Consider the following 57,671-nt stretch of genomic DNA (forward strand, 5'->3'; position numbering starts at 1 on the left):
TTGGAATACTGGACGGCAATGAATCTTGCCGGAGATTATGCTTCGGCCTGTCATGATGATATTCACAGAAGGCTGGTAAAAGCAGTCGGTGGAAGAGTAAAAGCCAGAATTGAAAATCATCACAACTTTGCATGGAAAGAAATCCATAACGGCAAAGAAGTGATTGTTCACCGCAAAGGAGCAACACCTGCCAATGAAAATGAGCTTGGAATGATTCCAGGATCCATGACGGCGAAAGGATTTATCGTTCGCGGAAAAGGAAATCCGGAATCCCTGAACTCAGCATCTCATGGAGCGGGAAGAGCCCATTCAAGGGGAGAATGCAGAAGCCTTTTTACTCAGCATGATATTAAAAAAGAATTAAAGCTTAAAAATGTCACACTGATGGGTGGAAACGCAGAAGAAGCACCAATGGCCTACAAAGACATCAATGAAGTAATGAATGCACAGAGTGAACTGGTAGACATCCTTGGAACATTCCAACCGAGAATTGTGAGAATGGACAGATAATTTGGTTGATTGTTTATAGTTGTCAGTTGAAAATACTGAACTGTCAGCTATAAACCTTCAGCTTTTAACTTAAAAACAAAGAAATGGGAGCACCACATAACATAAAAAGATACGGTGAAGTCTGGCCGGAGTTCAGAATCCGGTGGGGACTCGAAATTTTGAATATATTAAAAGATAAAATCATTATCTCAGGTGGCTGGGCATGGCATTTTATGTCAGAAAAAGGACATATGGAATACAAGCATGCTCACGACCACAAGGATATTGATGTTTTTGTAAAGAAAGAAAATGTCGCAGAAGTCGTTATCATTCTTCAGCAGGAAGGATTTCAGAAAGTCTGGACCCGATATGATCATCTGCCGAGTGAAGAAAATTTTCGTAGGTATGAGAAAACGGTAGAATTGGAAAATGATAAGTTTCACAGAATTACCATTGATTTCTTCGAAAGAGATGATCTTGAAACCATCGAAGCCAATGGTTTTACCGTTGTGAAACCTGATATTTTACTTTCATTTTACAGAAATATTCACTCCAGCGACAAATGCTGGGCAGTAATGGCTGCAAAAGATTTATTACAAAAGGGAATAGATCCTGTTGGACACCCTTTATTAAGCAAAATGCCAACATAAAATGGAAAAATTAATACAGATCACTTCAGGAAGAGGACCTTTAGAATGTCAATGGGTTGCAGCCAAGGTCCTGAAGACCTTTCTTGAAGAGGCAAAACAAAATACAATAGATTACGAAATCATTCATCGTGAAAACGGTGATGAAAACCTGACATTAAAATCAGTAACCCTGCTTTTAAAAGGAAAAGAGGTAAACCTGTTTTTAAAAAACTGGCTGGGAAGCGTTTGCTGGATAGGAAAAAGTACTTTCAGAAAACTGCATAAAAGAAGCAACTGGTTTATCGGAATTTTTGAACTGGAAGATGTAAAAATGATTGATTTCAATGAAAAAGATATCCGGTTTCAGACCGCGAGAAGCCAAGGGAGTGGAGGACAAAATGTAAACAAAGTAAATACTGCCGTTCGTGCCACTTATATTCCTACTAACGAAACTGTTTTTGTGCAGGATTCCCGTTCACAGCTGGAAAATAAAAAACTATCCGTTATCAGATTAAAAGAAAAGGTAATGGCAGTTTATATACAATAGCTGGAAAGAAAACTGAAAGACACCTGGTCTCTTCAGATGCAGATAGAACGTGGAAATCCGGTTCGCACATTTTCAGGAACAGATTTTAAAAAGAATTACGAAGACAGGACATTCAAAAAACAAAGGAATGCCTTGAAAAATGAACTCAAAAACTACAAAAATGACCTTAACTAAAAGTAAATATTATTTTGAAGCATTAGATTATTTTCCATTCAATCTTTCCGAATGTATGGATGCTCTGAACTATGCTCTGTCTTATGAACCTGAAGATGCAGACAGCCTTTGTCTGATGGGAAGAGTATATTCCGAAGAACTGAAGGATTATGAAACGGCAAAGAAGTACTTTGATGAAGCCATGCAGAGTAACATTGGTAATGTCAATACTCCCAAATATTATATTGAATGTCTTTTGAATAATGAAGATTATAATGAAGCAGAAAAATTGATAGCATTTGCTTTAAATCTGAAAGGAATTGACAAGTCAGAAATTCTGAATTGCCTGTCTCTTCTGCAGGAAAGAAACTTTGAGTATAAACAGGCTTTAGGAACGCTGAAAGAAGCTAAAAAATTTGCTTACAACAGGGCTGCGCTTGAAATACTTGAAGACCGGGAAAAACTGGTTAAAGGAAAGGTTACCAGAACAAGAACTATAAAAAAGACGGAATAATCTGTTTTTGACTTTTGTCATTCTGACGAAGGAAGAGTCTTGTTAGTAATCATAATAAGTGATTCTTTACTCCATTCCATTTCGTTCAGAATGACAATTTTGAGGCAGTCTTATTTTTTGTTTACAGAGATCAGATAGTCATACACCATTTGATGCTGGTCATCAGTCAGTTTAGCCTTTGGAGCCATTCTGCTTAACGTGTTGATCCATCCCTTATCGTCATGCTTGGCAGGTTCTGGCAGCTTATGACATTTTGTACAGGAATTTTCAAAAATGGTTTTTCCTTGGGTCAACTGCTCAGATGAGGTATACTTCGGCCCTGTTACAGCCACACTTTTTGGTCCGCAGGATACCAGAAATGCTGATGCTGCAATACCTGTTAAGATGAATTTTTTCATATCCTATTTTTGTTTGATGATTACTTCTTCGCAGAAACAATATAATCATAAACCCATTGGTGCTGTTCATCCGTTAGTTTTGCCTTTGGAGCCATAGAATTCATGATTCCTACCCATTGTACAGGATTGTGTGAAGCAGGATCAGGTAACTTATGACATCTTCCACAAGAGTTTTCAAAAATTGTTTTTCCTTGGGCAATCTGCTCCGCAGTAGACGTTGAAGTTCCTGCAGTAGCAGTGGATGTAGCAGCTTTTGGCGTACAGGAAACCAGCAAAATAGCAGTAAACGAAGCCGCAGCGATGAGTTTTTTCATGTTTCTTCTTTTTGAGATATAACAAATGTAATAAATTCCTTAAGCCTTTGATACAGGGCGTTATAGTTTTAATTTAGAAGAAATAAAAATTGAATTCATGAAGAATCGATAATCCGGAATGAAGACAATTTTTAAATCTTTTGTCTCATCATTATGAGCCGGCTATTGATCATTCCCATTTTAATTATTAATTTTGAATCAATGAAATTTTCTACAGAAGAGCTAATAGAAGGAATACAGTCAGGAAACAAACGCCTGATTGCAAAAGCTATTACATTGGTTGAAAGTAAAAAAGCAGAACACAGGGTACAGGCAGAAGACCTTCTGAAGAAGATTATGCCTTTTACCGGAAACTCTGTGAGAGTAGGAGTAACAGGCGTTCCCGGAGCCGGAAAATCTACTTTTATAGAAAACTTCGGCCGGTTGGTTATTGCACAGGGTAAAAAAGTGGCTGTTTTGGCGATTGATCCCAGTTCTGCGATCAACAAAGGAAGTATTTTAGGGGATAAAACCAGGATGGAAGAACTTGCAAAAGAAGAAAATGCGTTCATACGTCCTTCCCCAAGCTCAGGTTTTCTGGGCGGAGTAGCCAATACTACTTTTGAAACGATGATGATCTGTGAATCAGCAGGATACGATTATATTTTGATCGAAACCGTTGGAGTAGGGCAGTCAGAAGTCCTTGTTGCTGATATTACTGATGTTTTTTTATTCCTTAAAATCATTGGAGGTGGAGACGAACTTCAGGGAATAAAACGCGGTATCATGGAAATGGTAGACCTTATTTTCATCAATAAAGTAGATCAGGACAATCTCCAGAAAGCAAAAAATACAAGGCTGGAATTAAAAAGAGCTTTAGACTTTATCCCTCCTAAAGAAAAAGGCTGGAAAATTCCGGTTTTATTAGGCTCTGCTCTTCATAACCAAGGATTACAGGAAGTTTATGATACAATCTTTGAATTTATTGATCTGAAGAAGAAAAGCGGACGTTTTGAAGAAATCCGTGTTCAACAGGCAGAGAAACGCTTTGAATATTGGGTTCAGGAATATATTTTATCCCTGATGAAAAAGAGTGATGCGGTAGAAGAAGCTTATCATATGCACAAAAAAAATGCTTCAGCGATGGTTTCCAATCCGAGTACTGAAGCAAAATTATTTGTTGAAAAATTTTTATCGAACAAAAACAGGGATTAAGGTTTCTCTTTTTCCTGTTTTACCTCAGTTTTTGAAACATATCCGTCATAGGAAATCGGCTGTCTGTCGTTACTTCTCATAGAAACGAAAGCTTTACCGTTTTTAAAAATTTCAATATTCACTTCCTCCACATTCCTTACATCATTAGGCTTGAACTTTAAAGTCCATTTTCCTTTTTTATTCTGAGTTTTATTGACTGTGAAATCTTTAGAAGTAAATCTATAGCCATTTTCACTAGTGTTTCCATAGGTTGGGTTGAATAATCTTCCGAAATATGGCAACACTACTTCCAGTGTATTTTTACTGACATCAATGGTATAATCTCCGTTCAGGTTCAGTATTCTTGTGGCAGTAGCATTAGGCATTGAGTTCATGACATTGATAACGTCATAATTCGTAGGATTGGCTCTTTCTGCATGGAAAGTAAACTCCTGAGAACTTACTAAAGTATCCACTGTTTTTGAGTCTAATGAGCCTTGTGATGCACAGCTCTGAAATAAGAACAGGAATCCAAAAATCATCAGTAAAGAAATATACTTTTTCATAATGAGATAATTATTAAATTTAAACAGCAAAATGTATGCAAATATATTCTTTCTGAAATATTTTGGAATAAAAATTGTTAAGGTTGAATTATTAACACTCAAACTATGAAAGTTACACATCTATTAGGAATGGGAGCTATTGCTCTGTCGGCTGTTGCCTGTACTACAAACCCGATTACTGGAAGATCGTCTTTACAGCTGGCCAACAACTCGGAAATTTTAACAATGTCTTCACAGGAATACAAGACGACATTGTCTAAAGGTAAGGTGATTACCGGTACGGCAGATGCAAAGAGAGTGGTAAATGTAGGAAACAGAATTAAAAGCGCTGCAGAAAGATATTATCAGAGCATAGGAAGATCAGCAGATCTTGCGAGCTACAGCTGGGAATTTAATCTTCTGCAAAGCAGCGAACTGAATGCCTGGTGTATGCCAGGTGGTAAAGTAGCTGTCTATACCGGAATATTACCGGTTACAAAAGATGATAACGGACTTGCAGTAGTATTGGGACATGAGGTTTCCCACGCACTGGCAGGCCACGGAAACGAAAGAATTTCTCAGGCAATGGTAGCCCAGTACGGAGGGGCTATTCTGGGAGGAACAATCTCAAATTCACAATGGGCCAGTGTTTTCCAGAAGGTATATCCTATCGGTTCACAGGTGGCATTATTGAAATACGGAAGAGGTCAGGAGTCAGAGGCTGATGAAATGGGGCTTTATCTGATGTCTATGGCAGGATATGATCCAAGAGCGGCAATCCCTTTCTGGAACAGAATGGAAGCGGCATCTACAGGAGCAAGACAACCAGAATTCTTATCTACCCACCCAAATCCGGAAACAAGAATTTCAGATATCAATAAGGATCTTCCAAAAGCTTTGGAATATTATAAGGCTGCGGGAGGAAAAATATAATTAGAATTTTAATCTTGAATAAGGCCTTATTAAATTTTTAGTAAATTTGGTAAGGCTTTTTTATTTAAACCACCTAAACACAATATTATGAAGAGTTTATCAATTACCGGACTTATACTTTTGGCTGTTTCTGCATTACTTTTCTATTTAACGACTGATTTTGCCGTAGAACAAATAAAAATTTCCCACATTATGGGAATAATGGCAGGAGTAGGAATAGGACTTATCATTGGAGGAATGGTAGGTTATCTAAGTAAAGGAAGTGCTATAAAAGCAGACCAGAAGAAAAAAGAATTCAAACAACTGCAGAAAGACAAAGAAGAGCTTGAAAAACAGGCTGCAGACATTGCAAAACGCCAGGCTGAGCTTGAAGACCAAAATAAAAACCCTCAAATTTAATTTGAGGGTTTTAAGTTGTTATTTGGATATCTGATTAGAATTTATATCCTAAACCTACCATAAACAGGTTAGGTCTGTTATCATATCTGATTTCCGAACCGGAAACTCTGTTGATAAAGTTTCTTTCATCTTTACTGAAAGCGCCTTCATATCTTGCATTTACAATGAGCTTCTTGATTTCTAGCTGTGCCCCAAACTGGTAGCCAACGGTAAAATCATTTTTAGCATTTTCTTTGAAATCGTTGTAAGTGTTGTCTTTATTTAAGTTAAAACTTCCAACAGGACCTACAAAAACACCTAGCATATTCCCCAAAAGGTTATATCCTAAAAGAACCGGAACGTCTATACGGTTGCTTTTAACATCAAAAGTAGTGTTCTCTGTAGTAAACTCATTTTTAAAATGAGTATAATAGATTTCCGGCATCACAAACAATGAAGTAGGAAGACCCACTTTTAATGAAAGTCCTACATTGAAACCTACATTGTTTTTACCTGTTCCGTCAATGGCATCATTCACTGTTCCTTTAATATTAGACCAGGAAGGAGATCCGGTAGGAAAGATTAAGTTAGCCTTACCTGCCAGTGAAATCTGTGCAGAAGCCCACATTGAAAATCCTATTAACGCTATACTAAGTACCTTTTTCATTATCGTCTATTTTTGTAGTTGTAGTTTCAATCGTTTTATTATTCTCAAGTAAATATTCTCTCAGCTCTTTAAACAGTTCTGAAGAATAAACGAAATCAATCAGATTTTTATTGCCTGCGGTAATCAGGATGTCTTTATTCCCTTCCCATTCTTTGATTCCAAGTCTTAGGTATACAATTTTCTCGCCAATCGTCATTACAGAGTTCATATCGTGAGTATTGATGATGGTGGTCGTATTATATTCTTTGGTGATCTCGTAAAGGAGATCATCAATTATCTTAGAAGTATAGGGATCCAGCCCGGAATTGGGTTCATCACAGAATAGATACTTCGGATTGTTGACAATAGCTCTGGCGATCGCTACCCTTTTCTGCATTCCTCCTGAGATCTCAGAAGGATACTTTCTTTCCGCTTTGTCAAGATGTACTCGTCCTATTACTTCGAAAACCCTTTTCTTTTTTTCTCTGTAGGTAAGATTGGTAAACATATCAAGAGGAAACATGATATTCTCTTCCACAGTTAAGGAATCAAATAATGCACTTCCCTGGAATACGGTTCCGATTTCTGAACGAAGATGCTGTTTTTCTTCCCTGTTCATGGTATTTACATTTCTGCCGTCGAATAAGATTTCTCCTGAAGAGGGCATATAAACATTCAATAAACTCTTTAAAAAAACGGTTTTTCCGGAGCCACTCTGCCCAATGATTAAGTTTACTTTTCCTTTATCAAATGAAGTTGAAATTCCCTTAAGTACTTCAACATCATCAAAACTTTTCTTAAGATCTTTTACCTCAATCATCAGCTTAATATTAATTGGGTTAAAATTAATTCGGAAATGATAATAAATACCATTGTCCATACTACAGCCTGTGTACTGGCTCTACCTACTTCCAGCGATCCTCCTTTTACATTGTATCCGAAATAAGACGGTACAGTAGCAATGATAAACGCAAAAACGATAGTCTTGCTAAATGCATAGTAAATAAATAAATTCGGCATATACATCTGAATCCCAACAATATAGTCGTTTTCCGTCCAGTTTCCTGTTAAAATCCCGGCTATATAGCCTCCTCCAATACCAAATACGATACTGATAGCAATAAGAAGGGGATTAAAAATCATACAGGCGATAATTTTAGGTAGTATCAGAAAATTGGGTGAGTTTACTCCCATAATATCCAATGCATCAATCTGCTCGGAAACCCTCATTGTTCCAATACTGGAAGCAATGTATGAGCCTACTTTTCCTGCCAGAATCAAACTGATAATGGTAGGTGCAAATTCCAGAACCAAAACTGCTTTTGTAGCATATCCTACAAATGAAGGTGGAATAGGAAAAGAAGAAGCATCAAAGTTGTTGAACATCTGAATAGCCACTACAGCTCCAACGAATATGGATGTGAAGATGACAAGTCCGAAAGAATTTACTCCCAAATCATTAATTTCTCTCATGAACAGCTTCCAGAAAACCTTCATTTTCTGAGGTTTCTGCAGGGATTTCCCCAAGAGGATCATGTATTCTCCTACTGCTGTGAAAAACTTTTTTAACATACTGCTAAATTAGACTTTTTTATTTAATTGGGCTAGAGTCGAGAATAAGACTAAAGCCTGGTTTTGTGTTAAAATTATTTCGATATTGAACTGGTCCTGTTCTTTATTTTGCATTTTTATCTCCCCCTATAACCAGAAAAACGGTTTTTAAAGTAATCACAAGATCGAGTACAAAACTCCAGTTTCTTACATAGAAAGTATCGGCCAGAACCCGTTTTTTCATCTCTACTTCCACATCTCCGAAGTCACCGCGTAATCCATTTACCTGTGCTAATCCTGTGATGCCGGGGCTTACCATACTTCTTAAGCTGTATCTTCCGATTTTTGGTTTATAATAATTATCAACGGAAAGCATATGAGGGCGCGGCCCTACTACAGACATTTCCCCCTTCAGTACATTGATAAATTGCGGAAGCTCATCAAGACTTGTTTTTCTTAAAAACTTACCCACTTTGGTAATCCTTGAATCGTTTACTGAGGTGGTTTTGGTTGTGGACTCATCATTTACAACCATTGTTCTGAATTTAAGACAATTGAATACCTCTTCATGAAAACCGTATCTCTTCTGAAGGAAAAATACCGGGCCTTTGGAAGTAGCCTTGATTAAAACGGCAATGATCGGGAATACCCACGAGCAGATAAAAACCAGTATAATAACAGAAAACAAAATATCAAACGTCCTTTTCATTAGAAAATTAGAATAATAATCTAAAGGATATCTTGCCTGATTAAGAACCGGCTGGGTTTGTATATATCCCAGATCATACAGGAAAAAATCACTTTGTGTGATACTTGGAATGAGTGAAATATGAATCTTATTATCTTCTGCCAATTTGAAAATCTCATTCTGAATCCATTCATCATAAGAGTTTTCCATTGATAAAAACAGAGTATGAATCCCGTTCTTTTTCCAGAAAGTAACCAGCTCATTACTATTGATATCAGAATTTTCATATTCAAATATTCTGTATCCGTAGTCTTTACGGTCTGTAAAAATATTTTTCAGGATCTCCGTGGAGTGGCTGTCTCCTAAGAACATCACATTCCTGTAATTGGCTCCAATGGATCGTAAGTATTTGATTGCAAAATAGATCAAAGACTTTACAAGGAAGATGAAAATAAAAAGATAAAGAGAGAGCCAGTATATATCCGAATTGAAAAATACATTGTTACTTACCTTTCCTATAAGCAGTACGCCAAGTATAAAAAAGAGGAAGTGGATTAAAAGGCGTTCAAGAAACAAGGTATAAGTAAGGTTTCTAGGAATGTTGTATATTTTTGTCCTACCGCTCAGAAGCACCCAGAACAAAAACAACAGAATCAGAGAAAAAATATTCTGATACCAGGTTTCTTTATTGTATTTTAAACTTTCGTTTCTGCTTATAAAAAAGAATATGAAGATAGATGCAATAACCATAAGGTCAAGCAACATAATGATCGATTTCAGGTATCTAGAGTATCGAATTCTCTGCATCTATCGGTATTATAGCGGATAAGCCCAGCTAATTTAAGCTTTTTTACGGGATATTCAGATATTTGTGAGTCTGAACTGAAGCCTGCCATTCCGGATGTTCCAGGATGAAATCTGTGATCTTAGGATACATATCATCTCTTTTGCTCCATTCACTCTGAAGATAAAGCTTGCAGTTTTCAGAAACTTTTGCTGCCTGTTCCTGTGCAAATGTAAAGTCATGCTGATTGAAAATGATAACTTTAAGCTCATGGGCCTTTTGATAGATTTCTTCTTTAGGAAGTCCTGTTTTCTTTGGCGAAAGGGTGATCCAGTCCAGCTGTCCGCTCAGAGGATAAGCTCCCGAAGTTTCGATATGCACTGTACATCCCAGCTCTTTCAATCTGGAAGTCAATATATCCAAGTTCCACATTAGAGGTTCACCACCCGTCAGAACAATTGTTTTACAATGTTTTGCAGCTGTTTCTGCAATTTCTACTGTATTCATCAGAGGATGGAGTTCCGGATCCCAACTTTCTTTTACATCACACCAGTGACATCCTACATCACAACCTCCCAGCCTGATAAAATAAGCGGCTTTTCCGGTGTGTGCTCCTTCTCCCTGTAAAGTGTAAAAATGCTCCATTACAGGGAGCATTTTACCTTCTTTTAATAAAATATCTTCTTCTTTATTCATTTTAAAATTAGTCGTTATAGACCGAAGTTTTGTAAGCAATGATGGTGTTTTTCATCAACATTGCTCTTGTCATTGGGCCTACTCCTCCAGGTACCGGAGTAATCCAGCTTGCTTTAGCTGCACAGCTGTCAAAATCTACGTCACCTGCAAGATAATATCCTTTTGGAGAGTCATTATCTACTCTTGTAATACCTACGTCAACAATTACAGCTCCTTCTTTGATCATATCTCCTTTTAAGAAATGAGGATCTCCCAAAGCAGTAATTACGATGTCTGCTTTTCTCGTATATTCTTCAATGTCTTTTGTATAGGAGTGTGTAAGGGTAACGGTAGAGTTTCCAGGGAAATCTTTTCTACCCATCAGGATACTCATTGGTCTTCCTACAATTTTACTTCTTCCGATAATTACACAGTCTTTCCCTTTAGTTTCAATATTATATCTTTCTAATAATGTTAAAATACCGAAAGGAGTTGCTGGTAAGAAAGTATCCATTTCAAGAGCCATTTTTCCAAAGTTTTCAGGGTGGAAACCATCCACGTCTTTTCTTGGATCAATTGCGTTGATAATTTTTTCCTGATCAATCTGATCTGGTAAAGGCAACTGAACGATAAATCCGTCAACTGCTTTAGATTTATTAAGCTCGTCAATTTTTTCCAATAGTTCAGATTCAGCAACTGTACTAGGAAATTTGATTAAGCTGGATTGAAATCCTACTTCCTCACAGTCTTTTACTTTAGAGTTTACATAGGCTTTGCTTGCTCCATTATTTCCTACAAGAATAGCTACCAAATGGGGTGCTCTTCTTTTGCTTGCGAGAATCTTTTCTACTTCAACCTTGATCTCTGCTTTAATTTCCTTGGATACTTTAAGTCCGTCAAGAATTTCTGCCATTTTTACTTTTTTACTTTATAGATTTACTTTTACTTTCTTTTTACTTACTATTTGTTTTCCTTATAGTAATTGATCAATCCGTTGGTTGAGCTGTCGTGAGTACTTATTGCTTCATTGTTCTCAAGCTCAGGAAGGATTTTGTTGGCTAATACTTTTCCTAACTCCACTCCAAACTGGTCAAAGCTGAAAATATTCCAGATTACTCCCTGAACGAAAATTTTGTGTTCATATAAAGCAATCAGCTGACCTAATGAAAAAGGAGTTAATTCTTTGAATAATATAGAGTTAGTAGGTGTATTTCCGTGGAAGACTTTGAAATTGATCAGTCTGTCTATTTCTTCATCAGATTTCCCTGAATTTCTAAGCTCTTCTTCAACCTCTTCTTCCAGTTTTCCGAAGGCAAGTGCTTCAGTCTGAGCGAAAAAGTTAGCTAATAATTTATCCTGATGATCCGAAACTTTGTTCGGACTCTTTGTATAAGCAATAAAGTCTGCAGGAATCAATTCTGTTCCCTGGTGGATCAATTGATAGAATGCGTGCTGACCATTTGTTCCAGGCTCTCCCCAGATGATAGGTCCTGTTTCATATTCTACAAATTCACCGTTTCTGTCCACACATTTTCCGTTACTTTCCATATCTCCCTGCTGAAGATAGGCTGCAAACCTGTCCAGATATTGGGAATAAGGCAAGATGGCATAAGTGGTTGCTGCATAGAAATTACGGTACCAGATTCCCAGAAGTCCCATTAATACGGGAACGTTTTCAGAGAAATCGGCAGTCTGGAAGTGCTGGTCAGTATCAAAAGCCCCTCTTAAAAGCTGCTCGAAGTTGTCATATCCTACAGAAAGAACGATGCTTAATCCAATAGCGCTCCAAAGAGAATATCTTCCGCCTACCCAGTCCCAGAACTCAAAAATATTTTCCTCTGCGATTCCGAACTTCTTAACTTCTTCAATATTAGTAGATAAAGCAACAAAATGCTTTGCTACGTCTTCCTGCTTTCCGGCCTTCAGAAACCAGTCCTTTGCTGAGTTTGCATTGGTCATTGTTTCCTGAGTCGTAAAGGTTTTGGAAGCAATGATAAATAAAGTGGTTTCAGGATTTAAGTTTTTCACCACTTCTGCGATATGATTTCCGTCCACATTGGAAACAAAATGAACGTTTAATCTTGTTTTGAAATGCTTTAAAGCCGAACAAACCATTACAGGACCCAAATCTGATCCTCCAATACCTATGTTTACGACATCCGTGATCTCTCTTCCACTGAAACCTTTATGTTCTCCTGAAATAATTTTCTCAGAAAAAGATTTCATATGATCAAGAACTCTTTTGATCTGTGGTTTGATATTTTCTCCATCCACAAGAATTTCACGGTCTGAAAAATCCCTTAATGCCGTATGCAGAACAGCTCTTCCTTCTGTTTCATTGATTTTATCACCGGAGAACATTCTGGAAATAGCATCTTTTAGCTGGCTTTCTTCGGCCAATTGTAACAAAAGATCCTTCGTTCTGGAATCAATTAAGTTTTTAGAATAATCAAAAAGATAGTTGTCCTTTTGCAGGGAAAACTCATTAAAACGGTTCGGATTATACTGGAAAAGAGTTCTAAGATCAAAGTCATTTCCACCGAAGTGTTCGTCAAGCTCTTTCCAGCTGTTAGTTTGTGTTGGATTTATTTTTGATAGCATATTACAGAATTTTTATCGTTCAGAAAATCATGTATCGGATGAAAATGGCCCATAATCCATAATGATTTATTTCTGATGTGCAAATTTACGGAAAAATAAAACCTCAGATAAATTTGAAGATGATAAATAATGATTTTTTAAAGAACAAAGCCTCAGATATTCTCTGAGACTTCATTTTTATGGTTTATAAAGAGTGGTTTACTTATTCTTCCATTTCATTCAGAATCTTTTCCAATTGTCTGGCACTGGGGCCATAAATATATTTTGTCCATAAGATAATGCTTACTACGACAGAAAAAACGCCTATCAATACTAATAAAATGAGTGATATTTGATATTTATGGGTAATATCAGCTAACGATTCACCCTTTTTCTCCAACATATTAAATGCAAGTAAACCTAAGGTTATCAGAAAATGGGGAAGTAATAAAAAACCAAAAGATTGATATCTCTCCATGTTTAACCTGAGCTCGTGATATATCTTCCACAGGCTGTTTCTTGTGTTTCCAGTATAAAGTTCGACTTGTTTGTAAAATTGATAAAATCCAAATAAATAATAACAGGAGACTACCACCAATAAAGTATAGGATATATAATAAATGGTATATTGTGAAGAAGGAAATTGAAATAGCAGCGGGAAAAAGCCAATAAGTATGATGGAAAGAACCTGCGCAGGAAATTCCTTTTTCATACTCTTTTGAATCTTTTCTATGGGGTGTTTGCTTTCTTTTAGTTGTTCTATAGTGTCAGGAATATCGACATTGCTGTCCTCTTTATTCCATTGTTCTTTTAATTGATCAAAATTCATAACCTGATTTTTTTATGATTTGTTGTATTTTTTCTTTTGTTCTGTTAAGTTTTACACGGGCATTGCCTTCGCTGAGTCCTAAATTGTTTCCAATTTCTTTGTGTGACATTCCTTCCATGAAATAAAATATGACTGCTTTTTCTAAAGAATTCAGTTCCTGAACAGCGCTGTAGAAAATTTCCAGCTGCCTGTCCTTTGAAGGGTTATAATCTTCCTGCTGAACTTCAAAATGAGCAGGAGCATCTGTATGATTACTGGATCTTTGTTTTTCCTTTTTTAAATAGGTAATAGCAGTATTGATGGCAACCCGATACATCCACGTAGAAAACTCGCTGTTCCCTTTGAAATTCTGATAGGATTTCCAAAGCTGGATAAGAATTTCCTGCTGCAGGTCTTCCCGGTCTTCTACAGAATCTGCGTAGATCCTTGAAGCTTTGTATAAAATGCCCTTGTGCTGGTTAATGAGCTTTAAAAAAGCAGTTTCAGTTGGAGTACTCACAATAGTTTCATGGTTTGGTTAGTATTATAAACTAGACACAGGTTTTACTGTATAGCCTTTTGACTGAAGAAGAGGAATAATACCGTTTTCCCCCATAAGATGAGAGCCGCCCACTGCAAAGAAAGAACTTTCCTTTTTCATCATTTCAGGCATTGTCTTTACCCAGTTTTGATTTCTGTTGGTCAGCATTGCTTTTTCCTGTTGAGCATTCATAAATCTTTCATCCTTAAAAAGACTGTAAAGCGACTGCACATTTTCACTTTTAAAAGCTTCGATCATCTGTCTGAATACTATTTCATATTCCTTACCCATTTTAAGCTGTGTGATGGTGCTTTTCAGATCATAAGCTTCATTGATGCTTTTCATTTGATCTTCTACTTTTTCCAGACCCTTAATATTCTTTTTATCTTTGATCGCCTTTTGAAGAAGTTCCATTTCGTAAAGTTTTACTTCGCTCTGAGGACATGGGATTGCTTTGGTGGAAAGCAGTGCATAAAGAGCCTGTGGACTTGAAGAATCTATGCTTTTCAGATCTGTCCCATAATTGGCGAGAATCGTATTGAGTTCCTTAGCTTCTTCAGGAGAAAGTTGCTCAGAGATTTTCTTATCTGTCTTAAACATTTTTTGTAATGCCATTATTTCAGCAGGATCTGTATAATTGATTTCCATAACAAAGGTGTCAGATTTTTCAAGAGCTTTTAATACCTTAGGTTTTATTTCAAAATCTTTACTGCATAAGATATGAAAAGTTCCGGTAATATAAGAGGGTTTAGAAAGGCCGTTTCCGGATACTTCCCAAAGCAGGCTGTTTTCATTATTTTTATTTGTGTTCTGTGCTTTTGTGGTTATCGTGCTTACAGATAATAAAGCTGCGAATCCAATTTTTACTAAATTTTTCATATTATTAATTTTTTGATTTTCTGTTCTTTTAAACAGTAGGTAAAGAAGGCATTACAATCGTTACAGTTTTTTTTCAAAAAAAATAAAAACCTCCCAAAAACAGGAGGTTGTAAAATCTAAAATTATGATGATAACCAATTGGTTAGTAGAGTTTGTTTATTGTTGAATCTTCGGTTGTTCAGGTTTTGAAATCTTTCTTTTTCTTAGAAAATAGATCAGCGCAGCTGCAATTAATAGAATAGGCCAGACGTTGATAAGAGCTACTATAATTCTCTGAATCAGATAAAAACCATAGACAAAACCATCTTTTGCATCATAGATGAAATTGTATTTATATTTATTATCAATGCTTGTAGTGTTCGTCACAGCAATTTCAGCAATACGTAACTGAGGTTCCTTGATGTAAATATCAATAGTGCTGTATTTCAGATCGTCTGTCATATTCATACTCGCCAGCTTTTGAAGATTTCCTTCAGACATATTCCCATCATCCAGAGTTACTTTATCTTTATTTGTTTTCAGCTTGCTGATATTGTCAGATGTTTTTTGATTTCTTTTTCCTTCCAGTTCCGAATATTTGATGTTGGCAGTCACATCCTCTGCATTAATGGATCTTGAATTAAGAAATAACTTGTTTGTATTGATTGCTGTCAATAGTTCACCAAGCTTTTCCGTAGGAATACGTACCTGCATTCTGTTTTCCGACTGATATTTTTTTACAAGCATTGCTTCTTCATTGGATGTATTATAGGTATTTTCAGAAACTACATTACTTTGAAGATTGCTATTGGTGACAAACCCTCCAAGCTCCTGAACCGATTTTTCAATAGCGATGGTTGCATTATATACATCTTTTACTTCCATACTGACATCTGCTGTCTTGATGAACTGTTTGTCCTTTACCTTCATATCAGCAACAGATGAGATGCTGTCTGCAACAATGGCAGAGGCAGAATCTGTTGTAGCGTAAGCATCAAGGTCTGCTGAAGAAACTTCGCCCTTTTTACATGAATAAATTCCTAATAAAAGAGCAGCGGATAGAGATAGTTTAATGTAAGTCGTTTTCATAGCGTTGATTTTTTGTTGTTTTCCTTGAGTCAAAGTTCAGTCAGGATCTTTTGTAACGCTTGAAAATCAAAAGTAAAAAGCTTGTAAACGGAATATTCTGTTTTAATTGATTGAAATTAAGTGTTTTGTAAAACAAGGTGCAGTTCCGGTGCTTGCTTTCGGAGCAATTTTTGCTTATCTTTTACAAACCAAAACTACAAACGATCACTATGTCAAATACCTTTTCCAAAATCAGAAACGCAATAGGACTATTCACATCCATAGATTTTGATCAGTTGAGTGCCATTTCTCAAAAAGTGGATCTACCCAAACTGATGCATAATTTCTCAAAACTGGATGATAAACAGCTTTCCGGACTTATGAAAATGCTTGATCCGGAAAAGAAAAAGAAAGAACTTCCACCCATTGATGGCGATTTTTATGATATCTACCATACCCTTACTCCTGAACAACGTGAAATTCAGCTTAAAGTAAGAGCATTCATGGAAAAAGAAGTAAAACCTCTGGTTAATCATTACTGGCTCAGAGATGAATTCCCATTTGAACTGATCCCGAAATTTCAGAAACTGGATATCTGCGGAGTTACCTATGAAGGTTATGGCTGTCCGGGAATGCCTTTCCTGATGGAAGGAGTTATTGCAATGGAAATGGCAAGAGTGGACGCTTCCATTGCTACATTTTTTGGAGTGCAATCCGGGCTGGCAATGGGTTCTATCTATATCTGCGGATCTGAAGAGCAGAAGCAGAAATGGCTTCCACAGATGCAGAAATTTGAAAAAATAGGAGCTTTCGGGCTTACCGAGCCGGAAGTAGGTTCCGGTGCTGCTGGCGGACTTACGGTAACCTGTAAAAAAACACCAGAAGGCTGGGTTCTGAATGGTCAGAAAAAATGGATTGGTAATGCCACTTTTGCCGATATAATAATTATTTGGGCAAGAGATCTGGATAGTGGAGAAGTGAAAGGGTTTATTGTAGAAAAAGATAATCCGGGATATTCTGTAGAAAAGATCAAAGGGAAAATGGCTTTAAGGATTGTCCAGAATGGATTGATTACTTTAAAAGACTGTCTTGTAACCGAAGAAAACCGTCTGCAGAATGCCAATTCTTTTAAAGATACAGGAAAAGTACTGAGAATGACCAGAGCAGGAGTGGCATGGATGGCCACAGGCTGCGCACGCGGAGCTTATGAAAGTGCCTTAGATTATACCCGAAAAAGAGAACAGTTTGGAAGACCTATTGCTTCGTTCCAGATGATTCAGGGGCATTTGGTAGAAATGCTGTCCAATCTTACGGCGATGCAGACTATGGTGTTCCGGTTGTCCGAAATGCAGGATGAAGGAATTTTAAAAGATGAGCATGCTTCTTTAGCTAAAGTTTTCTGTACTCTAAGAACAAGAGATATTGTTTCCAGAGCAAGAGAGGTGATGGGAGGCAATGGAATTCTGCTGGAGTACGATGTAGCCAGATTTGTTGCTGATGCAGAAGCTATTTATTCTTATGAAGGAACAAAAGAAATCAATTCATTGATTGTAGGGCGCTCCATTACAGGCTTTAGTGCTTTTGTATAGGAGGCAGGTAAGATGATAGGTTGTAGTTTTTAGTATGTTTTTAAAATTGATTAAAAACAATAAATTTTATTTGAACACTATAAGAACTGCAACCTATTATCTGTAACCTTATGAAACTAAATGTTTATATTTTTCCTTGTTGTCAAGAATCATCCAAAGATTGATCAGGAACATTACTCCGGCAATGCCCATTCCCATTGGAGATTTATCCATAGTGAAAACATGAGTGACAATTCCTACCATCACGGGTAAAATAACAATAGCTCCCAGTGCTCTTGTCTTTGGAAAAATAAATAATAATCCGCCAATGATTTCTACGATGCCCACTAATGGCATCAGCCAGCTGATTTCTCCAAAAGCAGCGAAAAGTTTCATTTGCTCAGGAGTGGGTTTCTCCATAGGCATATAATTAAAAAACTTGTTTAATCCGGCATTAATAAACATAAGACCGAAAAGTAAGCATAAAATGAATTTTATAATTTTCATGATTGATGATTTGATATCAAATGTAAAATAAAAATAGGATATTTTATGATTAATTTAACAAAAAATATTAAATCAATTGTTAATGTACGTTAATTGGTGTTTTTGTATAATTTTATTTTATATCTTTGAAGAACAAACAAAAACTAATAGATCATGCTAAAAAATCTTAAAAAATTAAACCGCACGGATTTAAGAGAAATCCAAGGGGGTGGAGGAGTTGGAAAATGTGATATAGGACCAATTGGTTGTCCATGTAAAATTCCACCAGGAGATCCTTGTTTAGGTGGCCCTGGAGGAACGCCGCCACCTCCGGATTATGGATACTGCCCGGACGTCCAGTCTTATATTCTATGTACAGACACTTGCCCAAATGGAACGAGCCCTTTGTGTCCTCTTTCATAAAAAATAAAAAAAAGACTGTCTTGAAAAAGGCAGTCTTTTTATTTAAAGTTCAAAGTTTAAGCTTTCAAAGTAATTATTTATTACTCATTGCATATTGCTCATTATTCACGATCAGTCCATTTCTTTCAGTGTAATATTCTTGGATATCTTGTAGCTTTTCTTCTTCTTGTGAGGTCTTGGTTCTTCTCCCAGTAACCTTCCCCAAGGTTTAAGATCGTCTACTCTTTCACAAATAATCTTAATAATAGCAATCGCCGGTATACACAGGAACATTCCTGCAATTCCCCAAAGATGCTCTCCTAAAAGAATACCGATAAAAGAAAATAAAGCATTAATTTTTACCTTGGAACCCACGACAAATGGCAGCACAATATTTCCGTCTACAGCATGAATGGCAATATATCCCAAAGCAACATAAATACATGTTGAAGGAGTGGAAGTTGCAAAAGCTATAAAACAGGAAATTAAAAGTGAAATAAAAATTCCAAGATAGGGAATAACATTTAATAACCCGGTAAGAACTCCTAAAAGAATAGCGTATTTCACTCCTAGAATTGTAAGAAGAATGGAAGTAAGAATGGATACGATAATCACCTGAAGAAAAAGCCCGAAGATATATTTCTTGGTCATGATACGGATCTCATTCACTGCTTCCTGTACGCTTGATTTATGTCTTTCGTTGAAGACGGTAACGATAAAATTATTTAAAAGCCTTCTGTAATTTAAAATAAAGATAAAAAACAGGGTGAAAAATATAATAAAACCGAATCCCGTAGAGAAAATCCCAAAAGTAAATCCTAAAATAGCGCCTGAAGAAGACAGCAGTTTATTCAATCCCTGGTTAATATAGTCTACCTGTTCATCAACTTTTACATTGAATGTTTTGGAAACCCAATGCTGAAGGCCGTTAAAAACAGTTGTAAACTGTTCACTGAGATGAGGAAGATCCTTGCTGAAGTCTGATAGCTGATTGGTAAAAAAGTAAATGATCCCGCCTAAAATAATCAACATAATGAACACGGAGGTCATTGTGGACATTGATCTTGGAAATCTTAGCTTTCTTTCCATAAAAGTCGCTGCCGGTAAAAACAGCATAGCCATCAGGAATGCAAGGAAAAACGGAGCTAAAATAGTCTGTCCTAATGCCAGAAGATAGCCAAGACCGATGATAGAAATTACCACAAGTGTAAGCTTGACAAGGAAAGGAAGTCTAAGAAAATTCATAATCTAAAAATCTGCAGTGTGGAATAAAAATAAGAAAACCCTTCTGAATTTAAAAATTTTTATTCAATCATTCAGAATTTTCTTCTATTACATCAAATTTTATTCCATGCAGCCAAGAAAAGAATGCATTTGTTTATAAAAACAGAAACACGCTCTGAATATCAGAACGTGTTTCATTATTGAGAAGTTAATATGTTATAAATTGTTTTATTCTTCAATGGCGATATCAATGACTTCTTCCATTCTGTTGACGTAATGTACCTTCAGATTTTTTAAATAATCTTTTTTGATCTCTTCTACATCTTTTCTGTTGGCTTCACAAAGGATAACATCTTTAATTCCGGCTCTTGTAGCGGCAAGAAGTTTTTCTTTGATTCCTCCTACAGGAAGTACTTTTCCTCTTAGAGTAATTTCTCCGGTCATCGCAAGGTGAGGTCTTATCTTTTTGTTTTTGAAAGATGAAACCATTGATGTAAGCATTGCAATACCTGCAGATGGTCCATCTTTAGGAGTTGCCCCTTCAGGAACGTGTACGTGAATGTTTTTCTTGTCCAGTTCCTCCTGAGGAATTCCCAGTTCGTCGTGTTTCGCTTTAATATATTCAAGGGCAATAGTAGCAGATTCTTTCATTACCGTCCCAAGGTTTCCGGTCATCGTTAATGCCCCTTTACCATTGCTTAAAATACTTTCAATATAAAGAATATCTCCTCCTACGCTTGTCCAGGCAAGACCTGTTACAACTCCGGGTACTCCGGTAATTTCGGATAAACTTTTTGGTCTTGGAACTCCAAGAATTTCATCTACTTTATCAACAGAAATTTTTGGATCATATTCTTTTGCCAAAGCAGTCTGAAGCGCTACCCATCTTCCAACGGCAGCAATTCTCTTCTCCAGAGTTCTTACACCGCTTTCCGAAGTGTGGGCTTCTATAATATGCTTAAGTTCTGGATTTCCAAGTTTGAATGATTTTGCATCCAGACCATTTTCCTCCTGCTGTTTCTTGATTAAGTGTCTTTTCGCAATTTCAATCTTTTCCTCCAAAGTATAACCGGCAATCTGAATGATCTCCGTTCTGTCTAAAAGAGGAGTCTGTATCGTTGAAAGAGAATTGGCTGTAGCAATAAACATCACTTTTGACAGGTCATAACCCATCTCAAGAAAATTATCATAGAAAGATTTATTTTGTTCAGGATCAAGAACTTCTAGCAATGCTGAGCTTGGATCCCCGTGAAGACCCTGCGCGATTTTATCAATCTCATCAAGTACGATTACCGGGTTTGAAGTACCGGATTTTTTGATCGACTGTAAAATTCTTCCTGCCATAGCACCGATATACGTTTTTCTATGTCCGCGGATTTCACTCTCGTCATGAAGGCCGCCTAAAGATAATCTTACGTATTTTCTTCCTAAAGCATCTGCAATAGACTTCCCTAAAGAGGTTTTACCAACTCCCGGAGGTCCTACCAGTAATAAAATAGGAGACTTCATGTTGTTTTTTAATTTTAAAACAGCCATGTGTTCAAGAATTCTTTTCTTGATGTCTTCCAGCCCAAAGTGAGCTTTGTCAAGCACTTTCTCCGCTTTTGCAATATCAAAAATATCTTTTGTATACGTTTCCCAAGGCAGGTCTGTAAAGAAATCCAGATAATTTCTCTGTACATTATAGTCCGGAGAATTAGGATTCTGGCGTTGCAGTCTGCCGATTTCCTTCTGGAAATGCTCCTCTACTTCCTTGCTCCATTTTTTTGATTTAGCCTTGGCAAGAAGATCTTCAACATCGCTTTCGGGTCCTCCGCCCAATTCTTCCTGAATGGTTCTGATCTGCTGATTCAGGAAATATTCTCTCTGCTGCTTGTCAAGATCCTTTGATGTTTTCTGATGAATCTGGTTTCTCAATTCCAGCTTTCTGAAATCTTCATGCATCATTTCGTAGCATTGATTAGCTCTTATCATCAGGTTTTTCTCTTCGAGAAGCTTTTGTTTTGCTATTGAAGAAAAATTGGCATTGGTGCAGATGAAATTAAGAAGATCATCATTGTTGTTGATGTTTTTGATCGCAAAGTTGGCTGCATTAGGAATGTTCGGGTCCAGTTCAATGATCTTTAAAGCAAGATCCTTGATATTCTCGAGCAATGCTTCGTATTCCTCCTGGTTTTTAGGACGTGTATCTTTTAATTTTGATATTTCTGCCCTGAAATAAGGCTGGTTTTCAACGATCTTTTTAATCTTGAATCTATGGAAACCTTTTGTGATTGCTGTAATATTTCCTTCCGGAAGCTTAATGATCTTAATGATCTTTGCCAATGTACCGGTAGCATAAATATCTTTTTCGGCAGGTTGTTCCATATCCGAATTTTTCTGGCTTACAATTCCAATGAAATCTCCGTTCTTCTGTGCTTCCTCAAGAAGCTGTATTGAGGTTTTTCTCCCGGCAGTAATAGGAATTACCACATTGGGAAACATAACCATATTTCTTACGGGAAGTATCGGGAATATTTTTTGTTCGGAATTTTTATCAGTCTCAGCGAAGTCGGAAAGATTGATTTCTTCAGCTACGATATCAAATCCGTCACTGATCATTTCTTCTAAACTAATATCTTCAAATTCTGTCATAGTCAATCGAATGACAAATTGTCATTTTCGTTTTTTATCGTTAAAGGAATTTTTTATAATATGCTCTGAAAACGTGTGGCATATTATAATGTTCTAAAAATGCACAATACTTATGCCATTTGTTTTTTACTTAAAAATACGGTCAAAATTTCCTTTTTTAGATAATCTTTGCATTAAAAATCAAAATAAAGCAGTTCTGCTTCTGTAATTTCTTAAAAATGTGTATTTTCGCAAACTGATAAAAAACTATAATTTATAAAATGGCAATTTTAGGACAGATTAGGAGTAAGCCTTGGCTTTTAATGGGAGTAATAGCCTTAGCGCTTTTGGCGTTCTTGGTGAACCCCGATAGTATCGACAAGGTTTTTGGTAAGAATCCTGACGTTTTAGGAAAAGTAAATGGTGAGAAAATCACCCGCGAAGAGTTCAATGATCAGCTTTTCGTGTTGCAGCAGCAGGCTGATCAACAAGGTCGTCCGAAAAGCGGTCTTGAAGAGCAGGCTTGGCAGTTACTTGTACAATCTAAACTTATCAAACAACAGTTTGAGAAACTAGGCTTTGAAATGACTGATGATTATTTCTGGAACCAAATCCAGTACGATCAGATGTTTGCCCAGAATCAACAGTTCTTTGATGAGAAAGGTAATTTTAAAACTCAAGAGCTTAAAAAAGAAATTGAAACATTAAAAAACACCAATCCTGAAGGATACAATCAATGGTTGAAAACTAAAAAGACGATTGAGTACAGACTGATGGCAAGACAGGTGTTTACCAATATTTCAGCAGGTATCACTACCGGTAAGAAAGAAGCAGAAGAATTGATGAAGCAGAGAGATCAGCTTGCAGATATAGACTTTGTGAAAGTGGATTATGCTGCTTATCTTCAGAAAACAAAGATCAATGTTACAACACAAGATCTGGCAGACTACATCAAGCAGCACCCTGTAATGTTCAAAGCTGAACCAAGCAGAAATATCGGGGTTGTATATTTCCCATCAAAACCTAGTGCAGCAGATGATGCAGCAACTTTGAAAGAAATTACAAAATTATATTCAGGAGGTACAGATGCAAGCGGAGGTACTGAAAACTTCCAGAATACGAAGAACGATTCTATGTTTGTAGCAGCAAACTCTGATGCGCCATTCAATCCTCAATATATGAATCCTGCACAATTACCTCCAACGATCAAAGATCAGATCACTGCAGCAGCAATAGGTCAGACTTTTGGTCCTTACAAAGAGCAGGATGTTTATGTAGTTTCTAAACTTGTAGGTAAAAGAGCTTCAGATTCTACGTTATCTAGACATATCCTTATTGCATTCAAAGGAAGTCCTGCAGGTGAAGGAGTAACAAGATCCAAAGAGCAGGCTAAAAAATTAGCAGACTCTATTGGAGCTATTGTAAAAGCAGCTCCTGCTAAATTTACAGAATTTCTTAAGCTTTCCAGCGATCCGAATTCTGCAGCTCAGGGAGGTAGCTTAGGATGGACAACTCCTGAAACCCCTTTCGTACCTGAATTTCTTGCTTACCTTGCAAGCAATCCTAAAGGAGCTACAGGGGTAGTAGAAACACAGTTCGGTTACCATATCATCAATATTGAAGATAAAAAATCAGGATCAATGGGGTATAAAGTTGCAAACCTTGTGAAAGCAATTAAACCTTCAGATGCTACTGAGGCTGAATCAGACAAAAAATCAAGAAAATTCATTCAGCAGGTTCAAGGAAAATCTTTCAACGATTTCGTGAATATTGCTAAAAAAGGAAATTACCAGTTCTCTAATCCAAAAGCAGCAAAAAGATTTGAGGGTCAGATTCAGGGCTTAGGAACTGAAAAAGACGCAGAAATCCTTACTTGGGCTTTCGATAAGAAAAGAACAAAAGGAGATACTGAACTATTTACTGTAGATGGAACAGGTGATAAAATTGTAGTTTATCTAAACGGAAAACAAGATGCAGGTCTTGCTGATCCGGAATCTGTAAGAGATCAGATCGAGGTTATAGTTAAAAATAAATTGGCTGCAAAACAAATTTCTGATAAGATTACAGCAGCAAAAGCTTCTAGCTTAGATCAGATTGCTAAATTATTCGCAGCTCCAAAACAGTCTGCTCAGGTAAATCTATTGAACCCTTCAGTAGCTGGTGCTATGGAACCTAAAGTTGCCGGTGCAGCATTCGGTGTTGCAAAAGGTAAACTTTCTAACCCGGTTGAAGGAGGAACAGGAGTTTATGTTTTGATCAAAAAATCAGAAACAATCAACAAACAACCTGGTGATCTTAAGCAGTTCACAGAGTCTCTTACTCAGAGAAGTTCTGGAATGTTCGGACAGGCTTGGATGAAGAGTCTTCAGGACAATGCAGATATTGAAGATTTTAGAATTGAAATCTGGGGTAAACTTGGAAATCAACAACAATAAGAAATTCATTTCAATGATATAAAAAGCGACAAATTTTTTTGTCGCTTTTTTTTGTATTTAACGCAGAACAATATTGGAAAAGATTTATTTAAAATGTGTTATATTTGCTTATTAGAAAAAAATTAGCAAGTGAAGTTCAGTAAAGAATTAAAAGCTGGTGTGATCACACTTCTGGCTATTGTAGGCTTTGTGGTGTTGTTTCAGTTTATGAAAGGGAAAAGCCTTTTTACTACCGACAATATATTTTACGCAAAATATGATAATGTAGAAGGTCTGGCGCAGTCTTCGGCAGTTTCTATCAACGGATTGAAAGTAGGGCAGGTGGACAAAATTATTCCTCTGACCTCAAAAGACGGTAAAATTAATTTTGTTGTAAAAATTACAGTAGATAACAAATTTGAATTTTCAAAAAATTCATCATTAGAAATCTTTGAACCAGGATTGATGTCCGGCAAAGAAATGAGAGTAAACCTTATGTATGGTGGCCCGACTGCAAAAGACGGAGATACCCTGAAGGGTGCTTTCAAATTGGGAACATTGGGAAGTCTTTCTTCTCAGGTAGGCCCGGTAAAAGATCAGCTGCAGGTCGTTCTACATAGAGTAGACTCTTTAATGGCTAATGCCAATCTGCTTGTTGATGCACAAAACAGAGCTGAAATAAAAGCTTTATTATCCAACCTTAACAAAACCGTAGGTGCATTGCAGACTACAGCAGGAAGTGTAAACAGCCTGGTAGGACATAATGATCCTAAACTGCAGAAAGTATTGGACGATGCGAGCCTTACAATGCAGAGTGGAAAAGTGACGCTGGATAAATATGGAAATCTGGCTCAGAGCATTGATACCAAACAATTGAATGCAACGATCGCCAATTTGGATGCTACTGTAGGGAAATTGAATCAGGTGATTGGTGGAATAGACAAAGGAGAGGGAAGTTTAGGTAAACTGATGAAGGATGATCAGCTTTACAACAATCTGAACTCAGCTTCTTCCAACCTGAATACATTAATCGAAGATATGAAAGCGAACCCGAAGAGATATATCAACTTCTCGGTTTTCGGTAAAAATAATAAAGACTAATACACCTTATGCAGTACATCGATAACATTATTTTTCTGATTTTATTAGTGGCCGGATTTGGGTTGTTTACCAAAAGCCTTCTGAAGATCTATAGAAATATCAGGCTGGGTCATGAAATCAATAGAAACGACAGAAAAGGAGAACGTTGGGAAACTATGGCTCGTGTAGCAATGGGACAGAGTAAAATGACAGCACGTCCTGTTGCAGGAGTGTTACACCTTTTTGTATATGTTGGTTTTGTGATTATTAATATCGAATTAATAGAAATCGTTGTTGATGGAATATTTGGGACACATCGTTTCTTATCAAGCATTTTCGGACATACATTTTATAATTTCTTCACCGCAACACTAGAAGTTTTAGCACTTTTGGTAGTGATTGGGGTTGTCATTTTCTTTATTCGTAGAAATTTTTACGGAGTGAAAAGATTGACAATGAAAGAACTTTTCGGATGGCCGAAAAATGATGCGAACTGGATTTTGATCATTGAATTCGCTCTGATGATGGCTTTCTTTATGATGAATGCTTCAGATTTTATTTTACAGGCGAGAGGTATTTTTCCTGAACACGGAAGCTTCCCGATTAGTGAAATGACATTTGTTCCATTTTTGGAAATCTTCAATTTTGATAGCGGATTTTTGATGTTCACAGAAAAAGGAGCCTGGTGGTTCCACTTTGTGGGAATTCTGTTCTTTATGAACTATCTTTATTACTCAAAACACCTGCATATTATCCTTGCATTTCCAAGTACATGGTATGCCAATCTTGATAAAAAAGGAAAATTCAATAATCTTGAGTCTGTAACAAAAGAGATCAAATTAATGATGGATCCTAACGCAGATCCTTATGCGACACCAGCTGAAGGAGCTGAAGCTGATGTACCTTCTAAATTCGGTGCTGAAGATATCTTTGATCTGAACCAGGTACAGTTGCTCAATGCCTATTCATGTACAGAATGCGGACGTTGTACTTCCGTTTGTCCGGCTAATATTACAGGTAAAAAGCTTTCTCCGAGACTGATCCTTATGAAGACAAGAGACAGACTGGAAGAGGTAGGAAGAAATATTGATGCCAACGGAAAATTTGTTGATGACGGTAAAAAACTACTGAACGATTATATCACAAAAGAAGAACTTTGGGCTTGTACAACATGTAATGCATGTACAGATGCTTGTCCGGTATTGCTTGATCCACTTTCCATTATTTTTGAAATGAGAAGATTCCTGGTTATGGAACAGTCTGCTGCTCCTCAGGAACTGAATCTGATGATGACCAATGTGGAAAACAACGCAGCTCCTTGGCAGTACAATCAGGCTGACCGTCTGAACTGGGCATCAGAAAACTAGATAATTAATCAATTTGAAAATTTGAAATTGATACCATTCTACATCATTTCAAATTTCCAAATTCTCACATTTTCAAATTGAAAAAAAATGGATTTCAATATAAAAACAATGGCAGAATATGCTGCCGAAGGAAAAGCCCCGGAAGTTTTATTTTGGGTTGGATGTGCGGGAAGCTTTGATGACCGTGCTAAAAAAATTACAAAAGCATTTTGCAAGATATTAAATAAGATAGGAGTAGAATTTGCAGTTTTGGGACAGGAAGAAAGCTGTACCGGAGATCCTGCAAAAAGAGCGGGAAATGAATTCGTTTTCCAGATGATGGCCCTTACGAATATTGAAGTGCTGAATGCCTACGAAGTAAAGAAAATCGTAACAGCTTGCCCACACTGTTTCAATACCCTGAAAAATGAATATCCAAGCTTAGGCGGCCACTTTGACGTAGTTCACCATACTCAGTTTCTTAAAACCTTAATGGAAGAAGGAAGACTGAAAATAGAAGGTGGAGCATTCAAAGGGAAAAAAATAACTTTCCATGATCCTTGTTACCTGGGACGTGCCAATGACGAATATGAAGCTCCAAGAATGCTTCTTGAAAAGCTGGATGCAGAGCTTGTAGAAATGAAGCGTTGCAAAACCAACGGACTTTGCTGTGGAGCAGGGGGAGCACAGATGTTTAAAGAACCTGAAAAAGGAAAGAAAGACATCAATATTGAAAGAACAGAAGAAGCTTTATCTTTTGAACCAAAGGTAATTGCTACAGGATGCCCTTTCTGTAATACCATGATGACGGATGGTGTAAAACACTTTAATAAAAATACCGAAGTTGCCGTAAAAGATATCGTTGAACTTCTTGCTGAAGCAGAAGATTTATAATTGTAATCCTATACAGGCTTATGAAGGTAGAATGGAGACTCTCCTTTTTGTTTATCATTTCAATACTTGCTGCTCTTACATTCTGGAATTACCAAAACAGAGTATATGACTGGGATATGCCGGGTTATTTAGGGAGTATGTATACTTCAGAATTCCCGAATTCACCAGATAAAGTTAGAATTATCACTTATGATGAAATCAAAAAAGAAGCTCCTGCAGACCATTATACAGATATCATCGGAATAAAGCAGTGGGACATTCCAAGGCAGTATTTCGTAAAAAATACACAATCTTTTACAGAACAATTACCCTATTTTCAAATCAAAGTAGGGTATATTCTTGTAATAACCCTCTTTTATAAGCTGGGACTTTCCTCCCCAATGGCAGTCCTGTTCACCAGCCTTATTTCTTACTTTTTTTCAGGGTTATTATTATTTTATATTCTAAAACTCCTGTTTCCAAAGAAATACTGGTTTGCAATAGGACTAACGGTTGTATCCATGCTTTTGCCACCCATGACGTATATGTCCAGAGTTTCCACACCGGATATGTTTATTTTTCAGTTTATCCTGATCTTTATCATCGGTTTGATCAAAAAATGGAGCAAATGGGGGATGTTTGTGCTTCTGTTTGCAATCACCTTTATACGTCCGGATTATATTACATTTACCCTGACTTATATTATTGCCGTTTTCTTCTTTTATTATTTTAGAGAAAAGAAGATTGATGTTTCCCTTATTGTACAGGGCACAGTACTTCTGCTGATGTATCTGGCAATCATTAAATTTTACCATTATCCCGGCTGGAAAGACGTTTTTTACGATACTTTTATCGACAGAAGACCTATTATTTCCACACATCCCATCGAAGTAAGCTTAAAAGACTATCTGAGTATTATTTATATCAAGATTATCTACTTTAAAAAAGTAACTCTGTCTGTAAGCATCATGATCGCAATAGTATTCTGGCGTTCCAGAGATGCATGGGTAAGAATGATTTCAGTACTTTTCCTCGTAAATGTGTACATCAAATTCTTTTTCTTTCCGCAGTCGGCGGCACTGAGGTTCTTCTTTCCGTTTATTTTTCCTCTTTTCATTATGATGCTCTATGTGTTGAGTAAAAAATACAATGATCTCAAACTCGAGAAAATTGCGTAATTTTGTCTTTAAGATAATAAGGATTTGAAATCACGATTACAGTATATTCTGTTCAATAATCAGAAATGAACGTGATTGCGCAATTTCTTGAAAAATAAATACTTACATTATGAAAATCGAAGAATCTAATATTGTAGAAACCAACGACTACAGAGTCATTATATATCCGGCTTCAAGACCTTTTGAAACTAAAGAAGCAAAGGCGATTACCGAAAAACTGTTTGATTTCCTTGCTACATGGGCCGCTCATGGAAAACCACTTTCTTCTTCATTTAAAATTGAAAAGAATCAGTTTATTGTGGTGTGTGTAGATGAAGAAAAAGAAATGGCTTCAGGATGCAGCATTGATGCTTTAGGGAAGGTAATGAGAGAAATTGATGAAGAGTATACACTAGGGCTTTTCGACAGAATGAAAGCTAGTTTTGTAGAAAATGGTGAAGTGAAGACTTTAAAGCTGATTGATTTTAAAACAAAATTGAGAAATGGAGAACTTTCAAATGATATTCAGGTTTTTGACTTCTCAAAAAACACCTACCTTGACTTTTTGAGCCACTTTCTTCTTCCTTTAGAGAAGAGCTGGGCAGGTTCTATAAAATAAACGCTATTAAGCTTATACAGCTGAATAATCATAAAGTGAGAACCTGTTTCTCACTTTTTTGTTTTAATGTATCTTTGTATAGATTCGAGTAAGACTAATGCCTAAAGTACTTTTTTTAACGACATCCCACAGCTATAATGATGACCGTATTTTTTATCATCAGGCAAAGGCTCTTAGAGATAATGGGTATGAAGTGAAAATATGCAGTTTGTACGCTGATTATAAAGGTACTATTGATGGAATTGAAATAGAATCCTATGCCGTTCTGGAAGAAAGTATAGAAAAGAAAATGGAAACATTCCGTAAGGTTTGTGACAATTTTCAACCCCAGACTATCATTTGTTCCGAACCTCTTGCTGTGGTGGCTTCAAAGAAATTTGTAAAAGAATATAATGCAAGCTGTATCTATGATGTTACAGAATGGTATCCTTCGATGTCAATGCTTCAGAAATACCGTTTTCCAACTAAAATTATTAAGGCAGTAAAATTTTCTCTTATTCAGTTATATGCAGGGTTTTTAAGCACTCATTTTATATTTGGTGAAACTACCAAAAAATTTCCGCTGGCCTATTTTTTTGGCTTCAAAAAACAAATGATTCTTCCTTATTATCCGGATTCTTTTTATATCAAAGAAAGTATAAAACAGCTTGATGCGGATGCAATTACGCTCTGTTACACAGGCCAGATTTCTAAAGATAAAGGCATTGAGAATTTTTTCAATGCAGTAGATAAGCTCAGGCAAAAATTACCAACACTTCACATTAAGATTCTGATTATCGGAGCGACGGTTGAAAAAAATGATGAACTTTATTTTTCAGCATTACTGAAGAAATATTCTTTTAATACTGTTGAGCTTAGAAAACCTGTGACTTTTGAACGGTTTACAGAAGCATTTGCAGCAGCAGATATATGTTTTGACCTTCGGGAAATCAATTTTGAAAACAACTACTCATTGCCGATAAAATTGTTTTACTTTATGGGAGCAGGAAAACCGGTGATCTATTCAAACTTGAAAGGAATCCGAAAAAATATGGGTTCGCTTTCATTTGGCAGTTTGGTAGATCCACACAATACTGATGCTATTTCAGAAGTTATCCTCAATTATATAAGAAACCCGGAGCTTTATGATTTGTATGCTCTCAATGCCCGGAAAGAATTTGAAGAAAAATATAATTGGAGCACGATAAAAGAGTCTTTTGTTGATTTTGTGAAAAGATCTATTGATAAATAATTGCTATGCAGCTGACTATTATTAAAACTTTTGTCTCACGTTTTCTTATTCTGATCCTGAGTTTCGGACTGGTAATCTATTCTACGAATATGTGGGGCAGCGAAGGAAAGGGAACCATTTCTATTGTGGTTGCCAATGCCGCTGCAGTGAGTTTTTTCAGCAGTATCTTTTCAGGAAGCAGTGCTTCCTATTTCGCTTCAAGGTTTAAAATAGAAAAAGTGTTATTATTTGCCTATCTATGGTCTCTCCTAACAGGGCTTTTAATTCCTTTTTTATTCAGCCTGGCTTCTATTCAGAGCGAATATCTTTTGTATCTTATCGGAATATCCGTTTTTTCTTCACTGTTATCTACCAATATTAGTTTGTTTATTGGAACACAGGATATTAGGAAGTTTAATGTTTATACTGTTTTACAGCAACTTGTCCATATTATCTTTATCGGAATATTGGTGTACCTGTTTGGTAAAAAAGATGTTTCAGTATACTTTCTTGCACAAATCGGGTGTCTGGCACTTCTTTTTCTAACCAGCTTTTTTCAGATCATCAAAAAATGCAATCTTTCTGAAATATCATTCAGTAAAGATGTTGCCAGGAATATGTTTGAATACGGCTGGAAAACCCAGCTGAGCGCTTTTGTTCAATTTCTGAACTATAGACTTTCCTTTTATTTCCTGGAATATTTTGAAGGCATTGCCAGTGTAGGAATCTTTTCTATCGGAGTTACTTTTTCTGAAGCTATATGGACGATTACCCGCAGTATTGCCGTGGTTTTATATTCAGATGTGGTTAATAGTAAAAGCAGGAAAGAATCGGTAGGGAAAACCAAGGATTCTTTAAAACTGACGTTTATTCTGATGATAGGTTTTGTACTGGGAATCATTATCATCCCGTCACAGATCTATGAAATTATTTTTGGAAGAGAATTCAGACATACCAAAGAAATCATGCTTCTCTTATCTCCGGGTATTTTTGCCATTGCTGTAAGTGATATGGTAGGGCATTACTTCTCAGGAATGAGGGAGTTAAAGATTCTCAATGTAAAATCAATAGTCGGATTGGTTGTTACGGTGGTATTTTCTTTCATTGCAATACCCAGATGGGGAATTTTGGGCGCTTGTCTTGCCACTACATCATCATATTTGGTTTCAGCCTTCCTGCTGTTCCGGAAATTTTATAGTTCTACTACATTCAGTTTGAAAGATTACATAGTCTCAAAAGAGGAAATTCAGCTTTTAAAAGAAAAGTTTTTGAAGAAATAATTTATTTTGTTAAGGTGCAGAAAACAAAGTCATTTTCCTATTTTTACAATTCTATTAAGTCATATTATGTGCGGAATCAGCGGTTATTATTCATTTCATAAAAGTATTTCCTCTACAAATATTCTGGAAATGAATCAGGTGATCAAACATCGTGGACCGGATGATGAAGGATTCTGGCTGTATGATTATGACCAGGGAATTTCTTTTTCAGGAAATGATTCTACCCCGAAAATTAAAGAACAGTTTTCGGTTTTACAGGAAAGAAGTTCCGAGATTGCCTTGGGTTTCCGCAGATTATCCATTATCGATCTTTCTGAAAAAGGCCATCAGCCGATGCTTTCAGAGAATGAGCAGATCATTGTTACTTTTAATGGTGAGATTTATAATTTTAAAAAATTAAGAATAGAGCTTGAGGCTTTAGGTCATTCTTTCCGAAGTAACTCCGATACTGAAGTTATCCTTAAGGGGTATCAGGAATGGGGAAATTCAACCTTTGTAAAGCTGGATGGAATGTTTGCGATCTGTATTGTTGATCTTATCAATAAAAAATTGATACTGGCAAGAGACAGAGTAGGGATGAAGCCGCTCTTTTACCATCAAAGTGAGGAAGGATTGGTTTGGGCTTCGGAAATAAAAGCGTTGTTGAAAAATGAATTTGTAAAACCTGAAATCAACTGGAATGGAGTATATACCAATTTTCTTTTTCAAACGACATTGGCTCCGGAAACCTGCTTTCAGGATATTTTATCCCTGGAACCTGCTTCTTTTATGACCATTGATTTAGCAGATCAAAAAATTACCAAAGAAAAATTCTGGACACTGCCTTCTCCTTCTGTGAAAGGTGTTTCGGAAGAAGAAGCCGTAAGAAAAATAGATGAACTTCTTTCTGAAAGTATATCAGAACAATTATATGCGGATGTTCCCGTAGCATTGATGATGAGTGGTGGAATAGATTCTACATTAATTGCTTCAAAATCAAAACCTTTTGATCCTGATATCAATACATATACCATCTCCTACCCGTTTTCTGAAGAAGAAGTGAAAAATGCATCGCTGGCTGCCAGACATTTTGGTGTGTTGCATGAAATAAAAGAAGTGAATGATGATGAAGCACTGGAGCATCTTAAAGAAAATATTCAGCATTTTGAAGAACCTTACAGCAGTTTTGAAGTCTTGATCAATGCGGCGAAATATGCACATGATAAAGATTTAAAAGTGGTATTAAGCGGAAATGGTGCCGATGAGCTCTTTGCCGGCTATTCTCATACCTTGAAGCTGAATAGATGGCTGTTGATGAGGAATTTTAATTTTATAAGACCTTTTATTTTTACAAAAGACAAATTTTCACAACGGGTAAAAAACTACTTCTCCCAGGATGATATTTTTGATTTTTTCAGACAGAGCCAGATCAGTATGATGCCTCTTGAAGCCAAAGCTCTCATCCAACCAGATATTTATGCTAAAATTGATGTAAAGCTCTCAAAATACCACGCTTCTGAAAGAAAGAACTATTCCGGGTATTTTGAATACGATATGAAATATTCTCTGTCTTCCCATCATGTATTCAGGGATGATCTGAGTGCGATGAAATACAGTGTGGAATTTCGGTATCCTTACCTGAGCAACAGTTTGATCAATTATGTAGCTTCACTGCCTGAACATATTAGATTTAATGGAATTCAGAACAAACCATTACTGCGTAAAACAGCTGAAAAATATCTTCCTGAATCAGTTTTGAATATGCCTAAGAAAGGATTTTCTTTTCCGGTTTATTATTTCATTAAAAATGAAAAAAGAGTAAGGGATTTCATTGTTGAAAATCTTAATAGCTTAAAAAAGAGAAATTTTTTTAACGCTGCAGTGATTGATGAATGGTGGAATCACCAAAAGCAAGAGTATGACTGGGTGAAAATCTGGCAGCTGGTTACTTTTGAACTGTGGTATCAGAAATATTTTGAAAAATAAAGAAGCAGCCTAAAGATTAATATTTTACCTTTGTATTTATGATGAAATATTTTTGGGGCATACTTATTGTGGTTTTTGCACTTGTAAGTTGTAAAAGTGATGATGATTCTTTGCAGAGAATAGATCAGTTACTTAATATCTATGTGAAAAACAGCGCTGGACAGGATCTGCTGAACAATAAAAAAACCGGATCTTATACCGGATTTTCTGTAAACGATATTTTTGGAACAAAAGATATTTCTCCGGTAAGTATTTCGTTAAGAATGACAACGGATTCATTGTTCTACATGGAGTATCTGGCAGGGGCAAAAAGAAGAAAACTGGATTCTATAAGCCCTGATAATCCGGGGACTGGGAATTCTTACTATTCCAGAATGCAGATTACATATACAAAAAGTACTAATGTAAGTGATAATGTGATTGATACTTTGGAGGTTCAGTATCGCAATACACCAACGGTATTCCAGGTTTCAAAAGTTTTGTATAACAGAGTTCCTGTGTTTTCAAAAGATGCTGATGCGCCAACTTCGATAAATACCGTGACTATCACAAAATAATTTTTAAATTTGTACAATTGTTAGCTTATTATAAGCTAAACATCTAATATTTAACATCTAAATAAAATGTTACAAGTCAATTTTTTGCGCGACAATAAAGAACGCGTTTTAGAAGGTCTTAAGAAAAGACAATTCAAAAATCTTGAGTTGGTAGACGAGGCTATCGCTGCCGACGACGAAAGAAAAAGAATCCAGTTTGAACTAGATTCCCAATTATCGGAAATCAACAAAATTTCGAAAGAAATCGGGCTTTTGATGAAAGAAGGGAAAAAAGAAGAAGCGGAATCTGCAAAATCTAAAACAGCACAATACAAAGAGTCGAGCTCAGAATTGAAGTCCCAGTTAGAAGTTAAGGAAAACGACTTACTGAATGTCCTGTACCAGCTTCCAAACATTCCAAATGAATTGGTAAAAAGCGGAGCTTCTGCTGATGATAATGAAATGATTTTTCAATCTCATCCGGTAGAAGGTCTTGGTGAAGGAGCTATTCCTCACTGGGAACTTGCAAAAAAATATAATCTTATTGATTTTGAATTAGGGGTTAAAATTGCAGGAGCAGGATTCCCTGTTTATTTAGGAAAAGGAGCAAGATTACAGAGAGCTTTGGTTCAGTATTTCTTAGATAAAAACGTAGAGAAAGGATATACAGAAGTGAATCCTCCTCACGTAGTCAATGAAGCATCTGGATTTGGAACCGGGCAGTTACCTGATAAAGAAGGGCAGATGTATTATATCAATGAAGATAAATTGTACCTGATTCCTACAGCAGAAGTTCCTGTAACGAACCTTTACCGTGATGTATTGCTTGATGAGAAAGATCTTCCCATCAAAAATACGGCATTCTCTCAATGCTACAGAAGAGAAGCAGGAAGCTACGGAGCTCACGTAAGAGGCTTGAACCGTCTTCATCAGTTTGAAAAAGTAGAAATTGTAAGAATTGAAAAGCCTGAAAATTCTTATGCTGTTTTGGAAGAAATGGTAGAGCATATCAAAGAAATCCTTACAGATCTTGAGCTTCCGTTCAGAGTATTAAGACTTTGCGGAGGGGATACTGGTTTTGCATCTGCAATGACCTATGATTTCGAAGTATGGAGTGCTGCTCAGGAAATGTGGCTGGAAGTAAGTTCTGTTTCTAATTTTGAAACGTTCCAGGCGAACAGATTGAAATGCCGTTACAAAGGAGATGGTAAATCTCAATTGGTTCATACCCTGAACGGATCTGCAATGGCATTGCCAAGAATTATGGCGGCATTGCTTGAGAATAACCAGACAGCGGAAGGAATCAAACTTCCTAAGAAGATTGCAGAATATGCAAGATTTGAAATAATCAACTAAACTAATCAGTTAATTTAGTATACAATAAAACCCACCGGAATCCGGTGGGTTTTGCTTTATTCTGTAACGATGATAATCTTTTTATCTGCGTTTTTAAGTTTTTTATCCTTATCATAAATGGCTTTCAGATCATATTCTATTCTTATTGAATGATCATCGATCTGCTTTATCCAGTCATGCTTCCCTGTCATTGATTTTATGGGATTTTCAAACTTTAAAGTAGTACCGATCTTTTTGAAAAACATAATCATCATTCCGGCCATCTTCTCAGTTTCTTCCTTTGAGCTTTTGGAGCGAATAGCCTCTTCAATACTTTTAAGATTAAAGTTTTCGGTATCAATCGTCAGGGTTTTTCCGTTCCAATTATTGTAAATATTTTGATCCAGAGGGATTTTTTCAGTTTTTGTAAAGTTTTTCAAAGCCTGATAATCTTCCGGAGCAAAATGTTCCATTTTAAAAGAAAACCCTGCAAGTGTGTTATCTTCTTTCGTAGACTTCATGAAGATCTTTTTCATGATCCTGATTGAATCCGGATTTTCGGTTTTCAATTTGCCTTCCTTTTTGGCAACATCGTACATACTTGTCCAGGCGGTTGGAAGCCTATCCATTTCTCCAAATTCTTTCTGCTTTAACGAATCCGGTGTCATGGCCATCATTTCTGACATGAACTCTCTCGTATCGATATCAGTAACAGAAGTGGAAGCTGCATCTTTATGATAGATAATTTCAGAATTGACACTGCAGGATTGCAGCATAAAAAGGCTTATCAGAAATAAGGCAATGGTTTTCTTCATGGTATATTGTAAATACTGATTAATGGCAGTTGACAGCTCCGTTTGGATCTTTAGAGATTGTCATTGCTTCTGCTTTCGGGGAAACATATGGAATTCCCAACTCAAGACCTCTTAGAATGAATAATCCTCCTAAAATGATCATAATTACAGGAACGGCTTTCAAAACCTTTACCCTGAATGCCTGATTCATGAGATTTCCAGCCAAAACAATGGCAAACATGAACGGAAGGGTTCCCAATCCAAATAAAGCCATATATAAAGCTCCCTGCCATATTCCTCCGCCTGCAAGACTTGCTGTAAGCGCCATGTAAACCATTCCACACGGTAAAAAGCCATTAAGAAGCCCCGTGGTAAATCTTGATCGGTAGTCCGCTTTCTGAAGTAGTCTTCCCAGATTCATTTTTACAGTATACAGAAATTTGGAGAGGAAAGGAATCTTTGAGGCAAAATCTTTTCCACCAAAGGAAAATACAGCCATGATAATCAGAAGAACACCTGCTGTAATAGTAAGATATTTCTGAAAGCCTGCCATTTCAAATCCTTGCCCGATAATTCCAAGAAGTGCACCCAATAATGAATAGGTGAATATTCTCCCGAATTGATAGGTAAGGTTCTGAAGGTAGAAGTTGGCTGCCTGCTTTTTGGTTAATCCCATCGACAGGGCAATAGGACCACACATTCCGATACAGTGAAAACCGGAAGCAAAGCCTAAAGCAATAGCCGATACAATAAGTCCTATTTCCATATCACATCATAATCCATTCTGTAGTCTGTTTTATTTGTTGTCCAACTCAGTCTTAGTGTATAGTTACCCATTTTCAATACCTGTGAAGGGATAATGAAAGACTGGCTGGCATCAAGCTGTACAGATTTTTTGATATCTAAATTCTGGTCGTCGGTTCTGTTTAAAACAAATTTTACCGTAGTATTTGAGTTGTTGTAATCTTTTGGAAAAGTAATTTTAATTCCCTTAGGATCCTGGCTGTATGCAGGTTTTTCCGGTAATTCGTCTGCTTTTTTCTTGGCATCAATGACATCCTGATATTTCAACTCCTCTTCATAATAATTATCTGTTACCATTTCAGAGTTCTTCTGTCCGTTTGGAAAAAGAAATAACATAGATAATATAAAAACTATGAATGCAAATAATGCAATTACAACACCGTGTCCCCAACTAAAGTTCTTCATTTTTTTCTAATTAAAATTGCAGTTTGAATGGCCCTTCAAAATAAGTCTGATATGAATCAATCAGTTTTCCTTTCATATCGTAAACGCCAATGGTAATATTCTGTTTGGATAGTTTCATTTCATCTTCCGGGAAGCTGATATTAATGGTCCCTTTAGAAATTTTATCCCGGTCTACCTGGATCTTACTGGATGCACTGTACGTGATTTCACCATGTGCCGGCTCCATTACTTTGATGGTAACGATTTTTTTGTCGTTCGTTTTATTAAGGAAAGTATAATTATAGGTATTGGTAATTTTACCCTCTTTTACAAAGAATGTACTTCCTGCCGGTTTGATGAATTTAGCCTCCATCTCGCCGCGGCTGTACAGAAGGTACCCTAAGAATCCTACAAGAAGGAATAGGAATACAGCAAATCCTTTCATTCTTCCTGTAAACTTAAATTGGGTCTGTTTTTCAATTTCGTTTTCAGAAGCATATCGGATCAGTCCTTTTGGAAGCCCTACTTTTTCCATCACTTCATCACAGGCATCAATACATGCTGTACAGTTTATACATTCCAACTGCTGTCCGTCTCGGATGTCAATCCCGGTAGGGCATACCACTACACATTGGTGGCAGTCTATACAATCTCCTTTGCCTGCAGCCTTACGGTCTTCGCCTTTTCTCCATTTTGATCTGTTTTCTCCTCTTTTGAAGTCATAGAAAACGTTGATCGTATCTTTATCAATTAATACTCCCTGAAGTCTTCCATATGGGCATACCAATGTACAGACCTGCTCTCTGAACCATGCAAATACAAAGTAAAATGCAGCAGTAAGAAGAATCATTACGATAAAATTGGTAGGATGTGCAAATGGTCCTTCACCAATGATTTTAAATACCTCTTCATATCCTACGATGTACATGAACATAAAGTGGGTGATCACCAATGAAATAATGATATAAACAGTCCATTTTAAACTTCTTTTCCAGATCTTTTCACTGTTCCACTCTTGTCTGTCCAGCTTCATCTGCTTGTTTCTGTCACCTTCAATCAGATATTCTATTTTACGGAAGATCGATTCCATAAAAATTGTCTGAGGGCAAATCCACCCGCAGAAAATTCTTCCGAACGCAATCGTAAAAACAATAATAAAGATTAAAGAGGCAATAGCACCTAAAGTAAGGATAAAAAAGTCTTGTGGATAGAAAGGCTGTCCAAAGATGAAAAATTCTCTGTCTATGACATTGAACAATAATAATGGATTACCATTGATTTTGATGAATGGTAATGAAAAATAAATAATTAATAATAAATAGCTTACAATGTTTCTATAGTTGGTATATTTCCCTTTAGGCTTTCTTGGGAATACCCATCTTCTTTTTCCGGATTGCTCCATTGTCCCTATAGAATCTCTGTAAGTTTCAGGGTCCAGAACCTGTCCCTGTCCGCCGCGTACTTCTATTTCTTCTATGTCTGACATTTGTAATAGGTTTTAAAAAAGAAAAAACATAATTCGTTACTATTTTAATCTAATAACAAATTATGTTTTTTTCATATGTTTCTAATTTTTTAAATTATTCTTTTTCCCAATGTGCTTCAGTTCCTTGAGGAGCTGCTCCTCCTTGAGCTGGAGTCACTGGTGGTTGTTCCTGATTGATGTGATATACATACGCTGCAATCTTTTCAATTTCTGCACCTGAAACTTCTCCGTTTTTACCGAATGCTCTCATCGCAGGGTTAGTAGGAGAACCATTCCAGTCCATATGGAATACATTTTTAAATAATGTCTTCTCAGGCTGGTTGATCCAGTAGTTATCAGTAAGGTTTGGTCCGATACCTCCACTACCGTCTTCTTTGTGACAAGATGCACAGTTTGTTTTAAATAATTCTTTACCTTCTGCAATATTATCAGCGGAGTATTTTGCTGTTTCTATTGTTACAGGAGGCTGGGTTTTTTGGTATTCTTCAATACTTGCCAACTGTTCTTTATATTCTTTTTCATATTCGCTTAACGGGTGAGCGAAGTCTGTGAAAGAGTATGCAGCAATATATACAATACAAAAAGCAGTCCCAAAATAGAATAAACCTACCCACCATTTCGGTAACTGGTTATCCAGCTCCATGATTCCATCGAAACCGTGGTCAATAAGGATATCTTTTTCTTCAGTTTCTGATTGCTTTTTGAATGCAGCCAAATACATTCTTTTTAAGAAAGGAACTTTCTTTTCAGCTAAATAAGCTGCTTTTTCCTCCGGAGATAATTTTTTGAATTTGTTGTTTTCAATCAGATCTCCAATTGCACCATGGATATAGGCAAGGATACCAGCGATCACAACAGTTCCCCAGAAGTAAGGTGAAGAAAGGAACGCGTAGCTCTGTACAAATAAATAATAAAAAACTATTAAAAGTCCAATTATTATTAAGATGTTTATAACAACAGGTGTTCTTTGTTTCATAAAAAATAGTTTAATTTTTTAAATTAAAATCGTCATCTTCTTCATCCCCAAGAGGAGCCTCTTCTTCTTCTTTGTAATATTTTTTAGGCCTGCTAAAAACATAAATTACCAAAGCAACGAAGAACAGCATAAAGAAAATCAGAGCCAGTGTCTGGTAGAAGCCAGCATTTTCTGTATTGGATAATATATCTTTAAAGTTCTGAGGAATCATAATATGAGCCTTTTAATGTTTTTTAGTTATTACTTGCTGTTTTGATTTCAGTTGTTTTAATATCTGTTCCTAATCTCTGAAGATAAGAAATAAGAGCTACAATTTCTTTTTTCTCTAATTCTCCCTGAGGTCTCTTAGCATAAGCCTGCTTAAGGTCATTTGCTTCTGAGAAGATATCTTTTACAATTTTTGCTGATTGGTTGTTTGCCCATTTATCTGCAGAATCAATTTCAGCCTTAGAATAAGGTACATCGAACACATTTTTCATCAGCTTCATTTTGTCTACCATCTTAGTTCTGTCTAAGTCAGTAGCAATTAACCAAGGGTAACGAGGCATGATAGAACCTGCGGAAGTAGATCTTGGGTTATACATGTGCTTGTAGTGCCAAGAACTTGGGTTTTTACCACCTTCTCTATGTAAATCCGGTCCTGTTCTCTTAGAACCCCATAGGAACGGTCTGTCGTATACAAATTCTCCAGCTTTGGAGTATTGTCCGTTTTTACCGTTGAACCTTGTAATCTCATCTCTGAACGGTCTGATCATCTGAGAGTGACAAGCATTACATCCTTCACGGATATAAATATCTCTACCTTCAAGTTCAAGTGGTGAATATGGTTTTACCGCTGAAATCGTAGGTACACTTTTCTTAAGAGACAGCGTAGGGATGATTTCAATTGAACTACCAATAGATATTGTGATGAAAGATAAAATACCTAATAATACCGGAGTTCTTTCCAGCCAAAGGTGAGTACCTTCTCCTTCTTTTCTGTTCTTGCTGATGTTTGCTAATGCAGGAGCTTCAGCAGGAACTTCTTTCTGGAATGATCCTTTTCTTACCGTAGCAATTACGTTTACAATCATTAGGATAGATCCTGAGATATAGAATAAACCTCCTACGAATCTCATTTTGAAGTAAGGAATAATTGCCGTTACTGTATCCAACCAGTTTTTCCATAATAATGTACCGTCCGGGTTGAATTGCTTCCACATTAATCCTTGTGTGAATCCTGAAATATACATTGGAACTGCATAGAAAATGATTCCTAAAGTACCTAACCAGAAATGCCAGTTAGCTAATTTTACAGACCAAAGTTTTGTTCTCCACATAATGGGTACCAAATAATAGATAACCCCGAATGCCATGAAACCATTCCATCCAAGAGCTCCTAAGTGTACGTGACCGATAACCCAGTCTGTAAAGTGACCAATTTTGTTGATGTTTTTAGTTGCCAAAAGCGGCCCTTCAAACGTTGCCATACCATAACAAGTAACAGCTACAACGAAGAACTTAAGGATAGGATTTTCTCTTACTTTATCCCAAGCTCCTCTTAACGTAAGAAGACCATTTAACATACCTCCCCAAGATGGTGCAATAAGCATGATAGAGAACCCTGTTCCTACCGCCTGAGCCCAAGCCGGAAGAGCTGTATACTGAAGGTGGTGAGGACCAGCCCAGATATATACGAAAATTAATGACCAGAAGTGAATAATAGACAGTTTATAAGAAAATACCGGTCTGTCTGCAGCCTTCGGAAGGAAGTAATACATTAAACCTAGAACCGGAGTCGTCAATACGAATGCAACCGCATTGTGTCCATACCACCACTGTACAATAGCATCTTTTACCCCTGCATATGCTGAATAAGATTTCCAGCCTGTGAAAGATAAAGGTACTTCAAGGTTGTTGAAGATGTGAAGCATTGCTACCGCAATCCATGTACCAATGTAGAACCAGATCGCTACATAAAGGTGTCTCACTCTTCTCTTTGAAATAGTCAGGAACATATTGATACCAAAAATGATCCATGAGAATGCGATCAATATGTCGATCGGCCACTCGTGTTCAGCATATTCTTTAGAGGTATTGATCCCCATAAAGAATGTAACGAACGTAGCAACGATCATAAACTGCCAAGTCCAGAAATGTAACCAAGACAATGTGTCACTGTACATTCTTGTTTTTAATAATCTCTGTAATGAGTAATAAATACCCGTGTAAACAATGTTACAAACGAATGCAAAGATTACGGTGTTGGTGTGCAGCATTCTGATTCTACCAAAACCAAATGCACCATGAGTGTTTATTAAACCTTGAATATTACCCGATGCCAAACTCTTAATGGTTGTGTCATCTGTCCCGAAAAAGAATTCAGGTAATTCAGGGTAGAAAAGCATTAATGCCGCCGTAAGCCCGAACGTAAACCCTATAAGACCGAAAACTAAGGTCGCATAAAGGAACGCACGGACAATACTATTGTCATAACTAAACTTCTGTGTTTCCATATCAACTATTCACTATTTTTCTCAATTTTTATTATTTTCTCCTATTTCTTTCTCGTCTTTATCTTTGTTGCCTGCCTCATCATTTTCTTTGATTTTTTCATCATCAAAAAGGATTCTGACAGCCGGAGATTCATCATCTTCAAACTGTCCTTTTCGGGCATACACTATAAATACGACCAAGAAAATCGCAGCCAAAGAAACACTGCAGAGGATCATTAAATATAGAATATCCATTGGACAACAAAATTAACCTATTTTCGGGGTTCAAATTTAGTGAAAAATAATGACTTTCATCACGAAATGACGATTTCAGCTAATTTAAAATCAGTCTAAATAAGGGCGTTTAAGCCTGTTTTTTGAAATACTTACGACCTAAAATCCAGGTTGAAAGTGTAGTAAAAGTAACCACCGTGATAGAACTGATTGGCATGATGATTGCTGCAAAGAGCGGATGCATATGTCCTGTAACAGCGTAACTTAAACCAACGATATTGTATAGAAAACTGATTATAAATGTCATTTTCACAATGGTGATAGAGCCTTTACAAACGTTCAGGTAATTGTCTAATGTAACTACTTTATCACCGTTCATAATTACATCAGAGGATGGGGTAAAACTGTTTGTGTCATCAGCAATTGCAATTCCTACATTACTTTGTTTTAAAGCTCCAGCATCATTAAGACCATCTCCAAGCATGGCTACTTTCATGTGCTGGTCCTGAAGAGTTTTAATGTAATTCAGTTTGTCTTCCGGATTCTGATTAAAGGCCATTCCTTTGTAATTTGGAATAAGCTCTTTAAGCTGGTTCTCTTCTGAAGAGTTATCTCCACTCAGGATAAATATTTTGTAGTTGGTTAATTTTGTGAAAAGTTCTTTCAGCTTCGGACGGTATTCGTTCTTAAAGATAAATTTACCTAAATATTCACCATTTTTGCTGATATAAACTGCTGTTTCAAGGTTTTTAGGTTCCTGGTTATTATAACGGGCTGACCCAATTTTATAAAGAGTTCCCCTTACGCTTGCCTCATATCCTTTTCCTGAAATTTCAACAAAATTCTCTACCGGGAAATAATCATCATTTACTTCGATGAATTCATACAAAGATTTTGAAAGCGGGTGGTTGGAATTCTTTAATAATGTTTTAATATTCAGGGAATCAAATTCGTTGATCTCTGGCCCTTCATATTTGATATTTGATTTTTTTCTGTGCGTAATCGTTCCGGTTTTATCAAAGACAATGGTGTCAAGCTTCGCGATTTTTTCAATCGTTAAAGTATCTTTTACATAAAACTTATTTCGACCTAAAATCCTCATAATGTGTCCGAAAGTGAACGGTGCAGACAATGCAAGAGCACAAGGGCATGCAATGATCAGAATGGCTGAAATAACCTGGAACATTTTATTTAAGTCAATAAAATACCAATAAGTTCCTGCGACTAAAGCAATCCCTAAAATAATGAATGTGAAATATTTACTAACGTTATTTGTTAACGTGTCAAGTCCTGTTTCATGTTTTTTAAAAGCTTCTTTATTCCAAAGCTGAGTTAAATAACTTTGATCTACGTTTTTAATCACTTCAAGTTCTAAAGAGGATCCAATCTGTTTTCCTCCAGCGAAAATTTTATCTCCAGGCTGTTTGCTGATACTTTCGCTTTCCCCTGTGATAAAACTATTGTCAATATTTCCTTCTCCGTTGATCAGAATAGCATCTACCGGAATGATTTCCTGATTTCTAACCAGAATTCTATCACCAACTTTTATTTCAGACAATAAAATATTATCCTGTTTTCCTTCGAAATCAACTTTCGTTACGGCAATCGGATAGAAAGATTTGTAATCTCTGTCATAAGAAAGAGCATTGTACGTTCTTTTTTGGAAAATTTTCCCGAGAAGCATGAAGAATAAAAGGCCACAAAGGGTATCAAAATATCCCGGACCATAATCTGTTACCACTTCATAAATACTTCTTCCGTATAGAACAAAAATTCCTAAGACAATCGGAACATCAATGTTGACAATCTTGTTTTTTAAACCATACCATGCAGATTTATAGTAATCTGAAGCTGAGTAAAATACAACAGGTGTTGCCAGGAGGAATATCAAGGTTCTGAACAAGCCTTTATAATGTTCCATCCAATAATCTTCACCTCCGATATATTCAGGAAAAGCAAGAAACATTCCGTTACCAAAAGCAAAGGCAGCAATGGCAAATTTTACTAATAAAGATTTGTCGAGATGATCTTCATTTTTATCAGCAGTTTCAAGGCTGATAACCGGCTTATATCCTAGATTGGTTAAAAATTTAGCAAGTTCGCTTAATTTCAGATCGTTATGGTTGAATGAAATCTGTAGGGTCTTTCTTGTAAAGTTGACCTGTGAATATTTGATGTGGGTATTTAAAGTATGAAGACTTTCTAATAACCAAATACATGAAGAACAGTGAATTACTGGGATTTTGAATGTGACAAGACTGGTGTTTCCTTCAGAAAAATCAGTGACTTTTTCAAAGATTTCCGGGGTATCCAGGTAGTCAAATTGAGTAGAATTTTCATCATTCGGACGAATTCCCGCTCCTTTATTAAGCTCATAGAAATTGCTTAAATTATTTAAATTTAGAATTTCGTAAACAGACTTACATCCATTACAACAGAAAGTCTTTTCATCAAATAAAATTCTCTCTTTTTCTATCCCTTGACCACAATGAAAACAGTTCTCGCTCACCCCATAAAATATTGAACTACAAAATTATAACAAATTTTTTTGTTTATCGCGTTAAAAAGTTCTATTTTTGTGATAAATATCATATAAAATGCCGCAGGAACAACAGATAGCAATTGAAGAGAGGTTCGCCAGAGTTTTTAATGATAAATCATTTAAAGAAAGACTTTCTAGCGCAGATTTTGAAAAATACATTAATGGCAAAAAGAAACTGAGTTTTCAGAAACACGATACCATTTTCGAGGATGGTGAAACTCCAAAAGGAGTTTTTGTTTTGGAAAAAGGGGCTGCCAAACTTTCGAAATCAGGAGCGTTCGGGAAAGATCAAATTTTAAGATTTATCAAAGAAGGGGATATCATCGGCTATCGTTCTTTGCTTTGCGGGGAGAATTTCCAGGCCAAAGCAGAAGCAATGACAGATATTGAATGTGTTTTCTTACCAGCAGATATTTTCATGTATCTTCTGGAAGTAGATCCACAGCTGTCTTTCGTAATGCTTCAAAAAATCTCATACGAATTAGGAGAATCTTCAAATACCATTACCTTCCTTGCCCAGAAAACGGTAAGAGAAAGATTGGCTGAAATACTGCTGCTTTTGGAACAGAAGCTGGGAGTAGATCCTGAAGGGTTCATCAAGATCTCATTGACGAGAGAAGAAATTGCCAATATCATCGGTACTGCTACAGAAAGTGCCATCCGTCTGATTTCAGAATTCAAACAGGATAGCCTGATTGAAGTAGACGGAAGAAATATTAAGATCTTAAATCACGATAAACTCATGAAACTCGGTCACGTAGTTTTATAAATCATACAAAAACTTAAGTCGGCTGAAGGCCGACTTTTTAACTTTTAAAAATAGATAAATTATGTCTGTTCACTCTGAAATTAAAAAAGTTACGACTGAAACCTTGCGTAAAATGAAATTCGACAAGGAAAAAATAACAATGCTTACAGCCTATGATTTTACCACAGCAAAGATGGTAGATGCAGGTGGAGTAGATGCTATTTTAATTGGAGACTCTGCAGCGAATGTAATGGCTGGTTTTGAAACGACATTGCCTATTACGCTGGATCAAATGATCTATCATGCTCAAAGCGTGGTAAGAGGAACCGACAGAGCTTTGGTGGTAGCAGATTTACCTTTCGGAACTTATCAGAGTAATCCTGAAAAAGCATTGGAATCTGCGGTAAGAATGATGAAGGAAGGTGGAGCGCATGCCGTGAAAATTGAAGGCGGAAAGGAAATTTCCAAATCAATCAAAAAAATTATCAACGCCGGAATTCCGGTAATGGGACATTTGGGATTAACACCACAGTCTATTTATAAATTCGGGACTTATAAAGTAAGAGCTAAAGAAGAGGCAGAAGCTGAAAAACTGATTGCTGATGCGCAGCTTTTAGAAGAATTAGGTTGTTTTTCTGTTGTATTGGAGAAAATTCCTGCTGAATTAGCAAAGAAAGTTACTGAAAGCATTTCTATTCCTACTATCGGAATCGGTGCCGGAGCAGATTGTGACGGACAGGTTTTGGTATATCATGATATGGTAGGAATGAACAAAGGTTTCAGTCCGAAATTCTTAAGAAGGTATCTTGATCTTTACACAGAAATTACAGGAGCTGTTTCTCAGTATGTAAAAGATGTGAAGAATGTAGAATTTCCAAACGAAAACGAAAGCTATTAATCCATGCAGAATCAACAATCTATTCAGGGGATATTATCTATTGCAGCACTGGTTTGCCTTGCTGTAGGATGGTTTAATTTATTTTCTCCGGAAATCAACCATTTACTTTCAAGGAAGGTTTTTTATGTTTTGATAGGTGCGAGTTTCTTTATTCAGGCTCCGCTGCTTACCAATAAGAACTTTGTCTATGCAATGTATGCTGCTGCTGCCATCTGTGTATTAGGAGCATTTATACCGGAAGGTTCAAAGCTTTCAGCCGTTAAAACAGTAGGCCTTCTGGCGGGAATTATCCTGTCTTTATCCAATAGAAGAAGATAGAGAGAAGAAGCATGAAGGAGCAGATTATATATGAAGACAACCATCTTCTGGTGATTAATAAAAAGGTGGGTCAGCTTGTACAGGGTGATAAAACCGGAGATGAATCACTATTAGAATCTATCAAGAATTTTATAAAAATAAGAGATGCTAAGCCGGGAAATGTTTTTCTCGGCTTGGTTCATCGTATAGACCGCCCAACTTCAGGGCTGGTGATCTATGCAAAAACTTCCAAAGCGCTTTCACGCCTTACACAGATGGTAAAAAATCGTGAAGTGAAAAAAACATATTGGGCGGTTGTAGGAAAAGAAATGATCCCGCAAAGTCAAAGGCTGGTACATTATTTAAAGAAAAATGAAAAAAATAATAAAGCCATTGTTTTTCCGAAAGCTACCGAAGGGGCAAAAGAAGCGATTCTGACTTATAATGTTATCAAAACATTAGACAATTATTTGTTGTTGGAAATAGACCTTGAAACCGGAAGACATCACCAGATCAGGGCTCAGTTGTCTAAAACAGGGATTCCGATTAAAGGAGACCTGAAATATGGAGCACCACGTTCTAACCCGGATGGAGGAATTAATCTTCACGCAAGAAAGCTGGAGTTTATTCATCCTGTTACAAAGGAAAATATTGAAATCATAGCTCCAGTTCCGCAGAATGATGCGATCTGGAGAGCTTGTGAAGAATAGCAAGGGATCTAAAGCAATCAAAGAAAAAATATAAAAGTCCGTCTCAATTTTGAGGTGGACTTTTTCTTTGAGTTCATTTAAGATTTTGCCCATTCTAAAAAAATGTCTAACTTCGTCCCAAACTTTAGGGGTGTCTGTTACCAACAGACTGAGACTTTACCCTTTGAACCTGATCTGGATCATACCAGCGTAGGGAAAAGTAGATGACTTTTGCTGTACATTCTATTGTACAATAATGGCCATTCCTAAAGTATATTTAAAATTATTAGGAATGGAACTTATAATCAACCACACCCGAAAAACATTTGATGTACTTCCTGCAAACCTGGAAGCATTACTGGCTATTGAGCTGCCCGGAAAGAAAAAAGGCATCGCTGTAGCCCTCAATAACCGTATTATTCCCCTGTCGGCCTGGGCGGAAACCATTCTCAACAACAACGATTCAGTTTTAATCATTACTGCCACTCAGGGCGGTTAATCACATATTTAATACCAATACTTATGGCTCACTCCATTACATGTTCGCCATTTCCGAACTCAAAGAAAATCTACGTTGAAGGAACAGTACACCCTATTAATGTAGCAATGCGTGAAATACAGCTTAGCCCAACCAAATTGACCAATGGCGGCTTTGAACATAATGCTCCGGTAACGATCTACGATACTTCAGGGCCTTATACCGATGAAAATGCGGTTATTGACATTCAGAAAGGACTTCCAAGAATCAGAGAACAATGGATTCTGGACAGAAATGATGTGAATATCCTGGACGGAATTACGTCTGAATACGGAAAAGCCCGTTTAGCAGATCCACGTCTTGATGAATTAAGATTTTCTTACGATCATAAACCTAAAGTAGCGCAAGAGGGAAAAGAATTGACCCAGCTTTACTATGCAAAACAAGGAATCATCACTCCGGAAATGGAATATGTGGCGATCAGAGAAAATCAAAGGATAGAACAGCTGGATTCCGTATCCAAAGAAATGGCTTTTCAGCATCCGGGACACAGTTTTGGAGCAAATACTCCCAAAAGCAAAATTACTCCGGAGTTTGTAAGAGACGAAATTGCTGCCGGAAGAGCCATTATTCCCAATAATATCAATCATCCGGAAAGTGAACCGATGATCATCGGAAGAAACTTTCTGGTGAAAATTAATGCTAATATTGGAAACAGTGCCGTTTCATCCAGTATTGAAGAAGAAGTGGAAAAAGCGGTATGGGCCTGCCGATGGGGAGCAGATACCATTATGGATCTTTCAACCGGGAAAAATATTCATGAAACAAGAGAATGGATCATCAGAAACAGTCCGGTTCCCATTGGTACCGTTCCTATCTATCAGGCACTGGAAAAAGTAAAAGGCGTTCCGGAAGATCTGACATGGGAAATCTTCAGAGACACTCTGATTGAACAGGCTGAACAGGGAGTTTCCTACTTCACGATCCACGCAGGAGTTTTGTTGAGATATATTCATTTAACAGCAAAAAGAGTAACCGGAATTGTTTCCAGAGGTGGTTCAATTATGGCGAAATGGTGTTTATTCCATCATAAAGAAAGCTTCTTATACACTCATTTTGAGGAGATCTGTGAGATTATGAAGAAGTACGATGTTGCTTTCTCTCTTGGAGATGGTCTTCGTCCGGGATCTATTGCAGATGCTAATGATGCCGCTCAGTTTGCCGAACTGGAAACTTTAGGTGAACTGACAAAAATTGCATGGAAACATAACGTACAGGTAATGATTGAAGGGCCTGGCCACGTTCCGATGCATATGATCAAAGAAAATATGGAAAAGCAGCTGGAAGAATGCCATGAAGCTCCATTCTATACCTTAGGTCCTCTGACAACTGACATTGCGCCGGGCTATGATCACATCACTTCAGGAATCGGGGCAGCGATGATAGGATGGTTTGGCTGTGCGATGCTTTGTTATGTAACGCCGAAGGAGCATTTAGGACTTCCAAACAAAGATGATGTAAAAGTTGGTGTAATAACCTATAAATTGGCGGCACACGCAGCAGATTTAGCAAAAGGACATCCGGGAGCTCAGTACAGGGACAATGCATTAAGTAAAGCCAGATTTGAATTCAGATGGGAAGATCAGTTCAACCTTTCTTTAGATCCAGAGACTGCGAGAGCTTATCATGATGAAACATTGCCGGCAGAAGGAGCGAAAATTGCCCATTTCTGTTCTATGTGCGGACCAAAATTCTGCTCAATGAAAATTACTCAGGAAATCCGTGAATCTGCAGAACAAGGAATGCTGGACAAATCACAGGAGTTTATCGAAAAAGGGAAAGAAATCTATATATGATCCTGGTAATCACTCCTGAATTGATGGTTCCGAACGAAACTGATGTGATTAATCAGCTATTTAAGGAAGGACTTGATCTGCTTCATATCCGTAAACCATGGATCAACAGAGATGAAATGATTGAATTGATCAGCCAAATTGATGAAGCGTTTCATTCACAGTTGGTGCTACATACACATTACGATCTGGGGAAGGAATATAACATTTCAAGATTTCATTTCAGAGAGATTGATCGAAAGGAAGAAACTTATAAACCTTTTGCAGAAGAAAATACCATTTCAACTTCAGTACATGATATCACAACCTATAATACTTTGGACAAAGAATGGGAATATGCTTTCATAAGCCCGTTCTTTCCAAGTATCTCCAAAAAAGGATATGGATTGGATTCTACTATTAAAGATGAAATAAAACATAGGAACCATCCGGATGTAAAATTAATTGCTCTTGGAGGAATTGATCAGGATAATGTTCAGGAAGTTTTCAAAACAGAAGCAGATGGAGCAGCTTTATTAGGTGCCATCTGGGAAAGTGAAGAACCTTTAAAAGTATTCAAAAAATGCAGGAACGCCCTTATGTCATGAGTGTTGCAGGCTTTGATCCAAGTGGTGGAGCAGGCTTGTTATCAGATAGTAAAACCTTTGAGCAATCGAAAGTGATGGGACTTGGAGTATGTACAGCGTTGACACTGCAAACAGCCTCCAAATGTCTTAGTCTTGAATGGCGTCCTGTAAAAGAAGTGACTGATGCTATTCAGGTACTGATGGAAAATTATCCGGTTTCAGCCGTGAAAGTCGGAATAGTGAAGGATGCAGAATTTCTGGGTGAAATTGTAAAAACGGTAAAGATTAGCAATCCTGAAGTAAAAATAGTTTGGGATCCCGTTCTGAAAAGCACTTCCGAATTCACTTTTTTTGATCTTAAAACACTTCCTCAATTAAAAACGGTTATTAATAAACTGTGTTTAATAACCCCTAATTATAATGAATACAGTGTTTTAAAGGAACACAATCTTTTACCAGATACAAATCAATGCTCATTGCTGATCAAAGGAGGGCATAGACAAGATCATTTAGGAACGGATATTTTAGTTGAAAACGGAAAAGAAACTCTTTTAGTTCCAGTCGAAGACCATCAAATATATTTTCCTAAACATGGTTCAGGCTGTGTTTTATCATCAGCAATTACAGCAGAACTCGCCAAAGACGAAAGCATGGAAACAGCCTGTAAACAGGGGAAATTATACATTGAAAAATTTTTAAAAAGCAATCCCTCTTTATTGGGAACGCATTCATTATAAACATGGAAAAATTACAATACATATCACAGGGAAATACAAAACAGGAACAGGAGCTTCATATCCGTAAGGCTTTAGATAATGGGATCAAATGGCTGCAGGTAAGATGGAAAAATGCTCCTGAAAATGAATTAATCAATCTTTGTGAAATTTCAAAACAGCTTTGTTCAGAATATCAGTCGGTTTGTATCATCAATGACCATGTACAGCTGGCAAAAGAAATAGATGCTGACGGAGTTCATTTAGGTTTGAATGACCGGTCTATTGAAGAAGCCAGACAGACTTTGGGAGAAAATAAAATTATTGGTGGAACTGCCAATACCCTTTCAGATGTCATCCAGAGAATTAATGAATCTTGTGATTATATAGGTTTAGGTCCATTGAGGTTTACTATAACCAAAGAAAAATTGAGTCCTGTTCTTGGATTTGAAGGGTATCAGAATATCATTGATGGATTAAGAGAGAAATCAATAGATATTCCCAAAATATTTGCCATCGGAAGTGTTACTCTTAAAGATATTTTACCCTTACAAGAAATCGGAATTTATGGTGTTTCCGTTTCAGGACTTATTACAAAGCAGCCCACCATTATTAAAGAACTAAACAAAGTAATGATATGAACAATCAGAAATTAGAAATAGCCGGAAGAACTTTTGAATCAAGACTGTTTTTAGGAACGGGAAAGTTCGGAAGTCTGAAAGATATGGTACAATCTGTCATCGCATCAGAAACGGATATGGTGACCATGGCACTGAAAAGAATTGATGCACAATCCAGTGAAGATGATCTGCTTGACTCATTAAGAGAAAACAATGTTCATCTTCTGCCTAATACCTCCGGAGCCAGAACAGCTAAAGAAGCAGTATTAGCCGCACAATTAGCCAGAGAAGCACTGGAAACAAACTGGGTAAAACTGGAAATTCATCCGGATCCGAAATATTTATTGCCGGACCCTATTGAAACATTATATGCAACCGAAGAACTTGCCAGGCTGGGATTCATTGTGATGCCTTATATTCATGCCGATCCTGTTCTATGCAAACGTCTTGAAGATGCCGGAACAGCTGTGGTAATGCCTTTGGGAGCACCTATCGGAACAAATAAAGGATTAAGAACCCAGGACTTTCTGGAAATAATTATCAGCCAGAGTAATGTTCCTGTAGTGGTAGATGCTGGAATCGGTGCGCCATCAGATGCAGCAAAGGCCATGGAAATGGGAGCAGACGCCGTTTTGGTAAATACAGCCATTGCCGTTGCAAGAAATCCGCTTAATATGGCTGTCGCTTTTAAAGAAGGTGTGATTGCCGGAAGAAGAGCTTTTGAATCAGGATTGGGAGCCATTGCCAACCATGCTGAAGCCTCAAGTCCGCTTACTTCGTTTTTGTTTGAATAAATCAGGATTATGAAAAGCTTTAAAGATATTTTTGAACGCTATCAATGGGAGGAGGTAAGGAGTAAGCTTGAAAAAGTAAACCTGTCTGATGTAAGATCCAGTCTTCAGAAAAAGAATAAAACCCTTGATGATTTCCTGAATCTTCTGTCACCAGCGGCTTCTCAGGAATTGGAACTGATGGCAGGAATGACACAGGCACTTACCCAAAAACGATTCGGAAAAACCATTCAGTTGTATGCTCCGCTCTATCTCAGTAATGAATGTCAGAATATCTGTACCTATTGTGGATTCAGTCTTGATAATAATCTGAAAAGAAAAACTCTTTCCGATACAGAACTGATGATTGAAGCATCAGTTCTGAAATCAATGGGTGTGAATCATGTACTGCTGGTAAGCGGTGAAGCCAATAAAATAGTGGGAGTTCCCTACTTTCAGAATGCTGTCCGAAAGTTAAAACCTCATTTTTCCAATATTTCCATTGAAGTTCAACCTTTAATGGAAGAAGAATATAAACTGCTTCATGAAGAAGGAGTACATTCCGTATTGGTATATCAGGAAACCTATCATCAGGATGTTTACAGAGAATATCATCCGAAAGGTAAAAAATCAAATTTCCATTTCCGTCTGGAAACTCCGGACAGAATAGGACGGGCGGGAATTCATAAAATTGGGCTAGGAGTTCTCCTTGGACTTGAAGATTGGAGAGTTGATAGTTTTTTCAACGCATTACATATCGATTATCTTCAGAAACAATATTGGAAAAGTAAGTTTTCGGTTTCATTCCCAAGACTCAGACCGGCAGAAGGAATTATTGAACCTAATTTTATTATGGAAGACAAAGATCTTCTTCAGCTCATTTGTGCCTACAGAATCTGGAATGAAGACCTTGAAATTTCCATTTCCACCAGAGAAAATGAGGTCTTTAGAAATAATATTGTATCTCTTGGAGCTACAGCCATGAGTGCAGGCTCAAAAACCAATCCCGGAGGGTATGCTGTCGATAAAGAATCTCTGGAGCAGTTTGAAACCAGTGACGAACGAAGCATGGATGAGATCAGAACCATGATTAAAAAAGCGGGCTACGATCCTGTGATGAAAGACTGGGATTCCGTTTATAGTGGATTTTAAACTTTTAAACCATTAAGAACTTTGAAGAGCTGAAACTAAATTAAGAAAAATCGAAGATTTTAAGGCCATATCTTCTTAAAGCAAAGCTCAGCTTAATTTTCCTTAAAAACTTAAAGAATCTTAATGGTTCAATTATCATAAAGTATGAAAAAAGAAGATCATTTTTCACGGTACAGCCGGCAGATATTTATAGAAGAGATAGGACTGGAAGGACAAAAGAAACTCATGGCTTCAAAAGTCCTTGTCATAGGAGCAGGAGGTTTGGGAAGTCCCATTATTCAATATCTGGCTGCTGCAGGAGTGGGAACTTTAGGTGTTGCAGATTTTGATGAGGTTGAAATTCATAATCTGAACAGACAGATCATTCATACTGAAAACAGCGTAGGGTTATCCAAAGTGAAGAGTGCTGAAACATTTGTAGAAAAGCTTAATCATCAGGTTACATTTACAGGAATTGAAGAAAAAATAAATAAAAATAACGCTGAAGACATCCTTTCTCAGTACGATGTAATTGTAGACGGGTCAGACAATTTTTCCACAAGATATCTGGTGAATGATACCTGTATAAAATTGAAAAAAACGTTGGTTTACGGAAGTATTCTGGGATTCTCAGGACAGGTTGCCGTGTTCAATCATAATGGAAGTAAAAATCTGAGAGATCTATTTCCGGAACCTCCTTCTGATGAAGATATGCCGGATTGTGACAGTCTTGGTGTATTGGGAGCTCTTCCCGGAATAATAGGAAGTATGATGGCTCTTCAGACCTTAAAAATCATCACTGATCTTCCGGTAAGTGTCGATCAGTTGACATTGGTAGACACATTGAGCTGGAGATTTCAGACGATAGATTTTTGATCTAAATATAAACACTAATATCACTAATGTTTTCACAAATAACACCATTTTAATATCAATAGGAACGGGCTTTAGCCCGTTTTACTTTTTAGAATATCATCCATAGGCTTTAGCCAAAACCTATATTCCATACAAAAAAGAGGCGGTCACCTTAGGTGCCGCCTCTTTTGTTTTATCTCAAAAAATTATTGTGCCTGCTGCATTACGCCGCCGTTATCTTCTTTTTTAGTCTGGTTCAGGATATTTGGATCCTCTTTCGCCAGTTTATTTCTTGTCGGAATTTTATAGTTAATGGAAAATCCGAAATTCCTTGTGTCATACTTGCTGCTGATCATTACCGGAGTTCCTGATGGTGGATTAGAACGTACCTGCATCATCTGCCCGTTGAAAATATCATTCGCAAAAACAGAAAGCGTCAGACGGTTGTTCATAAACTTCTTCGTCAGCGTAATATCAAGAGAGTTGTTGAATGGTTTCTCTGCCGTGAAATAGAAATATCCTGCCTTTGGAGTCAGATAGCTGTAATTGGCTGTCATTTTGATGTCTTTAGGCAGAAGAATCTGAGTCATAATATTGAAAATCCAGAATCCTTTATTATTCAGATTGTCGATTTCATGTTTCTGGTAACCAGCATATAAGTACATGAAGTTAATTTTATCAGGATTAAAATCAAACTTCATGATTTCGCTCAAAGGCTTGCTGAAAATCATAAAAGGAACCGGTAATCCCACGTTGAAGTTATGAATTTTCATATTCGAAATATTCACCTGCTCGTTGTAGAGTTTTCTTCCGTCTTTTCGGATGATCTGTGCCACCTGATTGTTTGCTGAACTTACGCTATACCCGATAAATGCATAATCAAAAGCCGAAATTTTCAATTCATAATTATCAAAAATAGTAGGTTGTAGATTCGGGTTACCATTAACTTCCGTACTTGGTCCGGAGAACGTTACGTTATTCGGGTTCAGGGCAGAAATACTTGGTAAGCTGATTTTTCTGTTGTAATTCGCAGCAATATAAACCTGATTCATCATGTTATACTGTACACTCGCGTTCGGGAAAAACTTAAATTTATTGAAAGGAATCAAATTCGCTTCCACCAGTTTTGCATCTTTATCGAAATATCTTGTTACCCCCGAAATGTCATAGTTTTCCGCACGGGAACCCAATGTGAAGTCAAACTTTTTCAGTTTAGCCTGAAACTCCAAATAGGTAGAAGCAGTTTGTCTTTGATATTCAAGATTCGTCAAGCCAAAACTTTCCGTATCATAATCCTGTTTTTCATACAATCCTCCAAAGCTTACCTTTCCACCATCAAGAAGCTTGATAGGCTGGGCATAATCTACTTTAAAGTTGGCAATATTCATTACAGATTCATTGTTCAGAATATCTTTTAAGCCACTCATTGCACTGTTAATTGGTGGATTGGGAGCTGCAGCAAATATACCATCCTGAAAATAATTGTCCTGAGAGAATTTACTGTCTGATCTTGTGTAGCCGAACTGAAAGTCCAGTTTTTGAGATTTGTCAGCAAAACGTTTCTGATACGTTACAACAGCTTCCTGTCTCAAGCTATTGGTATGGGCCACATCAGAAGATGTATAAAAAGCTTCTCTTAAATCCTTTGGATTGTTCTGAAAAGGTAAATCTCCATGACCGTTACTTAAAGTATAATTGTCATTATTATTGTGGTAAATATCGTAGTTTAATAATAATCTGTCCTGTCCTAAATCAAAAGTCAATCCTGATTTTGCAAAATACCCTCGTCCGTATCTGTCGGTATGACTTGTTAAAAGCTCATCCTGTTGGCCGTTCAGCATACTTTCACGGTAGTTTTGACCAACATTCAGCTGCCATCCGAAATATTTATTTCTGGCATTTAAATTAACGGAGTTGGTCGTTCTGCTTCTGTATTGATCATAATTCGTAAAAGAATAATTCCCGGAATAAGTAGCAGT

General features: G+C 36.9%; 58 protein-coding genes, 1 pseudogene and 1 riboswitch (2 of these 60 only partly in view). Of the genes and pseudogenes, 32 read left to right on the plus strand and 27 right to left on the minus strand.

The window, feature by feature from the left end; all coding sequences use genetic code 11:
- The 4 genes and pseudogenes from ACPF63_RS22750 to ACPF63_RS22765 form a co-directional block, all read left to right on the plus strand.
- On the plus strand, positions 1-510 hold the 3' end of the coding sequence (locus ACPF63_RS22750) for an RtcB family protein (protein ID WP_426481420.1). Its footprint begins 882 nt before the window's first position; the window shows 510 of its 1,392 coding nt (coding positions 883-1,392); its start codon lies beyond the left edge, outside the window; the stop codon is at positions 508-510.
- Positions 511-593: 83 nt separating this feature from the next.
- Positions 594-1,139, plus strand: coding sequence for a hypothetical protein (locus ACPF63_RS22755; RefSeq protein ID WP_426481421.1), 546 nt, complete (start codon positions 594-596; stop codon positions 1,137-1,139).
- A 1-nt stretch (position 1,140) separates the two neighbouring features.
- Positions 1,141-1,839, plus strand: a pseudogene (prfH, locus tag ACPF63_RS22760) (peptide chain release factor H).
- Positions 1,826-2,332, plus strand: a complete 507-nt coding sequence (locus tag ACPF63_RS22765) for a tetratricopeptide repeat protein (protein ID WP_426481422.1) — start codon at positions 1,826-1,828, stop codon at positions 2,330-2,332. Before prfH ends, ACPF63_RS22765 begins: the two are co-directional and overlap by 14 nt.
- Before the next feature lie 110 nt (positions 2,333-2,442).
- Here the strand turns inward: ACPF63_RS22765 and ACPF63_RS22770 are convergent, their stop codons facing one another.
- Together ACPF63_RS22770 and ACPF63_RS22775 are read right to left on the minus strand one after the other, a co-directional pair.
- Complete coding sequence (locus ACPF63_RS22770) at positions 2,443-2,730, minus strand: cytochrome C (RefSeq protein WP_426481423.1); 288 nt, start codon at positions 2,728-2,730, stop codon at positions 2,443-2,445.
- A gap of 20 nt (positions 2,731-2,750) precedes the next feature.
- On the minus strand, positions 2,751-3,044 hold the full coding sequence (locus ACPF63_RS22775) for a c-type cytochrome (RefSeq protein WP_077419448.1): 294 nt from the start codon (positions 3,042-3,044) through the stop codon (positions 2,751-2,753).
- A gap of 201 nt (positions 3,045-3,245) precedes the next feature.
- Here ACPF63_RS22775 and meaB point away from each other — a divergent pair, with 201 nt between their 5' ends.
- The gene (gene meaB / locus ACPF63_RS22780; RefSeq protein WP_426481424.1) at positions 3,246-4,238 is read left to right on the plus strand and encodes a methylmalonyl Co-A mutase-associated GTPase MeaB; all 993 of its coding nucleotides are present in this window, start codon (positions 3,246-3,248) and stop codon (positions 4,236-4,238) included.
- Here the strand turns inward: meaB and ACPF63_RS22785 are convergent.
- Positions 4,235-4,783 carry a DUF4251 domain-containing protein gene (locus ACPF63_RS22785; RefSeq protein ID WP_426481425.1) on the minus strand — a complete coding sequence of 183 codons (549 nt, stop codon included), beginning with the start codon at positions 4,781-4,783 and terminating at the stop codon, positions 4,235-4,237. The two genes, meaB and ACPF63_RS22785, sit on opposite strands and share 4 nt — an antisense overlap.
- A gap of 105 nt (positions 4,784-4,888) precedes the next feature.
- On the opposite strand from ACPF63_RS22785, the gene ACPF63_RS22790 reads away from it, so the two are divergent.
- Positions 4,889-5,695 (plus strand): M48 family metallopeptidase, encoded by an 807-nt coding sequence (locus ACPF63_RS22790; RefSeq protein WP_047381756.1) that lies wholly within the window; start codon positions 4,889-4,891, stop codon positions 5,693-5,695.
- Positions 5,696-5,782: 87 nt separating this feature from the next.
- On the plus strand, positions 5,783-6,094 hold the full coding sequence (locus tag ACPF63_RS22795; RefSeq protein WP_077419450.1) for a hypothetical protein: 312 nt from the start codon (positions 5,783-5,785) through the stop codon (positions 6,092-6,094).
- A 34-nt stretch (positions 6,095-6,128) separates the two neighbouring features.
- Here the strand turns inward: ACPF63_RS22795 and ACPF63_RS22800 are convergent, their stop codons facing one another.
- The 11 genes from ACPF63_RS22800 to ACPF63_RS22850 form a co-directional block, all read right to left on the minus strand.
- Entirely contained in the window at positions 6,129-6,740 is a 612-nt protein-coding gene (locus ACPF63_RS22800; RefSeq protein ID WP_047377301.1) for an outer membrane beta-barrel protein, read from the minus strand.
- Positions 6,724-7,539 carry an ABC transporter ATP-binding protein gene (locus ACPF63_RS22805; protein ID WP_047381751.1) on the minus strand — a complete coding sequence of 272 codons (816 nt, stop codon included), beginning with the start codon at positions 7,537-7,539 and terminating at the stop codon, positions 6,724-6,726. Before ACPF63_RS22805 ends, ACPF63_RS22800 begins: the two co-directional genes overlap by 17 nt.
- The gene (locus ACPF63_RS22810; RefSeq protein ID WP_077419451.1) at positions 7,539-8,291 is read right to left on the minus strand and encodes an MlaE family ABC transporter permease; all 753 of its coding nucleotides are present in this window, start codon (positions 8,289-8,291) and stop codon (positions 7,539-7,541) included. The genes ACPF63_RS22805 and ACPF63_RS22810 overlap by 1 nt, the downstream gene beginning before the upstream one ends.
- Before the next feature lie 103 nt (positions 8,292-8,394).
- Positions 8,395-9,765 carry an exopolysaccharide biosynthesis polyprenyl glycosylphosphotransferase gene (locus tag ACPF63_RS22815; protein WP_426481426.1) on the minus strand — a complete coding sequence of 457 codons (1,371 nt, stop codon included), beginning with the start codon at positions 9,763-9,765 and terminating at the stop codon, positions 8,395-8,397.
- A 43-nt stretch (positions 9,766-9,808) separates the two neighbouring features.
- Positions 9,809-10,438: a 7-carboxy-7-deazaguanine synthase QueE gene (locus ACPF63_RS22820; RefSeq protein ID WP_077419453.1), complete on the minus strand. Its 630-nt coding sequence runs from the start codon at positions 10,436-10,438 to the stop codon at positions 9,809-9,811.
- 7 nt (positions 10,439-10,445) lie between these two features.
- The gene (locus ACPF63_RS22825) at positions 10,446-11,330 is read right to left on the minus strand and encodes a bifunctional 5,10-methylenetetrahydrofolate dehydrogenase/5,10-methenyltetrahydrofolate cyclohydrolase (protein WP_077419454.1); all 885 of its coding nucleotides are present in this window, start codon (positions 11,328-11,330) and stop codon (positions 10,446-10,448) included.
- 47 nt (positions 11,331-11,377) lie between these two features.
- Positions 11,378-13,018, minus strand: coding sequence for a glucose-6-phosphate isomerase (pgi, locus tag ACPF63_RS22830; RefSeq protein WP_426481427.1), 1,641 nt, complete (start codon positions 13,016-13,018; stop codon positions 11,378-11,380).
- 202 nt (positions 13,019-13,220) lie between these two features.
- Entirely contained in the window at positions 13,221-13,826 is a 606-nt protein-coding gene (locus tag ACPF63_RS22835) for a hypothetical protein (protein WP_426481428.1), read from the minus strand.
- Positions 13,816-14,250 carry an RNA polymerase sigma factor gene (locus ACPF63_RS22840; protein WP_426483239.1) on the minus strand — a complete coding sequence of 145 codons (435 nt, stop codon included), beginning with the start codon at positions 14,248-14,250 and terminating at the stop codon, positions 13,816-13,818. The genes ACPF63_RS22835 and ACPF63_RS22840 overlap by 11 nt, the downstream gene beginning before the upstream one ends.
- 99 nt (positions 14,251-14,349) lie before the next feature.
- A complete protein-coding gene (locus ACPF63_RS22845) occupies positions 14,350-15,225 on the minus strand; it encodes a TraB/GumN family protein (RefSeq protein WP_426481429.1) in 876 nt (291 codons plus the stop codon).
- A 156-nt stretch (positions 15,226-15,381) separates the two neighbouring features.
- Entirely contained in the window at positions 15,382-16,293 is a 912-nt protein-coding gene (locus tag ACPF63_RS22850; RefSeq protein WP_426481430.1) for a DUF4349 domain-containing protein, read from the minus strand.
- Between the two features lie 209 nt (positions 16,294-16,502).
- Between ACPF63_RS22850 and ACPF63_RS22855 the strand changes: the two genes are divergently transcribed.
- Positions 16,503-17,861: an acyl-CoA dehydrogenase family protein gene (locus tag ACPF63_RS22855; protein WP_047381734.1), complete on the plus strand. Its 1,359-nt coding sequence runs from the start codon at positions 16,503-16,505 to the stop codon at positions 17,859-17,861.
- A gap of 108 nt (positions 17,862-17,969) precedes the next feature.
- On the opposite strand, the gene ACPF63_RS22860 is transcribed toward ACPF63_RS22855, so the two are convergent.
- The gene (locus ACPF63_RS22860; protein ID WP_426481431.1) at positions 17,970-18,347 is read right to left on the minus strand and encodes a DoxX family protein; all 378 of its coding nucleotides are present in this window, start codon (positions 18,345-18,347) and stop codon (positions 17,970-17,972) included.
- 153 nt (positions 18,348-18,500) lie between these two features.
- Between ACPF63_RS22860 and ACPF63_RS22865 the strand changes: the two genes are divergently transcribed.
- Entirely contained in the window at positions 18,501-18,749 is a 249-nt protein-coding gene (locus ACPF63_RS22865; protein ID WP_077419462.1) for a bacteriocin-like protein, read from the plus strand.
- A 111-nt stretch (positions 18,750-18,860) separates the two neighbouring features.
- Here ACPF63_RS22865 and ACPF63_RS22870 read toward each other — a convergent pair whose 3' ends face one another.
- Positions 18,861-19,973: an AI-2E family transporter gene (locus ACPF63_RS22870; RefSeq protein WP_426481432.1), complete on the minus strand. Its 1,113-nt coding sequence runs from the start codon at positions 19,971-19,973 to the stop codon at positions 18,861-18,863.
- Between the two features lie 207 nt (positions 19,974-20,180).
- The gene (gene lon / locus ACPF63_RS22875; protein WP_426481433.1) at positions 20,181-22,586 is read right to left on the minus strand and encodes an endopeptidase La; all 2,406 of its coding nucleotides are present in this window, start codon (positions 22,584-22,586) and stop codon (positions 20,181-20,183) included.
- A 260-nt stretch (positions 22,587-22,846) separates the two neighbouring features.
- Here lon and ACPF63_RS22880 point away from each other — a divergent pair, with 260 nt between their 5' ends.
- The 11 genes from ACPF63_RS22880 (at position 22,847) to serS (ending at position 36,401) form a co-directional block, all read left to right on the plus strand.
- On the plus strand, positions 22,847-25,000 hold the full coding sequence (locus tag ACPF63_RS22880) for a peptidylprolyl isomerase (RefSeq protein WP_077419465.1): 2,154 nt from the start codon (positions 22,847-22,849) through the stop codon (positions 24,998-25,000).
- Positions 25,001-25,129: 129 nt separating this feature from the next.
- Positions 25,130-26,080, plus strand: a complete 951-nt coding sequence (locus tag ACPF63_RS22885; protein ID WP_077419466.1) for an MlaD family protein — start codon at positions 25,130-25,132, stop codon at positions 26,078-26,080.
- A gap of 8 nt (positions 26,081-26,088) precedes the next feature.
- Entirely contained in the window at positions 26,089-27,426 is a 1,338-nt protein-coding gene (locus tag ACPF63_RS22890) for a 4Fe-4S dicluster domain-containing protein (protein WP_426481434.1), read from the plus strand.
- Between the two features lie 87 nt (positions 27,427-27,513).
- Entirely contained in the window at positions 27,514-28,299 is a 786-nt protein-coding gene (locus ACPF63_RS22895; protein WP_047381714.1) for a (Fe-S)-binding protein, read from the plus strand.
- Positions 28,300-28,319: 20 nt separating this feature from the next.
- Complete coding sequence (locus ACPF63_RS22900) at positions 28,320-29,456, plus strand: hypothetical protein (RefSeq protein WP_426481435.1); 1,137 nt, start codon at positions 28,320-28,322, stop codon at positions 29,454-29,456.
- Positions 29,457-29,565: 109 nt separating this feature from the next.
- Complete coding sequence (locus ACPF63_RS22905) at positions 29,566-30,054, plus strand: hypothetical protein (protein ID WP_426481436.1); 489 nt, start codon at positions 29,566-29,568, stop codon at positions 30,052-30,054.
- Positions 30,055-30,151: 97 nt separating this feature from the next.
- A complete protein-coding gene (locus ACPF63_RS22910) occupies positions 30,152-31,285 on the plus strand; it encodes a glycosyltransferase (RefSeq protein WP_426481437.1) in 1,134 nt (377 codons plus the stop codon).
- A 5-nt stretch (positions 31,286-31,290) separates the two neighbouring features.
- Entirely contained in the window at positions 31,291-32,544 is a 1,254-nt protein-coding gene (locus ACPF63_RS22915) for a polysaccharide biosynthesis C-terminal domain-containing protein (protein ID WP_426481438.1), read from the plus strand.
- A 66-nt stretch (positions 32,545-32,610) separates the two neighbouring features.
- The gene (gene asnB / locus ACPF63_RS22920) at positions 32,611-34,509 is read left to right on the plus strand and encodes an asparagine synthase (glutamine-hydrolyzing) (RefSeq protein WP_426481439.1); all 1,899 of its coding nucleotides are present in this window, start codon (positions 32,611-32,613) and stop codon (positions 34,507-34,509) included.
- A 38-nt stretch (positions 34,510-34,547) separates the two neighbouring features.
- On the plus strand, positions 34,548-35,066 hold the full coding sequence (locus ACPF63_RS22925) for a hypothetical protein (protein WP_077419475.1): 519 nt from the start codon (positions 34,548-34,550) through the stop codon (positions 35,064-35,066).
- Positions 35,067-35,132: 66 nt separating this feature from the next.
- Positions 35,133-36,401 (plus strand): serine--tRNA ligase, encoded by a 1,269-nt coding sequence (gene serS / locus ACPF63_RS22930; RefSeq protein ID WP_219071905.1) that lies wholly within the window; start codon positions 35,133-35,135, stop codon positions 36,399-36,401.
- A gap of 56 nt (positions 36,402-36,457) precedes the next feature.
- Here the strand turns inward: serS and ACPF63_RS22935 are convergent, their stop codons facing one another.
- The 9 genes from ACPF63_RS22935 to ACPF63_RS22975 all read right to left on the minus strand — a co-directional run bounded on the left by ACPF63_RS22935 (position 36,458) and on the right by ACPF63_RS22975 (position 46,041).
- A complete protein-coding gene (locus ACPF63_RS22935) occupies positions 36,458-37,195 on the minus strand; it encodes a hypothetical protein (RefSeq protein WP_426481440.1) in 738 nt (245 codons plus the stop codon).
- A 19-nt stretch (positions 37,196-37,214) separates the two neighbouring features.
- Positions 37,215-37,940 (minus strand): sulfite exporter TauE/SafE family protein, encoded by a 726-nt coding sequence (locus ACPF63_RS22940; protein WP_077419478.1) that lies wholly within the window; start codon positions 37,938-37,940, stop codon positions 37,215-37,217.
- Entirely contained in the window at positions 37,931-38,383 is a 453-nt protein-coding gene (locus ACPF63_RS22945) for a FixH family protein (RefSeq protein WP_047381691.1), read from the minus strand. Before ACPF63_RS22945 ends, ACPF63_RS22940 begins: the two co-directional genes overlap by 10 nt.
- A 10-nt stretch (positions 38,384-38,393) precedes the next feature.
- Positions 38,394-39,848 carry a cytochrome c oxidase accessory protein CcoG gene (gene ccoG / locus ACPF63_RS22950; protein ID WP_426481441.1) on the minus strand — a complete coding sequence of 485 codons (1,455 nt, stop codon included), beginning with the start codon at positions 39,846-39,848 and terminating at the stop codon, positions 38,394-38,396.
- 94 nt (positions 39,849-39,942) lie between these two features.
- Entirely contained in the window at positions 39,943-40,824 is an 882-nt protein-coding gene (locus ACPF63_RS22955; RefSeq protein ID WP_047381687.1) for a cbb3-type cytochrome c oxidase N-terminal domain-containing protein, read from the minus strand.
- Between the two features lie 10 nt (positions 40,825-40,834).
- Complete coding sequence (locus ACPF63_RS22960) at positions 40,835-41,035, minus strand: cbb3-type cytochrome oxidase subunit 3 (RefSeq protein WP_077419481.1); 201 nt, start codon at positions 41,033-41,035, stop codon at positions 40,835-40,837.
- A gap of 22 nt (positions 41,036-41,057) precedes the next feature.
- A complete protein-coding gene (gene ccoN / locus ACPF63_RS22965) occupies positions 41,058-43,319 on the minus strand; it encodes a cytochrome-c oxidase, cbb3-type subunit I (protein ID WP_047377333.1) in 2,262 nt (753 codons plus the stop codon).
- 21 nt (positions 43,320-43,340) lie between these two features.
- Positions 43,341-43,553 (minus strand): cbb3-type cytochrome oxidase assembly protein CcoS, encoded by a 213-nt coding sequence (gene ccoS, locus ACPF63_RS22970; RefSeq protein WP_047377334.1) that lies wholly within the window; start codon positions 43,551-43,553, stop codon positions 43,341-43,343.
- Positions 43,554-43,662: 109 nt separating this feature from the next.
- Complete coding sequence (locus ACPF63_RS22975; protein WP_426481442.1) at positions 43,663-46,041, minus strand: heavy metal translocating P-type ATPase; 2,379 nt, start codon at positions 46,039-46,041, stop codon at positions 43,663-43,665.
- An 88-nt stretch (positions 46,042-46,129) separates the two neighbouring features.
- Between ACPF63_RS22975 and ACPF63_RS22980 the strand changes: the two genes are divergently transcribed.
- From ACPF63_RS22980 to ACPF63_RS23035, 12 genes are all read left to right on the plus strand, one after another.
- Positions 46,130-46,843 carry a Crp/Fnr family transcriptional regulator gene (locus tag ACPF63_RS22980; RefSeq protein ID WP_034692595.1) on the plus strand — a complete coding sequence of 238 codons (714 nt, stop codon included), beginning with the start codon at positions 46,130-46,132 and terminating at the stop codon, positions 46,841-46,843.
- 61 nt (positions 46,844-46,904) lie between these two features.
- Positions 46,905-47,720: a 3-methyl-2-oxobutanoate hydroxymethyltransferase gene (panB, locus tag ACPF63_RS22985; protein ID WP_047381678.1), complete on the plus strand. Its 816-nt coding sequence runs from the start codon at positions 46,905-46,907 to the stop codon at positions 47,718-47,720.
- A gap of 3 nt (positions 47,721-47,723) precedes the next feature.
- On the plus strand, positions 47,724-48,038 hold the full coding sequence (locus ACPF63_RS22990) for a hypothetical protein (protein ID WP_426481443.1): 315 nt from the start codon (positions 47,724-47,726) through the stop codon (positions 48,036-48,038).
- Positions 48,039-48,049: 11 nt separating this feature from the next.
- A complete protein-coding gene (locus tag ACPF63_RS22995) occupies positions 48,050-48,727 on the plus strand; it encodes an RluA family pseudouridine synthase (RefSeq protein WP_077419486.1) in 678 nt (225 codons plus the stop codon).
- A gap of 116 nt (positions 48,728-48,843) precedes the next feature.
- A riboswitch (TPP riboswitch) is annotated at positions 48,844-48,940 on the plus strand.
- Between the two features lie 58 nt (positions 48,941-48,998).
- On the plus strand, positions 48,999-49,205 hold the full coding sequence (gene thiS / locus ACPF63_RS23000; RefSeq protein ID WP_077419579.1) for a sulfur carrier protein ThiS: 207 nt from the start codon (positions 48,999-49,001) through the stop codon (positions 49,203-49,205).
- Positions 49,206-49,228: 23 nt separating this feature from the next.
- Positions 49,229-51,040 (plus strand): phosphomethylpyrimidine synthase ThiC, encoded by a 1,812-nt coding sequence (thiC, locus tag ACPF63_RS23005; protein ID WP_426481444.1) that lies wholly within the window; start codon positions 49,229-49,231, stop codon positions 51,038-51,040.
- Positions 51,037-51,624: a thiamine phosphate synthase gene (locus ACPF63_RS23010; RefSeq protein WP_426481445.1), complete on the plus strand. Its 588-nt coding sequence runs from the start codon at positions 51,037-51,039 to the stop codon at positions 51,622-51,624. Before thiC ends, ACPF63_RS23010 begins: the two co-directional genes overlap by 4 nt.
- Positions 51,600-52,340 carry a hydroxymethylpyrimidine/phosphomethylpyrimidine kinase gene (locus ACPF63_RS23015; protein ID WP_426481446.1) on the plus strand — a complete coding sequence of 247 codons (741 nt, stop codon included), beginning with the start codon at positions 51,600-51,602 and terminating at the stop codon, positions 52,338-52,340. The genes ACPF63_RS23010 and ACPF63_RS23015 overlap by 25 nt, the downstream gene beginning before the upstream one ends.
- A 2-nt stretch (positions 52,341-52,342) precedes the next feature.
- The gene (locus tag ACPF63_RS23020) at positions 52,343-52,957 is read left to right on the plus strand and encodes a thiamine phosphate synthase (protein WP_426481447.1); all 615 of its coding nucleotides are present in this window, start codon (positions 52,343-52,345) and stop codon (positions 52,955-52,957) included.
- Positions 52,954-53,730 carry a thiazole synthase gene (locus ACPF63_RS23025; RefSeq protein ID WP_426481448.1) on the plus strand — a complete coding sequence of 259 codons (777 nt, stop codon included), beginning with the start codon at positions 52,954-52,956 and terminating at the stop codon, positions 53,728-53,730. The genes ACPF63_RS23020 and ACPF63_RS23025 overlap by 4 nt, the downstream gene beginning before the upstream one ends.
- 9 nt (positions 53,731-53,739) lie before the next feature.
- Positions 53,740-54,858 carry a 2-iminoacetate synthase ThiH gene (gene thiH, locus ACPF63_RS23030; RefSeq protein WP_426481449.1) on the plus strand — a complete coding sequence of 373 codons (1,119 nt, stop codon included), beginning with the start codon at positions 53,740-53,742 and terminating at the stop codon, positions 54,856-54,858.
- A gap of 144 nt (positions 54,859-55,002) precedes the next feature.
- Positions 55,003-55,713: a HesA/MoeB/ThiF family protein gene (locus ACPF63_RS23035; protein ID WP_426481450.1), complete on the plus strand. Its 711-nt coding sequence runs from the start codon at positions 55,003-55,005 to the stop codon at positions 55,711-55,713.
- 185 nt (positions 55,714-55,898) lie between these two features.
- On the opposite strand, the gene ACPF63_RS23040 is transcribed toward ACPF63_RS23035, so the two are convergent.
- A protein-coding gene (locus ACPF63_RS23040) for an outer membrane beta-barrel protein (protein WP_426481451.1) crosses the window boundary here: on the minus strand, positions 55,899-57,671 show its 3' portion. 453 nt of this gene lie beyond the right edge of the window; only the last 1,773 of its 2,226 coding nucleotides appear in the window; the start codon falls outside the window, past its right edge; it ends in the stop codon at positions 55,899-55,901.

It is taken from the genome of Chryseobacterium sp. R2ACT005 (assembly GCF_049949215.1).
In the GTDB taxonomy this organism is placed as follows: domain Bacteria; phylum Bacteroidota; class Bacteroidia; order Flavobacteriales; family Weeksellaceae; genus Chryseobacterium.

Excerpts from the sequence above, each read along its gene's own strand:
- ACPF63_RS22755 (WP_426481421.1), top strand. The coding sequence starts at position 594 with ATGGGAGCACCACATAACATAAAAAGATACGGTGAAGTCTGGCCGGAG.
- ACPF63_RS22765 (WP_426481422.1), top strand. The coding sequence starts at position 1,826 with ATGACCTTAACTAAAAGTAAATATTATTTTGAAGCATTAGATTATTTT.
- ACPF63_RS22770 (WP_426481423.1), bottom strand. The coding sequence starts at position 2,730 with ATGAAAAAATTCATCTTAACAGGTATTGCAGCATCAGCATTTCTGGTA.
- ACPF63_RS22775 (WP_077419448.1), bottom strand. The coding sequence starts at position 3,044 with ATGAAAAAACTCATCGCTGCGGCTTCGTTTACTGCTATTTTGCTGGTT.
- meaB (WP_426481424.1), top strand. The coding sequence starts at position 3,246 with ATGAAATTTTCTACAGAAGAGCTAATAGAAGGAATACAGTCAGGAAAC.
- ACPF63_RS22785 (WP_426481425.1), bottom strand. The coding sequence starts at position 4,783 with ATGAAAAAGTATATTTCTTTACTGATGATTTTTGGATTCCTGTTCTTA.
- ACPF63_RS22790 (WP_047381756.1), top strand. The coding sequence starts at position 4,889 with ATGAAAGTTACACATCTATTAGGAATGGGAGCTATTGCTCTGTCGGCT.
- ACPF63_RS22795 (WP_077419450.1), top strand. The coding sequence starts at position 5,783 with ATGAAGAGTTTATCAATTACCGGACTTATACTTTTGGCTGTTTCTGCA.
- ACPF63_RS22800 (WP_047377301.1), bottom strand. The coding sequence starts at position 6,740 with ATGAAAAAGGTACTTAGTATAGCGTTAATAGGATTTTCAATGTGGGCT.
- ACPF63_RS22805 (WP_047381751.1), bottom strand. The coding sequence starts at position 7,539 with ATGATTGAGGTAAAAGATCTTAAGAAAAGTTTTGATGATGTTGAAGTA.
- ACPF63_RS22810 (WP_077419451.1), bottom strand. The coding sequence starts at position 8,291 with ATGTTAAAAAAGTTTTTCACAGCAGTAGGAGAATACATGATCCTCTTG.
- ACPF63_RS22815 (WP_426481426.1), bottom strand. The coding sequence starts at position 9,765 with ATGCAGAGAATTCGATACTCTAGATACCTGAAATCGATCATTATGTTG.
- ACPF63_RS22820 (WP_077419453.1), bottom strand. The coding sequence starts at position 10,438 with ATGAATAAAGAAGAAGATATTTTATTAAAAGAAGGTAAAATGCTCCCT.
- ACPF63_RS22825 (WP_077419454.1), bottom strand. The coding sequence starts at position 11,330 with ATGGCAGAAATTCTTGACGGACTTAAAGTATCCAAGGAAATTAAAGCA.
- pgi (WP_426481427.1), bottom strand. The coding sequence starts at position 13,018 with ATGCTATCAAAAATAAATCCAACACAAACTAACAGCTGGAAAGAGCTT.
- ACPF63_RS22835 (WP_426481428.1), bottom strand. The coding sequence starts at position 13,826 with ATGAATTTTGATCAATTAAAAGAACAATGGAATAAAGAGGACAGCAAT.
- ACPF63_RS22845 (WP_426481429.1), bottom strand. The coding sequence starts at position 15,225 with ATGAAAAATTTAGTAAAAATTGGATTCGCAGCTTTATTATCTGTAAGC.
- ACPF63_RS22850 (WP_426481430.1), bottom strand. The coding sequence starts at position 16,293 with ATGAAAACGACTTACATTAAACTATCTCTATCCGCTGCTCTTTTATTA.
- ACPF63_RS22855 (WP_047381734.1), top strand. The coding sequence starts at position 16,503 with ATGTCAAATACCTTTTCCAAAATCAGAAACGCAATAGGACTATTCACA.
- ACPF63_RS22860 (WP_426481431.1), bottom strand. The coding sequence starts at position 18,347 with ATGAAAATTATAAAATTCATTTTATGCTTACTTTTCGGTCTTATGTTT.
- ACPF63_RS22865 (WP_077419462.1), top strand. The coding sequence starts at position 18,501 with ATGCTAAAAAATCTTAAAAAATTAAACCGCACGGATTTAAGAGAAATC.
- ACPF63_RS22870 (WP_426481432.1), bottom strand. The coding sequence starts at position 19,973 with ATGAATTTTCTTAGACTTCCTTTCCTTGTCAAGCTTACACTTGTGGTA.
- lon (WP_426481433.1), bottom strand. The coding sequence starts at position 22,586 with ATGACAGAATTTGAAGATATTAGTTTAGAAGAAATGATCAGTGACGGA.
- ACPF63_RS22880 (WP_077419465.1), top strand. The coding sequence starts at position 22,847 with ATGGCAATTTTAGGACAGATTAGGAGTAAGCCTTGGCTTTTAATGGGA.
- ACPF63_RS22890 (WP_426481434.1), top strand. The coding sequence starts at position 26,089 with ATGCAGTACATCGATAACATTATTTTTCTGATTTTATTAGTGGCCGGA.
- ACPF63_RS22895 (WP_047381714.1), top strand. The coding sequence starts at position 27,514 with ATGGATTTCAATATAAAAACAATGGCAGAATATGCTGCCGAAGGAAAA.
- ACPF63_RS22900 (WP_426481435.1), top strand. The coding sequence starts at position 28,320 with ATGAAGGTAGAATGGAGACTCTCCTTTTTGTTTATCATTTCAATACTT.
- ACPF63_RS22905 (WP_426481436.1), top strand. The coding sequence starts at position 29,566 with ATGAAAATCGAAGAATCTAATATTGTAGAAACCAACGACTACAGAGTC.
- ACPF63_RS22910 (WP_426481437.1), top strand. The coding sequence starts at position 30,152 with ATGCCTAAAGTACTTTTTTTAACGACATCCCACAGCTATAATGATGAC.
- ACPF63_RS22915 (WP_426481438.1), top strand. The coding sequence starts at position 31,291 with ATGCAGCTGACTATTATTAAAACTTTTGTCTCACGTTTTCTTATTCTG.
- asnB (WP_426481439.1), top strand. The coding sequence starts at position 32,611 with ATGTGCGGAATCAGCGGTTATTATTCATTTCATAAAAGTATTTCCTCT.
- ACPF63_RS22925 (WP_077419475.1), top strand. The coding sequence starts at position 34,548 with ATGATGAAATATTTTTGGGGCATACTTATTGTGGTTTTTGCACTTGTA.
- serS (WP_219071905.1), top strand. The coding sequence starts at position 35,133 with ATGTTACAAGTCAATTTTTTGCGCGACAATAAAGAACGCGTTTTAGAA.
- ACPF63_RS22935 (WP_426481440.1), bottom strand. The coding sequence starts at position 37,195 with ATGAAGAAAACCATTGCCTTATTTCTGATAAGCCTTTTTATGCTGCAA.
- ACPF63_RS22940 (WP_077419478.1), bottom strand. The coding sequence starts at position 37,940 with ATGGAAATAGGACTTATTGTATCGGCTATTGCTTTAGGCTTTGCTTCC.
- ACPF63_RS22945 (WP_047381691.1), bottom strand. The coding sequence starts at position 38,383 with ATGAAGAACTTTAGTTGGGGACACGGTGTTGTAATTGCATTATTTGCA.
- ccoG (WP_426481441.1), bottom strand. The coding sequence starts at position 39,848 with ATGTCAGACATAGAAGAAATAGAAGTACGCGGCGGACAGGGACAGGTT.
- ACPF63_RS22955 (WP_047381687.1), bottom strand. The coding sequence starts at position 40,824 with ATGAAACAAAGAACACCTGTTGTTATAAACATCTTAATAATAATTGGA.
- ACPF63_RS22960 (WP_077419481.1), bottom strand. The coding sequence starts at position 41,035 with ATGATTCCTCAGAACTTTAAAGATATATTATCCAATACAGAAAATGCT.
- ccoN (WP_047377333.1), bottom strand. The coding sequence starts at position 43,319 with ATGGAAACACAGAAGTTTAGTTATGACAATAGTATTGTCCGTGCGTTC.
- ccoS (WP_047377334.1), bottom strand. The coding sequence starts at position 43,553 with ATGGATATTCTATATTTAATGATCCTCTGCAGTGTTTCTTTGGCTGCG.
- ACPF63_RS22980 (WP_034692595.1), top strand. The coding sequence starts at position 46,130 with ATGCCGCAGGAACAACAGATAGCAATTGAAGAGAGGTTCGCCAGAGTT.
- panB (WP_047381678.1), top strand. The coding sequence starts at position 46,905 with ATGTCTGTTCACTCTGAAATTAAAAAAGTTACGACTGAAACCTTGCGT.
- ACPF63_RS22990 (WP_426481443.1), top strand. The coding sequence starts at position 47,724 with ATGCAGAATCAACAATCTATTCAGGGGATATTATCTATTGCAGCACTG.
- ACPF63_RS22995 (WP_077419486.1), top strand. The coding sequence starts at position 48,050 with ATGAAGGAGCAGATTATATATGAAGACAACCATCTTCTGGTGATTAAT.
- thiS (WP_077419579.1), top strand. The coding sequence starts at position 48,999 with ATGGAACTTATAATCAACCACACCCGAAAAACATTTGATGTACTTCCT.
- thiC (WP_426481444.1), top strand. The coding sequence starts at position 49,229 with ATGGCTCACTCCATTACATGTTCGCCATTTCCGAACTCAAAGAAAATC.
- ACPF63_RS23010 (WP_426481445.1), top strand. The coding sequence starts at position 51,037 with ATGATCCTGGTAATCACTCCTGAATTGATGGTTCCGAACGAAACTGAT.
- ACPF63_RS23015 (WP_426481446.1), top strand. The coding sequence starts at position 51,600 with ATGCAGGAACGCCCTTATGTCATGAGTGTTGCAGGCTTTGATCCAAGT.
- ACPF63_RS23020 (WP_426481447.1), top strand. The coding sequence starts at position 52,343 with ATGGAAAAATTACAATACATATCACAGGGAAATACAAAACAGGAACAG.
- ACPF63_RS23025 (WP_426481448.1), top strand. The coding sequence starts at position 52,954 with ATGAACAATCAGAAATTAGAAATAGCCGGAAGAACTTTTGAATCAAGA.
- thiH (WP_426481449.1), top strand. The coding sequence starts at position 53,740 with ATGAAAAGCTTTAAAGATATTTTTGAACGCTATCAATGGGAGGAGGTA.
- ACPF63_RS23035 (WP_426481450.1), top strand. The coding sequence starts at position 55,003 with ATGAAAAAAGAAGATCATTTTTCACGGTACAGCCGGCAGATATTTATA.